This is a genomic window from Pseudalkalibacillus decolorationis (genome assembly GCF_024609785.1).
In the GTDB taxonomy this organism is placed as follows: Bacteria; Bacillota; Bacilli; order Bacillales; family Fictibacillaceae; genus Pseudalkalibacillus; species Pseudalkalibacillus decolorationis.
In genome coordinates, this window is sequence record NZ_JANHJQ010000030.1 from 1 (window position 1) to 53,460 (window position 53,460).

Below are 53,460 nucleotides of genomic sequence, written 5' to 3' on the forward strand. Positions count from 1 at the left end.
TCCGCCAGGAGCATCGCTGGGTAGCTACGTGTGGACGGGATAAGTGCTGAAAGCATCTAAGCATGAAGCCCCCCTCAAGATGAGATTTCCCATCGCGTAAGCGAGTAAGATCCCTCAGAGATGATGAGGTTGATAGGTCTGGTGTGGAAGCGTGGCAACACGTGGAGCTGACAGATACTAATCGATCGAGGACTTAACCATATGTAACATCTTCGATGTTTCAATTCAAGAATGACGTTATCTAGTTTTGAAGGAATGTGGTTTTTTCACAACTTCATATGTCTGGTGACGACGGCGAAGAGGTCACACCCGTTCCCATGCCGAACACGGAAGTTAAGCTCTTCAGCGCCAATGGTAATTGGGGGCTTCCCCCTGTGAGAGTAGGACGTCGCCGGGCCTCAAAGAGGTGAAACGAATAGTAATCGTTTCATCTCTTTTTTATTGCGAAGAAAAGATCCGACTACCTAGCATACGAGGGCTGAGAGGAACGAAGAGGTTCAGGAAACAAAGGAGTAACGCCCGCAGCGTATGATATACGCGAGGACCGGTGCGAGTGCAGATGACGCCGAGAACTGACATTCATCGCAGTCCGAGGCCGAACACGGAAGGTAAGCTCGCGCACCAATGGTACTAAAAAGGAACTTCGACTAGAAACCACCACGTCCTGTGGTGAACATTGAAGCCAGCACATCATGTGCAAGTCCTGTGAGAGTAGGACGTCGCCGGGCATCAAAGAGGTGAAACGAATAGTAATCGTTTCATCTTTTTTTATTGGAAGAAAAAGATCCGGCTACAGTATGAGAGGGCTGTGAGGAACGAAGAGGTCAAGGAAACAAAGGAGCAACGCCCGCAGCGTATGATATACGCGAGGATCGGTGCGAGTGCAGATGACGCTGAGATCTGACTTTCATCGCAGTCCGAAGGCCGAACACGGAAGGTAAGCTCGAGCGCCAATGGTACTAAAAAGGAACTTCGACTAGGAACCACCACGTCCTGTGGTGAACGTCGAAGCCAGCACATCGTGTGCAAGTCCTGTGAGAGTAGGACGTCGCCGGGCCTCAAAGAGGTGAAACGAATAGTAATCGTTTCATCTTTTTTTGTGTAAAAATACACCTTTGGATAATAAACAAGGGTGTTTGGATAACAAACTCCCTATTTCGGATAATAAACAGGGGAAATTGGATAACAAACAGGGGAAATCGGATAACAACATGATCTAATCTCTGTAAATAAGGAAGAAACGAGCTCCACTCGTTTCCACCAAACTCATTGTTAAAGTGAAAAGTATGCGTAGGGAGTTAAAAATGCACAAAAAGGTGAATAATTTACTCCATTGGATCCTATTCGAGCGTTATTCCATCGTAGAATCTGGGACAGGTTCCGTGCTATTTAAAATTTAGGTATGGAAAAATCGAAAATTATGCCGCATAAAGAAAGTTTTATACGTGGAAGCTAGTTCTAGAACAAATTAAGCAAAACCGCCCCCCGAATGTCCAATACCCTAACCTAAATAAGGAAGCTCTGATTTTAAAACATCTATTTTTCTTATCTTTTTTACAATATCGATTTCAACTAGTATTCTCAACTGGATAAGCTGCATGTTTGGGACGAGCCTCCTTGTTGGCCTTCCAGTGACTTTCGTGGCTGCCCAGGGCGCTTGGACTTTTCTTATCAAGAATTTTTTACAAATCCCTATGATAAACAAGTTTTTCTTTTTCATGTTATAGTTGAACAAAACCAGTGGAGGAATGCATAATGAGTTCATTTCGATTCGATTCTAAAGCTATTCATTTCAACAAAAGAATAACATCTGATTCAGTTAGTAAAACACAGCCAATTTATCAAACCTCTGCGTTTAAATTTAAAAACTTAGATGAGTTAGAGGGATACTTTCAAGGTGAAAAGCCTCATATGTATTCCAGGGTCAGTAATCCCAATACCGATGATTTAGGGGCAGGTGTTGCAGAGCTTGAGGGAGCCCCAGCCGGTGTTGCGACTTCCTCAGGGATTTCTGCAATTTTAACGGGGATCTTATCTGTTGCTGAACAAGGCTCCCACATTGTAGCTTGTGACGACCTATACGGCGGCACCTATCAACTTCTGGCAAATGAACTCCCGTCGTTTGGTATTGAGGTAACGTTTGTCTCTTTTAAGGATATAGAGACCGTTGAATCGGCTATAAAACCAAATACCGTTCTATTGTATACAGAATCGATCACCAATCCATTATTACGGATTGAGGATTTGGATCAACTTGTTCATATCGGTAAAAAGCACAGTTTACATACGATGGTTGATAATACGTTTGCGACTCCTTATTTAATTCAGCCTTATTTAAAAGGGGTTTCTTTAGTCGTGCACAGTGCTACCAAATATATTGGCGGTCATTCAGATATTACAGCAGGGGTAGTTGTTGGGGATAAGGTTCTTGTCGAAAGAACGAAGGCAAAGGTAGTCAACTTAGGTAGCAATTTAAGTCCTTTCGAAGCGTGGTTAACTTGCAGAGGATTAAAAACGTTAAGTGTCCGAATGGAACGACATGTTAAAAATTCGGAACTTCTAGCAAAGTTCCTACGTGAAAGCAATGGAATCGAGAAGGTGTATTATCCAAGTGGTGCTTCAGCAAAGGGCAATGGTGCAATTGTTTCCATTTTATTAGATCAAGAGATAGATGCTAACCTTTTTTGTGAGAAATTAGGTTGGATCGGTGTGGTTCCAACCTTGGCAGGAGTAGAAACGACGGTGTCCTATCCACTTGGCACCTCTCACCGTGCATTACCTGCATCTGAACAAGAAAGACTGGGCATTCATAAAAATTTGATTCGAATATCCGTGGGAATAGAAGATTTTGAAGACATAAGAGAAGCGTTTGCGAATGCTTTAAGGTAAAATGTAAAATGAGGGAGAATCAGGTGTGATTTTCCCTCAAAATAAGATTATGAAAGCGATCCAATAAACGGTAAATATGGAATGAAAAATTTCCTAAAATTAATACTTGCATTAAATATTTAGTCGTGATATATTAGTAATTGTCCGATTCAAAAGGACGCGAATCGCATAATACCGTCGCGGGGTGGAGCAGTCTGGTAGCTCGTCGGGCTCATAACCCGAAGGTCATAGGTTCAAATCCTATCCCCGCAACCAATTTAAAACTTACAACGTCGAGTTGACATCTAAGCTAGTTTTAGATCGTAGTACCTTAAGGTGCAACCAATCTAAAATTATCTACGTCGATTTAATCATCAATGCTAATTTTAAATCGTAGTACCCGATAGGGTGCAACCAATTTAAAACTTACAACGTCGAGTTGACATCTAAGTTAGTTTTAGATCGTAGTACCTTAGGTGCAACCAATTTAAAGTTCATTGTACTACATCGAGAATACATCGAAGTCCAATGAACATCAGGAGTTTCAGTTCAACCAAATTTTAAACTTAAAGCCAGTTACATATATAAAGGACCCGTGGTGTAGGGGTTAACATGCCTGCCTGTCACGCAGGAGATCGCCGGTTCAAATCCGGTCGGGTCCGCCATTAACATGAAACAAAGGTTTCGTGTTTTTTTATTGTCTTTTTTTGTACGTAATCAAAAAATAAATTCCGGCCCGGCCCAAACACAGTACATAGTGCTGTGTTTTTTTATTATTTTAAATATTTTTTTTACCTTCAATAACTCATTAAAAAAGTTGATGTAATAATGATGTAAGCGTTTACCAAATTAACTGAAGAATCTAAATTGTTTAAAACTCTTGAAAAAGACTGTTGACCAACTAAAAAAACGGGTGTAACATTGTCCTCAATTAAATTTTCTGACAACTATCTTAAAACGGTCAGTTAAATACTATATGTCATTGTCGACAATTAAAAAAACAATGAAAGGAGCGATCGACATGAGCGAACAATGGATTTACTTAAACGGCCACTATGTAAAGAAAGAAGAAGCGGTCGTATCTGTGTATGATCACGGATTTTTATACGGAGATGGGGTGTTCGAAGGCATTAGAATGTACGATGGTAATGTTTTTCGCCTTAAAGAACATGTTGATCGCTTATATGATTCCGCAAAATCAGTTTTGCTTAACATCCCCCATACCAAAGAGGAAATAACCAATGTTATTGCGGAAACCTTGAGAAGAAATGAATTACGTGACGCATATATCCGCGTAGTCGTATCAAGAGGCGTAGGAAATTTAGGGTTAGATCCATTAACATGCAGGAGCCCTCAAGTCATCGTCATTGCAGAACAGTTAGCTCTATTTCCAAAGAACCTTTACGACACAGGAATTGAAATTGTCACGGTTGCCAGCCGAAGGAACCGGGCGGATGTATTATCTCCAAAAGTAAAATCATTAAATTATTTAAATAATATTCTTGTAAAAATCGAAGCGAATCTCGCTGGAGTCAGCGAAGCCTTAATGCTCAATGATCAAGGATATGTTGCAGAGGGTTCTGCAGATAATATCTTTATCGTCAAAGGAAATGTGATCAAAACACCACCTGGATATGTAGGAGCATTAGAAGGTATTACAAGAAATGCAATCATAGAGATTTCGCAGCAATTAGGATATGAAATGCGTGAAGAGGTATTTACAAGACATGACGTCTATACGGCAGATGAAGTATTCCTTACGGGTACAGCGGCAGAGGTTATTGCGGTTGTTAAAGTAGATGGTAGAGAAATCGGAGAAGGAAAACCTGGGAGCTATACAAATGAGCTCTTAGAAGCATTCAGAAAAACGGTAACGGAAAATGGATATAAAGTTTATCCACACGAAAATGTTCAAGCCGGATAAGAGCAGTTGGAGGAGATACGATGCGTAGTGACATGATTAAGAAAGGCATTGACCGTGCACCCCATAGAAGCTTGCTACGTGCAACGGGAGTCAAAACAAGGGATTTAGAAAAACCACTTATAGGAATTTGTAACTCCTATATCGACATTATACCGGGACATATGCATTTGAAAGCTTATGCGGAAGTCGTGAAAGAAGCAATTCGCGAAGCAGGAGGTATTCCATTCGAATTTAACACAATCGGAGTCGATGATGGAATCGCCATGGGACATATCGGAATGAGGTACTCACTACCGAGTCGAGAGCTCATTGCTGATTCAGCAGAAACCGTTATTAATGCCCACTGGTTTGATGGTGTATTCTATATACCTAACTGTGACAAAATCACTCCTGGAATGCTAATGGCAGCAGCAAGGACGAACGTGCCCGCGGTTTTTGTATCTGGTGGGCCAATGGAAGGTGGTAAGTCCAAAGATGGCAAACCACTATCTCTTGTTTCCGTGTTTGAAGGAGTTGGCGCTCACCAATCCGGAAAAATGTCATCCGAAGAGCTGTTGGATATCGAACAAAATGCATGTCCAACTTGTGGGTCTTGTTCCGGAATGTTCACGGCTAACTCGATGAACTCCCTTATGGAAATGGTCGGGCTAGCATTACCTGGGAATGGTACGATCGTTGCCACTTCAAACGAACGTCACCGACTGATCCAAGAAGCGGCACATCACTTAATAGACATGATCGAGAAAGATATCAAACCAAGAGACATCATTACAAAGGATGCGATTGATGATGCATTCGCACTCGATATGGCAATGGGAGGATCAACAAACACCGTCCTTCATACACTTGCCATCGCTAATGAGGCAGAAATTGATTATGATCTGAACCGAATCAATGAAATCGCGAAAAAGGTCCCATACTTATCAAAAATCAGTCCAGCTTCAGATTACACGATGGATGACGTTCACCAGGCAGGCGGAATAAGTGCCATTATTAAAGAACTCTGTGAAATTGAGGGAGCGGTTCATAGAGATCGTATCACCGTAACGGGAAAATCGATCTATGAAACGGTAAAGCCTTATGACATCAAAAATGATAACGTTATTCGGAGAAAAGAAAATCCATATAGCCCAGTAGGCGGCTTATCCATCTTAAACGGAAATCTTGCCCCTGATGGGGGCGTTATTAAAGTAGGAGCAGTTGATCCATCAATTAAATCCTTTATGGGTAAAGCGGTCATCTTCAATTCTCAAGATGCAGCTCAAAAAGGGATTGATGACGGGACGGTAAAAGAGGGCGATGTGGTAGTCATTCGTTATGAAGGTCCAAAGGGTGGACCAGGGATGCCTGAAATGTTAGCTCCGACAGCGGCGATTGCTGGTCGCGGACTTGATACGAAGGTAGCGCTCATTACAGATGGACGGTTTTCAGGTGCATCACGCGGAATCTCGATCGGTCATATTTCACCAGAAGCTGCTGAGGGTGGACCGATTGCTCTTGTCGAAGAAGGTGATCAAATAATAATTGATCTTGAAAATAGGACGATCAACGTGCTTATTTCTGAAGAAGAACTAACCAATCGGAAGAAAAATTGGGAGCAGCCGGCACCGAAGATTACACGGGGCTACTTAGCTCGATATGCAAAACTTGTAACATCCGCAAGTACGGGTGGAATCATGAAAATTTGATAATACAAAAGCGTCGACGAGGTAAAAGTGATTGGAATTCGTATTTCCAGAGAGCCGGTATTAGCTGTGAGCCGGTAATACGCCAATCACGACATCCCCTCTGAGTATCGTTCTGAACATTCCTAGTAGGAGCGATCGAGTAACTTGTACTCGTTATCAAAATGGGGTCGTTCAAAAAGATTTTGAATGACTCCATAAGGTAGTATCTGTGAAGATGCTACAAACTAAGGTGGTACCATGAAGAGGAAAATAGCCTTTTCATCCTTACGAAGCGAATCAGTGTCGTAGTGGGTGAAAAGGCTTTTTTGTAGGTCACTTTGATGGAAGAAAGTATGGAATTTTGATGCTTAGATGTAATGGTCGCTCCAGCGCCCAGGTACTCGAGGTCGCTTTGGTGCTTCCACTTTTCTTATTTGCATTAAATATTTCTAGGGAGGAGATTGAAATGACAGTTAAAGTAAAGGCAGATCCAGAGTCTAGGCTAAGCGGTTCCGAAACTTTGATTCATGCCTTAAAGCAAGAAAAAGTTGATGTCGTCTTCGGTTATCCAGGAGGAGCGGTATTACCTATCTATGATGCTTTATATCAAAACCCCATCAAGCATGTGCTTGCTAGACATGAACAAGGGGCAATCCACGCTGCTGAAGGATATGCAAGAGTTTCTGGAAAGCCTGGTGTAGTCATAGCGACTTCTGGACCTGGAGCAACAAACCTCATTACCGGAATCACAGATGCAATGATGGATTCGCTTCCCCTCGTTATTTTTACAGGGCAAGTTGCATCGGGGGTCATTGGTACAGATGCTTTTCAAGAGGCTGATGTAATAGGAATTACGATGCCGATTACCAAGCACAACTACCAAGTACGTAAATTGCAAGATCTCCCTAGAATTGTGAAAGAAGCGTTTCATATTGCTACAACTGGTCGACCTGGACCCGTTCTCGTCGACATTCCAAAGGATGTAGCAGCTTCAATAGCTCAGGTTAACTTTAATGACTCTATTCATCTTCCCGGATTTCAGCCAACAACGAATCCAAATGTATTGCAAATAAAAAAGCTGAACGAAGCGATTGAGTCAGCAAAGAAACCGGTTATTTTAGCAGGCGCAGGTGTTTTACACGCGAAAGCATCAGAACAATTGCTTGCAGTTGCGGTTAAGAAAAAGATCCCGGTCGTTCATACACTGCTCGGATTAGGAGGCTTCCCAGCAGATCACCCATTGTTTCTTGGAATGGGGGGCATGCATGGATGCTACGCAGCGAACATGAGTTTATATGAATGTGATTTACTCATTAATGTCGGAGCTCGGTTTGATGATCGACTAACCGGTAATTTAAGTACATTTGCTCCTCATGCAAAAGTAGCTCATATTGACATTGATCCAGCTGAAATTGGAAAAAATGTTAAAACACATATCCCGATTGTAGGAGATGCAAACGAAGCTCTGAACAAACTTTTACAAGAAAAAGGATCCAGCTCGATGTGCGAGGAATGGCTCGATCATATCCAACAATATAAACAAAAATATCCTTATTGGCATAACGAAGTGAAAGAAGTCATTTCCCCTCAAGGACTAATGGAAATGATTCATACGATGACAGAAGGAGATTCCATTATTACGACGGATGTTGGTCAGCATCAAATGTGGGCAGCCCAGTATTACACATTTAAGGAACCTCATAAATGGGTAACATCAGGTGGACTAGGAACAATGGGATTTGGATTCCCAGCTTCAATTGGAGCTCAATTAGCCCGACCAGACAAAAGAGTCATAAGTTTGGTAGGTGATGGCGGGTTCCAGATGACGTCTCAAGAGCTCATTCTTTTAAAAGAACTGAACCTGCCAATCAAGGTGGTTATTGTTAATAATGGTTCACTTGGGATGGTAAGACAATGGCAGGAAACGTTTTATGAAAAACGATACTCCCAATCGATTCTCTCTGTTCAACCTGATTTTGTGAAATTAGCAGAATCATATGGTATCAGGGGATATAAGGTTTCCACATCAGAAGAAGCGAGAACGGTTTTGTCTGACGTACTGCAAGACGATGAACCTGCACTAATTGATTGCCGGGTGTCTCCGACCGAAAATGTATACCCGATGGTTGCACCTGGCACAGGACTCCACGAAATGATCGGGGTGAAACCATGAAAAAGAGAATCGTAACGGCAACAGTGTTTAACCATAGTGGGGTTTTGAATAGGGTGACGGGTCTCTTTACAAAACGTCAATTCAACATTGAAAGTATTACAGTAGGTCACACAGAGACAGAAGGTATATCGAAAATGACATTTGTCGTTTCTGTCGAAGATGATCGTCAAATCGAACAATTGACTAAACAATTAAACAAACAGATTGATGTCCTCAAGGTATCTGATATTACAGATCAGGCGATTGTCGCACGGGAGCTTGCCCTTATCAAGGTACTAAGCAATGGTCAAACCCGAGCTGAAATCAGTGGGATTGTCGAACCTTTCAGGGCAACGATCATCGATGTGTCAAGGGATAGCGTCACCGTTCAAGTAACCGGTGATACCGAAAAAGTCGAAGCGATGATTGATTTATTAAAACCATATGGAATTAAAGAACTTACTCGAACGGGTCTAACGGCCTTTACGAGGGGTTCTCAGAAGTCAGTTACTGATCTTAAGCAATATACGTTATTAAAATAAAAAAAGAAAAGGATGATTGAAAATGGTAAAAGTTTATTATAACGGAGATGTATCAAAGGACGTTTTAAAAGGAAGGAAGGTAGCTGTTGTTGGTTACGGTTCTCAAGGTCATGCACATGCACAAAACCTAAGAGAAAGTGGCTATGACGTTGTTGTAGGATTGCGTAAAGGGAAGTCATGGGAGAAAGCTGAAGAGGATGGTTTTTCTGTAAAATCAGTAAAAGAGGCAAGTGAAGAAGCGGATGTAATCATGGTTTTATTACCTGACGAGCGACAGACTTCTGTTTACAAGAATGAAATTGAACCAGCACTGAAGCCCGGAAAGGCATTAGCATTTGCTCACGGATTTAACGTTCATTTCCATCAAGTTGTCCCTCCCCAAGATGTGGATGTGTTTCTTGTAGCCCCGAAAGGTCCAGGTCATCTTGTTAGGAGAACATTTGAGAACGGTGCTGGAGTGCCTTCGCTTTTCGCAGTCCATCAAGATGTGACAGGAGAGGCGCAAAACCTTGCATTATCTTATGCAAAAGGAATTGGAGCAGGCCGAGCGGGAATTTTAGAAACGACCTTCCAAGAGGAAACGGAAACGGATCTATTCGGAGAACAAGCGGTCCTATGTGGAGGGCTGACATCGCTAGTCAAAGCAGGTTTTGAAACACTGGTAGAAGCTGGTTATCAACCTGAAGTCGCCTATTTTGAGTGTTTACATGAACTGAAACTCATTGTCGATCTCATGTATGAGGATGGCCTTGAAGGAATGAGGTACTCCGTTTCCGACACCGCCCAGTGGGGAGATTTCGTTTCAGGTCCACGTGTTGTGAACGAAGAAACGAAAGCACGAATGAAAGAAGTCTTAGAGGATATCCAATCTGGAAAATTTGCAAAAGGCTGGATTTTAGAAAATCAAGCAAACCGTCCAGAATTCAATGCAACGAATCAACGAGAGAATGGCCATCAAATTGAAGTGGTCGGCCGGAAGTTAAGAGAGATGATGCCGTTTATTAAAAAGGACGAGAAAAAGGAAGTGGTGTTGAGTGCGCAAGATTGATGTCTTTGACACAACCCTTAGAGATGGAGAACAATCTGCCGGTGTGAATTTGAACACGCTAGAAAAAATGGAGGTAGCCAAACAATTAGAACGACTCGGTGTTGATATCATGGAAGCCGGTTTTCCTGCAGCTTCCAAGGGAGATTTACAGGCAGTGAAAAGGATTGCCGAGACCGTCAAAAATTGTTCTGTCACCGGCCTTGCCCGCGCGAATGAAAAGGACATTGATGCTGCGTGGGAGGCATTGAAAGTTGCTAGTGAACCAAGAATTCACGTGTTTCTTGCGACATCACCGATTCATATGACGTATAAATTGAAGATGACAACGGACCAGGTACTAGACACTGCAGTTACTGCGGTACAGTACGCAAAGAAAAAGTTCACTCATGTTCAGTGGTCTGCTGAAGATGCTTGCCGCTCAGATAAAAACTTTTTGGTGAAGATTATTACAGAAGTGATCAACGCAGGAGCGACTGTCATTAATCTTCCCGACACGGTGGGCTACCGAGCTCCAGCGGAATATGGATCCCTTTTTCGATTCATTAAGGAGAACGTTCCTAACATCCATGGTGTGAAACTCTCTGCACATTGTCACAATGATTTAGGGATGGCTACAGCCAATTCATTAGCAGCGATTGAAAATGGTGCTGATCAAATTGAAGGAACCATCAATGCGATTGGCGAGCGTGCTGGAAATACAGGTCTTGAAGAAATCGCAGTTGCCCTTCACATTCGAGAAGACTTTTACCGAGCTACAACAGGATTGAAGCTGGACGAAATTAAACGCACAAGTAATCTTGTTAGTAAGCTTACTGGAATGAACGTGCCGGGAAATAAGGCAGTCGTAGGGGATAATGCTTTCGCTCATGAATCAGGTATCCATCAAGATGGCGTTTTGAAAGAAAAAACAACGTACGAAATTATTACTCCCGAACTCATTGGTGTCAAAACAAACCGTTTAGTTCTTGGAAAACATTCCGGTCGACACGCATTTAGAAATAAAGCAGTGGAATTAGGGTTCGAGTTAACCGATCAAAAACTAAATGAAGCGTTCCAAACCTTTAAGGACCTTGCGGACAAGAAAAAAGAGATGACAGAGGAAGATATTTTCGCGATTCTCACTGATAAGCAAACCGAGGCTAAAGATGTAAAGGCATATGAGTTAAAGAGTTTACAAGTTCAATATGGAATGGATAATATCCCAACCGCAACGATTGCAGTTGTAAAGCCTGACGGGGAATACATTCAGGAAGCGGCGACAGGATCCGGTAGTGTTGAAGCTATTTATAATACCATTGAAAAACTAGTTGAAGACTCTGTCGTGCTCCTAGATTACAAGATTAATTCCGTTGGGGGAGGAAGAGATGCACTAGCGGAAGTTTTCATCCGAGTGAAATACAACGAATTTGAATCGAGTGGAAGAGGAACGGCACAGGATGTACTAGAAGCATCAGCACGAGCTTATTTAAACGCCGTCAATCGTGTACTAGGTACCAAACAAAACCAAAGAAAAGTAGTCCCAATGTAATTACGCATAGATGATCTAGACAATCATGAAATTGGAGGGATAAAGATGAAAAAGAAAGTGGCAGTACTACCTGGAGATGGAATCGGGCAAGAAGTGATGAATGGGGCACTAGATGTCTTAAAAGCCGTCGGAGACCAGTTTGGTCATCAATTTGAAATAGTTCAAGGAGATATCGGTGGTGTTGCCATTGATCTTCATGGAACTCCTCTTCCCAAGGAAACGCTTGAACGTTGTAAAGAAAGTGATGCTGTATTGCTAGGAGCGGTCGGGGGGCCGAAATGGAAGGATGTTCCCGTTCATCTTCGTCCTGAAAAAGGGTTACTAGGAATTCGGAAGGAACTAGGGTTGTTTGCTAACTTACGACCGGTCACAACTTTTAAAAGCTTACTTGATGCGTCTCCTCTTAAACGAAGTGTCATCCAAGGTGTGGATTTTGTCATAGTTAGAGAGCTGACAGGAGGGCTATACTTTGGAAAGCCAAGTGAACGAAGAGGAGTAAATAAAGAAATTGCCGTGGATACCCTCCGATATGAAAGAAGTGAAATTGAAAAAGTCGTTCATAATGCTTTTCAATTAGCTGCAACTCGAAGAAAGAAGCTCACATCTGTTGATAAAGCCAATGTATTAGAATCAAGCAGAATGTGGAGGGAAGTCGTTGATGAGATTTCCGTCAGTTATCCGGATGTAGAAGTTGAGCACTTGTTAGTGGACGTAGCCGCTATGAAAATTGTTTATCAACCGACGCAGTTTGACGTCATTGTAACCGAGAATATGTTCGGAGACATCTTAAGTGATGAAGCCTCTATGCTAACAGGCTCACTTGGAATGCTTCCTTCTGCTAGTTTGCGGGAGGATAGCTTTGGATTATACGAACCAGTTCACGGATCAGCACCTGACATTGCAGGTGAGGACAAAGCAAACCCAATGGCCATGATTTTATCTGTTGCGATGATGCTAAAGCACTCATTTGGTCTAAGAGAAGAAGCGGAAATGGTCGAAATGGCTGTTCAAAAAGTACTTGATGCAGGCTATCGAACGGGAGATCTATGGGAACTTGGAAGCGGAACGGTTGTAGGAACAGATGCCATGACCCAATTGGTTGTCGAGCACATCGAACCTAATCATGCCATGTCATCGATCTTGTCAACATATATGTAATTATCATCTAAAAACTAGGAACTTTTCCAGATCCCCATTATGGAACGATTAATTGGAGGGTGGCCAAAAATAAGTGTCAGCGTAGAGAGCCTGACACTTATTGGTCACCTCTCACAATCAAAGAATAAGGGAGGGAAGAAAACGTGAGGCCAAGAAATATTGTTGAAAAATTGTGGGATGATCATGTTGTTTATCAGGAAAATGGAAAGCCGGATTTGTTATATATAGATCTTCATCTTGTTCATGAAGTCACTTCTCCGCAAGCATTTGAAGGACTTAGATTGAAAAATCGAGTCGTTAGGAAACCCGAGTTGACTTTTGCGACGATGGACCATAATGTCCCCACAGATAACAGGGAAGTCATTGAGGATCAAGTAGCGCAGACACAAATGACGAAGTTGCAGGAAAATTGCACGGAGTTTGGAATTGAGTTGGCGGATATCCATCATCCCGACCAGGGTATCGTCCATGTAATTGGACCGGAACTTGGGCTTACACAGCCTGGAAAAACGATTGTGTGTGGAGATAGTCATACCTCTACTCATGGTGCATTCGGTGCGTTAGCATTCGGGATTGGTACTAGTGAAGTTGAGCATGTCCTAGCTACTCAAACGCTTTGGCAATCAAAACCGAAAACGTTACAAATCGAAGTCGATGGAACACTTGGTTTTGGTGTTACAGCAAAGGATCTTATCCTAGCGATTATTGCCAAGTTTGGGGTTGGGGTAGGTGCAGGTTATGTTATTGAATTTACTGGAGAAGCCATTCGGAAGCTGTCGATGGAAGAGCGCATGACGGTTTGTAATATGTCAATTGAAGCGGGAGCACGAGCTGGAATTATTAGCCCTGATGAAATAACCTTCGACTATTTAAAAGGGAAACGACACGTTCCAGAAGGTGATGATTTTCAGAAGGCTATTACGAAATGGAAACAGCTCACTTCAGATGAAGGAGCAAGCCATGATTTGACACTTAAACTGAGTGGATCTGAAGTAGAACCGCAAGTAACTTGGGGGACGAACCCTTCCATGGGGATAAGTATTAGTCAAGCGGTTCCCGCGCCACATCATTATGATAAAAAGTCAGAACAAGAGGCTGTTCAACGAGCCTTAGATTATATGGGTCTAGAAGAAGGAACGAGAATAGATGAAGTACCGATTGATTATGTATTTATTGGGTCCTGTACAAATTCACGCTTGAGTGACTTAAAAGCAGCTGCTGAGGTAGTGAAAGGAAAGAAAGTTCAGAGTGGTGTTACTGCTCTTGTTGTTCCTGGTTCTCAGTCTGTTAAGATTCAGGCGGAGAAAGAAGGACTACATGAGATTTTCGTAGAAGCGGGGTTTCAGTGGAGAGAATCAGGCTGTAGCATGTGCCTTGCGATGAATAATGATATCGTCCCACCGGGAAAACGTTGTGCCTCTACCTCCAATCGAAACTTTGAAGGCAGACAAGGGAATGGAGCTCGCACTCATTTAGTCAGCCCTGTGATGGCAGCTGCTGCAGCGATTACAGGTAAATTTACAGATGTTCGTAAGTTGATGACCGTATATCAATAAAGGGAGGGAGGAGGAAACATGCCAGGTATTCGTCAATTTAGTGGAAACGTTTTTCCGTTGAATAGAGAAAACGTAGACACTGATCAAATTATTCCTAAACAATTTTTGAAAAAAATCGATCGACAAGGATTCGGGAAATTTCTTTTTTATCATTGGCGATTCAATGATAACGGGATGAAGAATGAGGATTTTCCTTTAAATGATGAAAAGTATCAGGGTGCTTCTATCTTAGTCGGAGGAAATAACTTTGGTTGTGGATCATCTCGGGAACATGCGCCATGGGCGTTGCTCGATTATGGGTTTCAAGTGGTTATTGCTCCTAGCTTCGCAGACATTTTTTATAACAATTGTATGAAGAACGGTATTCTACCGATCAGGTTGAGTCATTCAAGTGTAGAAGTGTTGCTAGAAAATGCAACGAATACAAACTATGAGTTATCTGTAGATTTAGAAGAACAGGTCGTCAGTGATGAGGAAGGATTTCACTCTTCGTTTGAAATTGACCCTTATTGGAAACAGATGTTGATGAATGGATGGGATGAAATTACGATCACCCTTTCTTACGACGACCAGATCAAACAATACGAATTATTACGATAGGAGTGAAGAGCGTTGGGAATTTCTTAAATGGTAACGAAGTTGTGCTAGCGAGGGAAAATTTAATGAACGCCGTTCATCGGACGCCGTTAAAACAATCAACGACAATTAATAAAATGACAGGACAACAGGTGCTTTTGAAAATGGAGAACCTTCAACGAACAGGTTCCTTTAAACTTCGGGGCGCGTTAAATAAAATTTGTTCTTTATCAGAGGAAGAGTCATCCCGAGGGATCGTCTGTGCTTCAGCGGGAAATCATGCTCAGGGAGTTGCGCTAGCAGCATCCAAGCGAGGAATACGGGCAAGAATTTTCATGCCAGAGCGAACGCCTCTAGCTAAAGTGGAAGCGACTCAAACTTATGGGGCTGAAATTACCCTGACAGGAGAATCATATCAAGAAGCTTTCACGGCTGCACAGGAAGATATGCTAGTAACTGGGTCTACATTTGTCCATGCTTTTGATGATGAGAAGGTTATTGCTGGTCAAGGAACGATTGCGCTTGAAATGATGCAACAATGCCAGGATTTAGAGGCAATCGTTGTACCAGTTGGGGGTGGGGGATTAATTTCAGGTATCGCGCTTGCTGTCAAAGCCTTTAATCCCACTATAAAGGTGATCGGCGTGCAAGCGAAGGGTGCCTCCGCTACCTTTAATCTATTCACAGGACAAAATATAGGTGGCTTAAGCCGTATCCACAGCATAGCTGATGGCATTCTTGTGAAAAAGCCTGGGAAGCTTACCTATCCAATTATCGAAAAATGGGTAGATGAAATGGTAACTGTAAATGATGAAGAAATTGCCTTTGCGATCATGTTTATGCTGGAAAGAGAAAAGACGTTGGTAGAAGGTGCAGGAGCTACGGCAATGGCCTCGATCCTTTGCAATAAAATCGGAAAGCGAGAAAAGAAGGTTGGATGTGTCGTCAGCGGAGGTAATGTCGACATCAGCAAACTCCCATTATATAAAGAGTTATCCAAACAAGTTAAATTGATCGATCAATTCGGATGAAAGTGAAAGGGGACTGATAAGAAGCGGTAAACGCTTTTTGTCAGTTCTTTTTTTAGAAGTAAAGGAAGTATAAAATTTTGCGGCGTAGATGTAATGTCTAGCTCCAGCGGCTAGATGCTCGAGGTCGCTTCGATTCTTCCACAAACACAAAAAGCGTGTTATGTTACAGAATCTCCAGCGCTTGCACTAAAGCATAAGTGCAACTAAGGTAATCGCCTAAAAAGCTTGGCGTTTACCAAGTTTTCTTTATCGCACCTGGTCAAGGCGCTTGCTCTTTTCTATGATGCTAGCTTCAGCGCCAAGCCATTTTGTCTTTTTGGGATTTGTAGTGGGCATTTTGATGACGTATTGGACTATTACGAGGAATAAATCGAAGGAACGTCAACTAAACGATGTAAAGCTCATCCGTTGCAACCAATTTGGGGGTGACGGGCAAATAACGTTTGAGTTGAGATGCCTTTTTGGGGGATTAATATGCATTTACCTCCGCCCCAATATTAATTCGGCCACGAAATCCAATATATCGGTCGCGGATTGAATTATATCGACCACGGGATCTAAAATTTCGGTCACGAATGGAAATATATCGACCACGGAATCCGATATATCGACCACACATAGTAAAATGGTCCTAATTTCACTGTGTCCCTTGATGAAAAATTTTAAAAACTCCATTTGATTAGGAACATTTTTCACATTCTTTTTGACATGCGAAATTATGATTTTCAATAAAAATAAGATAAACTATCGTTAGGAGAACATTAGGGGAATTGCACTCAGGAAAGTATTGTATACCCTATGTTTTAGAAGAGGTTGTTGTTTTGAACACGCACTTTAAAAAAGTGTCAAAATTGAAAGGTTATTGAAAGGAGCTTGTCCAGTGAAAGACGAGTTCGATTTTATAGACAGCATTACACCGAATCATAGTTATCAATCGACCCTTATTAAAGGGATTGGAGATGATGCAGCACTCATCCGTCCAGATAAGAGTCAAAATGATATACTATGTGTAGATACGATGGTTGAGTCCATTCATTTTGACCGGAAAACGATGAAGCCCTTTCACATTGGATATAAAGCTCTTGCAGAGAATATTAGTGATATTGCTGCTATGGGTGGGACCCCTATTTTTTATCTAGTCTCAATTGCGATTCCGTCTAATTGGACAGAGGATGAACTTCAGGGGATCTACAAAGGTATGGAAAAACTTGCCCAGAAATATCAAATGGATTTAATCGGTGGGGATACCGTCTCTACAAAAGGTCCTCTTGTGATTTCAGTAACCGTCCATGGTCGTGTTCGTAGTGATCAGCAACTTTTACGGGAAAATGCAGCTCCAGGAGACGTTGTTTTTGTTACAGGTCCATTAGGTTTGTCAGCGGCAGGCTTGCATCTATTATTCGAAAAAGAGCAGCTGGACCCAGAGATCGACAAGTGCCTTCTGAAAGCACATCAGCTTCCGGTACCACAGGTTGAAGCTGGCTTGCTTCTCTCTGAAAGTGGTTTTAAAATTGCCTTAAATGACATTAGTGATGGAATTGCAAGTGAAGCGAACGAGATTGCAGCTGCCAGTAACGTACATATCACTCTTGATTACGCGGAACTTCCTAAGCATCCTAGCTTAGAGCGCTTTTCAGATCAGCAGGTGGAAGAATGGATTCTGTACGGTGGAGAAGACTTTCAACTGGTTGGTACAATTTCAGAGTCTAATTGGTTACCACTGAAAAAAACATTCGATGACCAACAACATGATCTTTACAAGATTGGAACCGTTAAAGCAGGTCAATCAGGAGTGTCCCTCTTAAAAAATGGGGAGTGTCTTTCTTTACATAAAAAAGGGTACAATCATTTTAAGGAGAAATAATCTTTCAATCGGAATTATAACAGGTGGTACAATATGAAACATTATCAGATCTATACTGAAAGTGCCGAGGAGACTGAGCAATTCGCTGCCGAGCTAGCAGAGTTGTTACAGGCAGGAGATGTCATTACGCTTGAAGGAGACCTTGGTGCAGGGAAAACGACATTTACGAAGGGCCTCGCAAAAGGATTACATATAAAACGTGTTGTTAAAAGCCCGACGTTCACAATCATTAAAGAATATAAGGGTCGATTGCCACTCTACCATATGGATGTGTATCGCCTCCAAGAGAGTGGGGAAGACCTTGGCTTTGATGAATATTTTGAGGGTGAAGGTGTAACGGTCGTTGAATGGGCTCATCTTATTAAAGAATTTTTACCATCCAATCGCTTCGAAATTACGATTCGCCGACTTGGTGAGGAAAAACGAGAGATTACACTAGAGCCCAATGGTGAGCGTTGTAAAAAGGTATGTGAGGAGCTTTTCAAATGAAAGCATTAGCCATTGATACGTCAAACCTCGTTATGGGAGTCGCTGTCATTGTCGACGGACGCATCGTAGGAGAGTTGACGACTAATATGAAGAAGAATCACTCAGTTCGTCTAATGCCTGCGATTGAAGAACTTCTGAATGAGGTAGAGGTTGAGGCGAAAGAATTGGATCGTATTATCGTGGCAAGAGGTCCTGGTTCATATACGGGAGTAAGGATTGGTGTAACCATTGCTAAGACACTTGCATGGTCGTTAAAAATCCCGATTACAGGTGTATCGAGTCTTGAAGTGTTAGCACGTAATGGTAAATATTTTGACGGGCTTGTATGTCCTTTATTCGATGCAAGGCGGGGGCAGGTCTTCACTGGTCTTTATGGAAACGTAAGCAACCACTTTCAACTGGTCCAAGAAGAGCGGATTATTTTATTAACAGATTGGTTGACGATGTTACGTGAGGATTCGAAGCGAGTTCTTTTTCTTGGAAACGATTTAGAGATGCATCAAGCAATAATTAAAGAAGGATTAGGAGAACGAGCCGTTTTCGGGCAGGCTGCTGATCACAACCCTAGAGCGTCTGAACTAGCATCACTTGGCCAGGCTCGAGAGGGAGAAGATCCTCATACATTCACACCAAGCTATTTGCGACTTGCAGAAGCAGAAGCGAAGTGGCTCGAGAACCAGAAGAAGTAGGTGCCGAAGATCATGGTAGAGAACATATCCTTCCGGGTGATGACCCTGGAAGATTTGGAAGCTATTTTAAAAATTGAACATTCCTCCTTTCCAAATCCATGGAGTCGGACTGCCTTTTACAATGAAGTCGTGAACAACCACTTTGCCACGTACCTTCTGTTGGAAATTGAGGGAGTTGTTATTGGATATTGCGGAATCTGGGTTATTATTGATGAGGCACACATAACGAACATTGCGATTCTTCCGGAATATCGCGGTAACAATTATGGCGGGGCTTTATTTCGAAAAGCGATAGATGAAGCACGTAGGCTTGGTGCAAAGACAATGACACTAGAAGTCCGGCTCAGCAACCATGTTGCACAAAATCTTTATCGGAAATTCGGATTTGAAAATGGTGGAATTCGGAAAAACTATTATACAGATAACGGAGAAGATGCGTTAGTAATGTGGGTGAATTTATGATGGAATTAACAGATGAATTGATACTTGGAATTGAAACGAGCTGTGATGAAACGGCTGCTGCAATCGTGAAAAATGGAACTGAGCTTATTTCGAATGTCGTCTCATCCCAGATAGAAAGTCATAAGCGGTTTGGGGGAGTTGTTCCTGAAATTGCTTCGAGGCATCATGTTGAACAAATTACGATTGTTATTGAAGAGGCATTACGTCAAGGGAACGTAACGTTTGAGGATCTCTCTGCTATTGCAGTAACAGAAGGACCTGGCCTTGTTGGAGCCTTATTAATTGGGGTGAACGCAGCCAAGGCGCTTGCCCTTGCACATAGTCTCCCTCTAGTAGCTGTACATCATATCGCGGGGCACATTTATGCCAATCGCCTTGAAGAGCCGATGGAGTTTCCGCTTTTGGCATTAGTAGTTTCCGGCGGACATACCGAATTGATTATCATGGAAGAGCACGGATCCTATGAAATTATCGGTGAAACTCGTGATGACGCAGCAGGGGAAGCATACGATAAAGTTGCTCGCACCTTGAACCTGCCTTATCCAGGTGGTCCGCATATTGACAAAATGGCGGGAGAAGGAAAGCCGACGATCAATCTCCCAAGGGCATGGCTAGAGGCAGATTCATATGATTTCAGTTTTAGTGGATTGAAGTCATCTGTAATCAATACGCTTCATAATGCTAAACAACGGGATGAAGCAATTAATCCGAATGATCTTGCGGCAAGCTTTCAGGAAAGTGTGATCGATGTATTAGTTGAGAAAACATCCCGTGCAGCAAAAGCATATGGCGTGAAGCAGGTGGTCGTAGCGGGAGGGGTTGCTGCCAATAAAGGGTTGCGTGAACGACTTCAGGAGAAGTTTGAAGGGTCAGGAATCCCTTTATCAATCCCCCCACTTTGGTTATGCACAGACAATGCGGCTATGATTGCTGCAGCTGGTTCTGTCGAATATCAAAAAGGAAAGCGTGCAACAATGAAGCTGAATGGTAATCCAGGACTCGATTTAGAAGCATATTAATCAAGAAAAGCGCAAGCGCCCTATTCAGGTACGATAAAGAAAACTTGGTAAACGCCTAGCTTTTTAGGCGATTACCTTAGTTGGACTTATGCTTTAGTGCAAGCGCTGGAGATTCTGCAACACAACACGCTTTTTGTGTTTGTGGAAGAAACGAAGCGACCTCGAACACCTGGGAGCTAATGCTAGAGATTACATCAATGCAACAAAATTTCATATTTTCTAACTGTAAAAACTGCCTCAACCTCTTATTAGAAACGGTTGAGGCAGTTTTTTATATCGATTGATTTTGAACAGTCTCAAAATCTGTCTGATAAAGGGATGGACTGGTTGAAGAAAGCTTGTTGTGCTTTTTTGTGGAGCTGGTCTATTTATTTCTTGCTTAAAGTCTTCCAAAACTTAATTCATTGATAAGATTGTAATCGAAAACATAATTAATGGGGAATGTGATTATATGAAAAATAAAAACTTTTTTATATGTTTAACGAGACGGTGAGGCAAGAGAAGTATTGCAAATCTTAAACCTAATGCAATGAAAAAGGAAGCGATAAACGCGATGAAAAGGACCAATGGAGTAAAGCCAGGGGTCGATAATTCTCGGAAAGACAGGTCGGTTTAAATGCCCTTAGGCTTTCGAAGCAGAGGCAAGATCAATTGTTGTGAATAGTTCGAACATATCCACAATTTCACCGGTTAAAACTGAACTTGATGAACGGAAAAAGGAAAATCAATCGTTTTCAACAATGTTGCTGCTATTTTTTGATGAAGAACCTCAGTTTGAAATAAAATTGGCCAAACCCCAGACAGCTCAAGGGTTTTATGGCAAAGAAAAGATCGTCAACAAGTCATACATTACAGTAGATGTTTAGGAAAACAGTAGAATCGTTAGTAAAATTGTAATGTGGAAAAAGGTTATCCACATGTTGTGAACACTGTGGATAATACGAAATAAACATAATGAAATAAACACTTTGTAATGTGGACATTAAATTGTGGATAAGTTCAGGGTATTTTGTGGATAGTGTGGATAGTTGATAGCAAAAACGATGAAATCCCCTTTATTTATGTGTATAACCCTGTGGATTATGTGTATATGTCGAAAATAGTACCAAAATTGAAGAGGGATGACAGTCATAATATGGTCTGTCATTCCCTCTTCGCAAATTGTTAAACCTGTAAACGTTCCCATTCTTTAAATAATGATTCCAGCTTACCTTGCGTGCTTTGTAGTTTTTCGTTGATCTTCTGGGTTTTCTCATAATTCTGAAACACATCTGGGTCTGCAAGGTCTTGTTCGAATAATTCAATTTGTTGTTCGTGCTGCTCAATCTTCACCTCAAGTTCTTCAATGCGTCGGAGCCGTTTTCGTTCGTCTTTTTTCGCTTGTTTATCGACTTGGAACTGCTCTTTCGTATCGCTTATCTTTTCCTCTTGTACCGTATCAGAGCTTTCTTCCCGCTCAAGCCGTTCTAGTTCTGCAGTTTCGGCTTTTTTCTCAAGGAAGTAGTCGTAATCACCCAAGTAGTTTTCAAGGCCCTCAGCAGATAGTTCAACTACCCGCGTTGCGATACGATTAATAAAATATCGGTCGTGTGAAATAAAGAGAATTGTACCAGGGTAATTAATCAAAGCATTTTCCAATACTTCTTTGCTGTCTAGATCCAAATGGTTTGTAGGCTCGTCTAGAATAAGCACATTTGCCTTTTGGAGCATTAGCTTGGCAAGAGCAAGCCGAGCCTTTTGACCACCACTCAATTCATTAACGCCTTTTAAAACGTCATCGCCGCTAAACAGAAAGTTTCCTAGCACGGTTCGAATTTCTTTCTCCGTATGTGTGGGATACTCATCCCATAACTCTTGTAAAACGGTTTTATGACTGTTTAAATTAGCCTGTTCTTGATCGTAGTAGCCGATTTGAACATTGGAACCGAATCGAATCTCACCCGCTAATTTCTTGTCAGGATGAATGATTGTTTTAATAAGTGTAGATTTCCCGATACCATTTGGACCAACTAAGGCAATACTTTCTTCACGTTGGACATGAAGGTTAACCTGCTCAGAAAGCGAGTCCTCATAGCCGATACTAAGGTCATTAAGCTTTAGGACGTCATTACCGGTTTGACGATGAATCATAAACCCGAACTGAGCAGATTTTTCCGCAGAATCCGGTCGGTCGAGAACATTTATTCTCTCGAGCTGGCGTCTTCTACTCTGGGCACGCTTTGTCGTAGATGCACGAGCGATATTGCGCTGGACAAAATCTTGTAATTTGCTAATTTCACTCTGCTGTTTTTCGTATTCCCTAAGGTCCTGTTCATACTGTTCAGCTTTTTGCTCTAAGTAGTCGCTGTAATTCCCTTTGAACTTTTTACTTTTTTGCCTTGATAACTCATAAACTTGATTTGATACCTTGTCCAAAAAGTAGCGGTCATGCGAGACAATCAGTAATGCACCTGGGTATGACTGCAAATATCCTTCCAGCCAGTCTAATGTCTCGATATCTAGATGGTTCGTTGGTTCATCAAGAATAAGAAGGTCTGGACGAGTGAGCAACAGCTTAACGAGTGCAAGTCTTGTTTTCTGACCACCGCTTAACGATGAAATTGGCTTGTTATAATCCACCTCGAAAAATCGGAATCCATGAAGGACGGAGCGGATGTCACTTTCATATTGATAACCGCCGCGCTGCTGGAAGGTTTGCTGAAGCTCGTCGTATTCAGAAAGTACTTTGTCATACACTTCAGGTTGATTAAGGACCGCTTCATCCCCCATCCTTTTTTCCAAGAGTCGAATCTGCTCTTCCATGTTCTGTAGGTGTGTGTACACCTTCAGCATCTCTTCCCAAATTGTGTGATCCGATTCTAACCCAGCGTTTTGGGCTAAGTAGCCGATCTCAATTTCCTTTGGCTTCATAATAGAACCAGAATCATAGGAAATCAGACCGCTAATCATTTTTAATAACGTAGATTTACCAGCACCGTTGCGACCAACTAAGGCAATACGGTCCCGGGATTGTACTTCAAGTTTAATATTCGATAAAATAAGGTCAGCACCAAAATATTTTGTGACCTCTTGGACTTGTAGGACGATCATGTTAATACACCTCACTAATAGTGTAGCGTATGTGCAAAAGTTCAGGCAACTAAACAATTTTCAACGTATTGTTATAAATTTGCATGTTGGATACCTTTCTTTTTTTGTAAAATGGTGTATAGTCTCAGTTAGGAAGGTGATTCTATGGGCGAGTTCACGCATTTTAATGAGCAGGGCAGGGCGAAAATGGTTGATATTTCCGATAAAGAATCTACTGTTCGAAGTGCTCGCGTTCAAAGCCGTGTTGTCGTATCAAAGGAAATCTATGAAGCGATTCAAGGTGGGAACGTCAAAAAAGGGGATGTACTAGCTGTTGCCCAGGTTGCTGGCATTATGGCAGCCAAGAAAACACCTGATCTAGTTCCCATGTGTCACCCATTACCACTTAAAGCGGTGGATATCTCATTTGATTGGAGCATCGGTGATACGTTTGAATTAATCATTGAAGCGCTCGTAAAGACGAAGGGGAATACCGGAGTCGAAATGGAGGCATTGACGGCAGCATCAGCTGTTGCTCTTACCGTTTATGATATGTGTAAAGCAATTGATAAAGGGATGGTCATCGGTCCTACTTATCTGTTAGAAAAACAAGGTGGAAAAAGCGGCGATTACCGCAGAACATAAATAGAAATGAACAGTTCAGTTCAAAAACCACCCCATATTCTACGTAAGGAAAGTATAACTTTTCAACCAGAAGTAAATCGACGTCGTAGAAAAGTTTAAGTCCCTAGTATAAGCGTAACTAAGGCTCAACCTGCGCTAAGGCTTGGCGCTAGCCAAGTTTTCTTTATGAGTAAAGAAAGTATAAAAGTTTGCGGCGTGGATGTAATGTCCAGCTTCAGCGCCCAACCACTTGGATCACTTCAGGCCTCCTGCGGCGGCAACAGCCTCCTCGTCGGTCTTCCAGTGACCTTCGTGGCTAAGCAGGGCGCTTGCGCTTTTCTTAAAAATGCATTGGAGGGATCCTATGAGCGTTGAAGAGCATAAAATTCCGCAAGCTACAGCGAAACGCTTGCCACTATATTATCGGTTTCTAAAAAACCTTTCTGCCTCGGGAAAACAACGAGTCTCCTCTTCAGAATTAAGTGAAGCGGTTAAGGTCGATTCAGCTACGATCCGAAGAGACTTTTCCTATTTTGGAGCATTAGGCAAAAAGGGTTATGGCTATAATGTTAATTACTTACTCACGTTTTTCAGGAAAACACTTGATCAGGATGAGGTTACAAGAGTGATGCTAATTGGTGTCGGCAATCTTGGAACCGCCCTTTTGCATTATAATTTTCTAAAAGGCGATAATACGAGAATTGAAATGGCGTTTGATGTAGATGAGAAAAAGGTAGGTACGGATATTAGCGGGGTGCCGATCCACCATCTCGATAGCTTGAAAAGGGATGCTGCAGAAGACGTATCTGTTGCGATCTTGACTGTTCCCGCTCAAACCGCGCAAACAGTTGCAGATCAGCTGGTAGAAATCGGGATTAAAGGAATACTAAACTTCACACCTGCACGTTTAACAGTACCCGAGCACATTCGAGTCCATCATATTGACCTCGCTGTTGAACTGCAATCACTGATCTATTTTTTGAAACATTATCCGCTTGAATCATAGAAGTACTAAAGTTATCAAAGGAAAAAATATAACTTGAGGAGGTGACCACCTTATGGGATTAGGTCCAGGAAGTATTGTTCTACTTGCGATTGTCGCACTATTAATCTTCGGTCCAAAAAAGCTGCCTGAGCTTGGAAAGGCTGCCGGTAAGACGTTACGCGAGTTCAAAAATGCAACGAGTGGGCTTGTAGATGATGATGGGGACAAGGAAAAAGACAAGAAAAGCAAGAAGACAGACGAGCAATAGTTAGGAAGGTTTTTAGTATGACGGATAAACAGATGTCATTACAATACCATATTGAAGAATTACGAAAGCGAATCTTTGTCGTCATACTAGTATTCTTTGTCGCATTTATTGCTGGCTTTTTTCTGGCTATGCCGTTGATTCAATTTTTGCAGAAAACACCTGAAGCAGCAGGATTAGAATTAAATGTTTTTAACATAACGGATCCGATCAATGTCTTTTTGGACTTTGCGTTTCTGATTGGAATTTTACTGACTTCTCCAGTCGCTTTGTATCAACTTTGGGCATTTGTCAGTCCAGGTTTATTTGAGAAGGAGCGTACAGCAACATTAGCTTATATCCCGATGACGTTTATCTTGTTTGTCGGAGGAATTGCGTTTTCGTACTTCATTGTGTTTCCATTTGTGATTGATTTTATGAACGGACTAGCCGAGATACTTGGGGTGGAAGAGGAATACGGAATAAATGAGTATTTCCATTTCTTATTCCGGCTGACACTACCATTTGGTATATTGTTTCAGTTCCCTGTCGTCGTCATGTTTCTGACAAGACTCGGTATTGTAACGCCAGAATGGCTTGGAAAGATACGTAAATACTCTTATTTCGTGTTACTCGTTATTGCAGGGTTAATAACACCTCCAGAACTGATTTCCCACATGCTTGTGACATTACCATTAATTTTATTGTATGAAATTAGTATATTAATCTCGAGGGTAGCGTACCGGAAATCTCTCAAAGCTGCCAAAGAAGCAGAAGAACGAGGAGAAACCGAAGAATAAAGAAAACTTGGCGCTAGCCAAGTTTTCTTTATTTCTTTTTCATTTTGTTTATTTTTTTGCGAAGTTCGATCATCCGAAAGGCATTAAAGAAGTCATACGCAGCAAGTGCCATATTAATGAGCGGCCAGAACGACCAAATTCCATCTTCCTGTGCGTAATAAATGGCTAAGTAGGTAAAGATGATACCGAGCACAAAATAGGCATAAATCCAAAACGTAGGTGAAATTTTCATAGCTATCCTCCAATAATGAACTGCATGCTTTGTAATTGTTTTTGCAGTTCAGCAATATCATCCCGAAAAATAACCTGCACAAGCATCACGAAAGAGTTAATGGATACATGAGCAATGATCGGAACAATTAACCGCTTTGTTTTTACATATAAAAAGCTAAACGTAAACCCGATCGCAGCATAGACAAGAATATGGGTGAAATCCCTGTGGACAACTGCAAATACGAGGGAACTGATTAATGCTGCAACAACAAAATTCATTCGTTTATAGAGTGTACCAAAGATGACTTTACGAAACACAATTTCTTCAAGGATCGGACCGATTACAGCGACGACCATAATGAGTAATGGGACAGATAATGTTAAATCAACAATCATTTCTGTATTCTCTGAACCAGGTTCCACTCCAAAGAAATTCATTTCTATTGAAGCGGCGATAATTTGCGCAATAAAAACCATTGGTATACCAGCAATTGTCCATCCAATTGTCTGGGCTGTGTTCGCCCGTTCATCCCTAAATGGCGGGTTCCTGAATTCTGGAATCATAATCAATAGAATTATAATAAATCCGATTGAAAAGCTAACCACATTCCAAAGGCCTGGGATTTTATCCATGGGCACTCCAAGTGAGATTAATAATGGACCACCGATTATACCTGAAAGTAACATCACTATATACGTTATTAAAATCCATGCATTTCGTTTATTCAAATTTTTCTCCTCTTTCAACAGAAGATTCGTTGGAAAAACCAACTCAATGCTACATTTTATCATACAATAGTTTGAAATACTTGATTCATGATTTTCGGAAAATATTAAGATATCTACCAAGTAAAAGAAGAATTTTTTCAACAAGGCAATTTTGATGCATAGATGTATTGTTTAGGCTCCAGCCCCCAGGTGTGCAGATCATCGCTTCGATTCTCCCACAAACACAAAAAGCGTGTTATGTTGCAGAATCTCCGCCTTCAATGTTGGATTTAGTCGAAGGAACGTAGTTATGGTCGAACATTGAGGTTTTGTAAATATAGTATAAAAAGTTAAGGTTATCACTTGCAAAACTATAAAAGATTGATTATTATTAAAAATGGAATTAGCACTCACTTTAATCGAGTGCTAATAATAAATAAAAGCAATTATTATCCTTAAGGAGGGTGTTTCACTTGTTAAAGCCGTTAGGTGATCGTATTATCATTGAGCTTGTAGAAGGCGAAGAAAAAACCGCAAGCGGGATTGTACTTCCAGATTCTGCGAAGGAAAAGCCGCAAGAAGGTAAAATTGTTGCAGTCGGTACTGGCCGAGTAACAGACAACGGTGAAAAAATTGCACTCGAGGTCTCAGAAGGTGACACTGTAATCTACTCAAAATACGCTGGCACTGAAGTAAAATATCAAGGTACAGAATACTTAATTTTACGCGAGACTGACGTACTTGCTATTGTCGGTTAATTAACACAGAAATTAGGGATCGACAAAAGTCCCTACATACAAACAAATCAAGGAGGTTCTTTAAAAATGGCAAAAGATATTAAGTTTAGTGAAGACGCACGCCGCTCTATGCTTCGCGGTGTCGATGCACTTGCAAATGCTGTAAAAGTTACCCTTGGACCAAAAGGACGTAATGTTGTACTTGAAAAGAAATTCGGTTCTCCGCTTATCACTAATGACGGTGTAACGATTGCAAAAGAAATCGAGCTGGAAGATGCTTTTGAAAACATGGGTGCAAAGCTTGTAGCTGAAGTTGCTAGCAAAACAAACGACGTAGCTGGAGACGGTACAACTACAGCAACGGTTCTTGCTCAAGCAATGATCCGTGAAGGTCTTAAGAACGTTACTTCTGGTGCAAACCCAATGGTTCTTCGTAAAGGAATTGAAAAAGCAACTGTATCTGCAGTAGAAGAGCTTAAGAGTATTTCTAAGCCAATCGAAGGCCGCGAATCAATCGCGCAGGTCGCTGCAATTTCTTCTAGTGACAATGAAGTTGGACAATTGATCGCGGAAGCAATGGAACGTGTTGGAAACGACGGTGTTATTACGATTGAAGAATCTAAAGGATTCGCTACTGAGCTTGAAGTCGTAGAAGGTATGCAATTCGATCGTGGATATTCTTCACCTTATATGGTAACTGACTCTGACAAAATGGAAGCAGTACTAGAAAACCCATACATTCTTGTTACAGACAAGAAGATCGCAAACATTCAAGAAGTTCTTCCTGTATTGGAGCAAGTTGTTCAACAAGGTAAGCCTATCCTGATCATCGCTGAAGATGTTGAAGGTGAAGCTCTTGCTACATTAGTAGTGAACAAACTTCGTGGAACGTTCAACGCTGTAGCTGTTAAAGCTCCAGGATTCGGTGATCGTCGTAAAGCAATGCTTGAAGACATCTCTACCTTGACTGGTGCAGAAGTAATCACAGAAGATCTTGGATTAGATCTTAAATCTGCAAACATTGGTCAACTTGGTACAGCTTCTAAAGTTGTTGTTACGAAAGAAAACACAACAATCGTTGAAGGTGCTGGCGAGTCTGATAAGATTGCAGCTCGTGTTAACCAAATTCGTGCTCAACTCGAAGAAACAACTTCTGAGTTTGATAAAGAAAAACTACAAGAACGTCTTGCTAAGCTTGCAGGCGGTGTAGCGGTTATTAAAGTCGGTGCTGCTACTGAAACAGAATTGAAGGAACGTAAGCTTCGTATCGAGGATGCATTGAACTCTACTCGTGCAGCAGTAGAAGAAGGAATCGTATCCGGTGGTGGAACAGCGCTTGTAAACGTACTAAAAGCGGTTCAAGCAATCGAAGCTGAAGGTGACGAAGCTACAGGTGTTAACATCGTTCTTCGTGCGCTTGAAGAGCCAATTCGTCAAATCGCTCACAACGCTGGACTTGAAGGTTCTGTTGTCGTTGAACGCTTAAAAGGTGAAGACCTCGGCGTTGGCTTCAATGCTTTAACTGGCGAGTGGGTAAACATGATCGACGCTGGTATCGTTGACCCTACAAAAGTTACTCGTTCTGCACTTCAAAATGCAGCATCCGTATCTGCAATGCTTCTAACTACAGAAGCTGTAGTTGCAGATAAGCCTGAAGAAAATGAAGGCGGCGGCGGAATGCCTGATATGGGCGGAATGGGCGGCATGGGTGGAATGGGCGGCATGATGTAATCTGCTCCCCACCTAGAAAAATAGTAATACTATTTTTCACCCGAAAAGGCTACTTCCTAAGTTTAGGGGGTAGTCTTTTTTGTTGTTATTACATTTGTGTATCGCTTGGCGATATGGCTTGTAATTCATGTCGAAAACCCTCATATTTAATAGAAAGGAGGCACGATATGCGACGCGATATACAACCCAATGAACAAGCATTCACGACTAAGGAAGTTGCTGAAGAACTGGAAATAGCCACCCCTACTGTTCGAAAGTATGGGCAAATCTTAGAGCGGAACGGATATGAATTTTTGAAAGATGGCGATCGGCGTATATTTGTTCAAAGTGATATCGTAGCGCTTATAGCGCTACGCGATACAGACAAGCCCCTTGACGATACAGCTATAGACGCCGTCTATCAACAAAAGGAAAGATTAAAAGTTTCCAATGAAACCGACATAGCGCTACCCGATACATATGAAAATGTACCCCATGACCGTAATCAATTAAAAGAAGCTTTAAAATATGTCGTTCAGGAACTAGCAGTTACCCGTGAAATGAATGTCCAATTGGTAAACGATATGTCACAGCTTAAAACAACGGTTTCAAGACTTCAGCAAGATCACCATACGATAAGTTCCAGTATTGGAAATTCAGCACAAAAAACGAATGTTAAAATTGAAAACTTGACCAAACAACAAAAGGATCAGTACGAAACCTTATTAGAGCAAGAGAAAAAGCATTATGAAAAATTGTTGCAACAAGAAAAGCAAAAAGGCGAACTGTTACAAAAAGAAATAAAAAGTATGAGAGAAGAGCAGGTTAAAGAATGGCGTTCACAAAATGATTTTAATAAACGTTTAGAAGAAGCGATCCAAAAACCAAAAGAAAAACGGGGCGGGCTTTTCTCCTTGTTCCGAAAATAAAGCGATATAGACAAGCGATATACCCTAAAAAATGATGTTTTTTGAAAACAGAGTGCACCCCTAATGAGCTGGTCAGCAAAGGTTTGGTCGGTTCTTTTTTGTGCCGTATCGCCAGGCGATATGAATGAGGATTACATTCACATTTGGATTTCAAGTATGATCAATTAGAATATGGACTGGATGTGTGTCTTGGCCAACAACAGTGTGCTTATATAACCATGCGATACAGAGGATTTACTGGTAATACATGGGCATAAAAACGATAGCGATATGATTCAACTAAGAGGTCCCGATGTTTATATCGCCAGGCGATATGGCGAAATGTGATACAGGTAATACGCAGTATTTTTCAAATTTCAACAATTTCCCGAGAAATATCTACAAATTCTGCGTCTCAATCTTATTCGGATAAAGTGGGGCGCTTTGATATTATGTTGAATGCTTCCGAAAGACATTTAGTTCGTGTATCGCTATAATAAAATCAAATTAAGCCTGGTCCAATAAAAACTTTGGGAGGGTTCTATGTGAAAAATGAAATTCAAGTACATAAAGAACGTTTTATCAATGAGCTTCAGGAGTTTTTGAAAATACCGAGTATCTCTTCGTTATCTGAACATAAAGAGGACGTCCACGCGGGTGCGGAATGGGTAGCCGAATCATTAAGGAAGGTTGGCATGGAAAACGTAGAAATTATCCCGACAGAACGGCATCCGATTGTTTACGGGGACTGGTTACATGCAGAAGGGAAACCGACTGTTCTCATTTATGGACATTATGATGTTCAGCCTGCTGATCCTTTTGAATTATGGGAAACACTACCGTTCGAACCAACGATTCAAGACAATAAGATTTACGCAAGAGGTGCAACCGATGATAAAGGACAATTGTTCATTCATATCAAAGCGTTAGAACTTATAAAGAGTGAAAATGGAACATTACCGGTCAATGTGAAATTCTGTATTGAAGGGGAAGAAGAAATCGCCAGCCCGAACCTTCCGCCATTTATTGAGGAAAATAAGGAGAAGCTGGCAGCAGATGCGGTTGTCATTTCAGATACCTCCTTTATCGAAAAAGGGCAGCCTGCTATTTGTACGTCATTACGAGGCGCGCTTGCGATGGAAGTAAAGGTAAAAACAGCGAATACTGACTTGCATTCCGGCACATACGGTGGCGGAGTGCCTAATGCCGTCCATGTTTTATTGGACGTTCTTTCCTCTTTGCATGATGAAGATGGAAGAGTTGCAGTGGATGGCTTTTATGAAGGGGTACCAGCCGTCACAGACAAACTGAAGCAGGAAATAGCTGAAATTCCTTTTAACGAAGACAAAATGAAGAAAGAGCTTGGCATAACCGCATTATATGGTGAAAAAGGGTATACGTTCAACGAACAGACGGGTATCCGACCAACTCTTGAAATCAATGGTATTGGTGGAGGGTTTGCAGCAGAAGGGTTCAAAACGATTGTTCCTAGTGAGGCGAATGGCAAAATCAGCTGTCGGCTAGTGGGGGACCAGGACCCGAATCACGTGTATCGTCTCATCGAACAACATATCCAATCGATCATGCCAGATTACGCTTCAGTGGATATAAATCAGTTTGTTCAAGCAAAGGCTGTATCTCTCGATTCGCAAAATCCGATGATTCAAGCGGCTGCCAATGCGTACGAAAAAGTATATGGAGTTCGTCCGCTCTTTCCTAAAGAAGGTGGTTCGATTCCGATCGTGGAGGTTTTCGCAAGAGTGCTCGAGTCGCCTGTTGTGTTGATGGGCTTTGGCTTACCTTCAGAAAATCTGCATGCCCCGAATGAACATTTTCATTTGGAGAACTTTGAAAAGGGCATCGAGACCGTTTGTGAATATTTACAATTGTTATCCAACTAAAAAGTATGCCTGCCTTAATTATGCTTTTCAAAAGGCAGGCATACTTCCTTCTATTTAGAGAGCATGCTATCCAAGTACTACTTAATAGCCTCAACGTTTCCAGAGACTTCTTCTTCTAGGATCTCATCTTTTCTCATTTTATCCAACGACTTTTCCAAGATGTCTTGTTCACTAGACTGTGGTATGACGACAACGCCATCCGCATCCCCGAAGAATATCTCCTGGGTTCACTGCGGTACCGCCACAGGAAATCGGAACATTGATTTCTCAAATGATCAAAACTTTATTCAAAGAAGCATCTTTAATCACGCCCAAGAATAGAACAAGAAGTAAAAGAGTAATACATATTTATATGAACTTTTTCGATTTAGGTCTTAACCCAAAATCTATGGGCGACGTAATATAATCATCGACTCGAACCCTTCAATACAAGGAATGAACAAAGGCTTCGGGAAATCTCCGAGACCTTTTTCAATGTTCTACAATCGTGATGTTGTTGACCTCAACCCTAATACCTCAAATTCAACAGCACATCCCTAATTGCCTCGTCTTTCATAATGGTATCTTTATATTTTTGAGTAATTTCGGTTAAGGCAACATCATGATAAAAGAATTCAGTGAAGAACTTTACAAGTGGACGAGACTGAGTACGAATTGCTTGCCATTTTTTTTCTTCTATTCCAGCAAAAAGCATTTCCTGTTCATCCACAATAAGAATGCGACTTCTCTCTAAGTTTGCATGGTGCGAATCTGGTATTAAGGTGGATATGTTAGGAATGATCGTCGAGATTTCTCCGATCACATGAATGTTAACAACAACACCGTTATTATATTTCTCCTCTAGTATAGGAAGGTAAAATCGTAAATCATCAGCCCAACCTGAAATGAAAATGGAGTGATTAGCTTGTTGCAACAAATCTTTAAGTAGTGCCTGGATAGAATGGTCTTCCTTTAACATCCATACACGATCATCTGCAGGTGCTGCTTTAATTTCTGTATTTCTTAATTGTTCGACATTGGTTTCAAAATCAGCTTTTAGTTTGTCGATAGTGGATTCAATGGGAAGAGCGGTGTAAAGTCGCTTTTTTCCAACGGTTGATTCAAGAATCATCCCTTTCTCAGACATACGATGTAGGACTTCGTATACTTTTGAACGGGGAACACCTGACTGCTTAACGATATCAGTCGCATCTAGAGGCTGATCGATTGTAATAAGCGATTGATAGACTTGGCTTTCATACTGTGTGAAACCGAATTGTTGAAGCATGATTTTAGACTCCTTGGCTTAGATAGTAGTAATTCCATAATAGCATACTCACTTGTTTGGATTGTTGCTGATAAAATAATCCTTGTTTTCTCCTTTATATAAAGTTACCATAGTAGTAGTAACTTATACAAAAGGATGTTTTGCTATGGATAAACGTGTATATTTATTAACCATCGTCTCGTTTGTTGTCGGGATGGTTGAGTTGATTATAGGTGGATTATTAGATTTGATTGCTATAGATTTAGGAGTAAGCCTCGGTCAAACTGGGTTTCTTATTACGATATTTTCACTTGTTTTTGCGATTGCAGCCCCAATTTTATTAACGTTAACAGCTGGGGTTGAGAGAAAGCGGTTGACACTGATTGCCTTATTGGTGTTTTGCGTAGGAAACGTGATAGCTATATTTAGTCAGACGTATAGTATGTTATTGATTGCACGTATTATATCAGCCATGAGTGGCTCATTGCTTGTGGTTTTATGTGTGACGATGGCTTCCAATATTGTGGCAGCTAAGTACCGGGCCCGTGCAATTGGTATAGTCTTTATGGGAATCAGTGCCTCTTTAGTACTGGGAATTCCTATTGGGTTAATGTTGGGAAATGCTTTTGGATGGAGATCTCCATTTATCCTTATTACCGTATTAACGATCCTATCTATGGCTGGTGTGCAGTTCTTTATGGGTAGAATTGATCCGAAACCAGCGGTACCGATCGGAGAACAGTTACGTACGTTGAAGAACCGTAAAATATTACTAGCCCAATTGACTTCATTTCTGTTTTTGGCTGGCCACTTAACGTTGTATGGATACTTAACACCATTCTTAAAAAGTGTGTTGGGGATGAATGGAACATGGGTTAGCATTGTCTATTTAATCTTTGGAGTTGCAGCTGTGGTGGGTGGAGGAATTGGAGGTAGCCTCTCTGATCGTTTTGGTACAAAGCCCACGATCATTGCGGTGATTGTCGCCTTTGCCATATCCATCTTTTCAATTCCTTATACAACTTTCGCATTGCCGCTTTTCTTAGTTGTAATGGTTATTTGGAGTATGCTCAGTTGGGCGATTACCCCAGCGATGCAAAGCTATCTTATCGAGTCCTCACCTGAAACTTCAGATATACAACAGAGCCTAAATAATTCGGCACTGCATTTTGGTATTGCCTTCGGATCTATGGTTGGTGGAATTGTCATAGAGCGGACCTCTGTTGAACTAAATCCTACAATCGGTGGTTTATTTATCATTGTAGCATTAATAGCTGCAGTCTTTTCGATGCGCAAGAAAAACAATACAGCACTGGTGTTTTTAGAACAAAAAGGGGTAAAATAGACGGTTTATAACCGGGCCTAATAGCAGAACTAATAAATCATTTAACCTTTCAATGATGTCCCATTGGAAGGTTCTTTTCATTCTTTTGGACGGAGAACGTTCATCCATTAAATCTTGCATTCCCAGATTACAATGAAACCTATCCACTCGGAAATCGTAATTAGTAGAAACAGGAAGGGATGGTGTTCACTTAATGAAAAGTAGTGTGATTGCACTAATTGCGGCAGGTATTCTTCCTTTTTCTGAATTAGAGCCGAACCTTGATTTAATGGAGAGGATTGAAGTGAGTCAAGAGGAGCAAGGTCAAATAATGAAACATAAGGACAGCATTGAGCCAGAGGAATTTAATGACGCATTTTTACGAGGTGACTATGAGACTATTTATCAACAGTTTAGTGATGATTTTCAAGAAAGTGTATCATTTGAAGAGTTTGTACGTTTATCAGAATCGTTCAATGAAGGTGTGGAAGCATATCGCCTGAAATCAGAACTCTCAATTACGAAACATTTAGCCCAATACGTTTGGGTTAATGAAGCTGAAACGAAAGGGATACGAATCGTTTTTGATAAGCATGATACGATTCAGGGCTTAAATGTGACGCCTTTGCCTTCTTATACTGAAACCGACCGTCAATACACAGAAAATGAATATGTCATGCCGATAAAGCAAGAGTGGAATGTGGTTTGGGGCGGTACTAACCACCTTATCAATTACCACTACTTATCACCCGAGCAACGATATGCCTATGATCTGGTCATTAAGAAAAACGGCAGCTCGTATCATGGCAATCCTCTGAAAAATAAACACTATTATGCCTTTGGGCAAGAAGTGGCAGCTCCGGCAAACGGGAAGGTAATAAAGGTGGTCGAGGATGTTGAAGACAATACTCCAGGTGAAATGAATGCCGATCAGCCTCTCGGGAACCATGTCGTGATTGAACATGATGATGGGGAGTACAGCCTTCTTGCTCACTTCAAGCAACATTCGATTTCCGTCGAGCCTGGTGATCAAGTAGAGCAAGGGGATCTTCTTGGTCTTTGTGGAAATTCCGGGAATTCTTCTGAAGCACATATTCATTTTCAAGTAATGGATGGTCCTGACGTTTTTGAAGGACAGTCAATCCGGATTCAATTTAAAACCGGTAAGGAACCTATCCAAGGTGATCGTGTAAACCCGTTTAACTAGAAAATCGAAATAGTTCGAAGGTATAGTTTTTGTCATATTCAGGATATTGAGAGTTTCATTATGATAGAATGATTTTGTTGGAATTATCTGATAAAGGAGGCTATACCTTTGAATTCATTAAACCACCATCAAGTATTGGTCGTTGGGGGTGGGACCGCAGGGATAACCGTAGCGGCACACCTTAGTAAACTAGCAAGCGGAATCGATATAGCAATTGTTGAACCATCCTCCAAGCACTATTACCAGCCTTTATGGACGTTAGTCGGAGGCGGTGTTTTTCAAAGGGAGGAGTCTGAAAAAGAAGAGAAGGACGTCATTCCAGAGCATGTCGAGTGGTATCAGGATGCGGTGAAAACCTTTTACCCAGAACAAAACTATGTATTGACCGAAGACGGGAAAGAAATTCATTACAAGTATTTAGTCGTTGCACCAGGGCTCCAACTGAACTGGAATCAAATCAAAGGGCTGGACACCAACCTTGGAAAATACGGAATTTGCAGCAATTACTCGTATAATCATGTTGAATATTCATGGGAAACGATTTCGAACTTTAAAGAGGGCAATGCGATCTTTACATACCCGAACTCCCCGGTGAAATGCGGCGGGGCTCCTCAAAAAATCATGTATCTTGCAGAAGAGTCGTTCCGTAACAATGGGGTGCGTGATAAGGCGAATGTCACCTTCGTTTCACCGAACGATTCGATTTTCTCCGTCGAAAAGTATGCTCGAACATTAGAAGGTATCATCGAGGAACGGAATATCAATACGATGTTCAATTATGAACTGACGGAAATCATGGCGGATAGAAAACTCGCGGTGTTCATAAATGTCACGACTGATGAATATAAAACGTTGCCATTTGAGCTGCTCCATGTTGTACCTCCAATGAGTGCACCAGACTTTATTAGGGAAAGTCCACTCTCGGATGAAGCAGGCTGGGTTGATGTCGATGCTTATAGTTTGCAGCATAACAAATACCCGAATATTTTCAGTTTGGGTGATGCCTCCAGCCTGCCGACATCTAAGACGGGTGCTGCAATAAGGAAACAGGCTCCTGTAGTCGTTTCGAATCTATACAATCTCATAAAAAAGAGACCGATGCGTCAGAAGTATGATGGATATACCTCATGTCCTCTAGTGACAGGGTATGGGAAACTTGTTCTGGCTGAATTTGTGTATGGGAATAAGCCTAAGGAAACGTTCCCTTTCAATCAGGCGAAGGAAAGAAAAAGCATGTATTGGTTGAAAAAGTACGGGCTGCCTGCGATGTATTGGAACGGGATGCTGAAAGGACGAGCTTAAATCGAGGAGGTTGCAGATGCTATTAAGATCTTTTTACGATGAAAAATTAGCCCAAGCTTCCTATCTAGTTGGGTGCCAGTCGGCAGGGAAAGCGATTGTAATCGATCCTGCCAGAAATATCGAACCCTATTTAAAAATGGCTGAGGAGAACGGATTAGTGATCACAGGAGTAGCTGAAACACATATCCATGCAGATTTTGTATCAGGAGCGCTTGAGATTGCTGCTCGTGCAAATGCAACGGTATATCAGTCTGGATTAGGGGGTGAAGACGGTACGTATTGTTCCTTATCGGGTATCAATCAAGTGTTTTTAAACGATCAAGATAGGATAACAATTGGCAACGTAACACTTGAAGTAATGCATACTCCGGGACATACACCTGAGCATATTTCGTATATTGTGACAGACGGAGCAAAAGCCAATCAGCCGATCGGAATTTTCAGCGGTGATTTCATTTTTGCAGGTGATGTCGGGCGACCCGATCTATTAGAAAAGGCAGTTGGAGTTGCGAATGCATCACAAGAAGGTGCGAGACAGATGTTTCGCTCGGTCCAAAGAATCAAAACTCTCGGTGATTATTTGCAAATCTGGCCCGGACATGGTTCTGGAAGTGCTTGTGGCAAAGCATTGGGCGCCATTCCATCAACAACACTCGGATACGAAAAATCATTCAATCCAGCTTTTTCTTACGATAATGAAGAAGAATTCATTTCCTACTTGCTTGCAGACCAGCCTGAACCCCCGGCCTATTTTTCAATCATGAAGAAGGTGAACGGGGAAGGGGCAGATCTGTTGAGCGATCTAGCACCAAATAAAAAAATGGGAGCCTCAAGAGCCAAAATAAATGAAGTGTTGAATGAGAACGGAATACTTATTGATGTACGTTCAGCAGACCAATTTGCTTCAGGACATATCCCTGGTTCAATCAACATCCCGTATGAAAAATCATTTTTGAATTGGACTGGTTCACTTATTCAGTATGACTGCCCTCTTTATTTGATCGCGGAGGATCATCAGCTAGTAACTCTAGTTCCGGATCTTCATTCGATCGGGTTAGATAAAATCAAAGGGTGGTTTTCAACAAAAGCGGTACAAATTTATGAGGCGGACGGCGGGAGTATCGAAACCTATGAAGAAGCTGCACCTTCCAAATTAATAGAGGATGTAAAGAATCAAAGGGTCACATTGATCGATGTACGGAATCTTGCAGAACGGAAAACAAACCACATTGATTACTCCGTGCACATTGTCCTCGGAGACTTGCCGAAACGGATTGCTGAAATTTCTACCGATAAACCGATCGTTATTCATTGTGCGAGCGGAAAACGGTCGGCGATTGCAACGAGTATTCTGCAAGCGAATGGAATCAAGAACGTTTCGAATCTCCGAGGCGGAATCATCGAATGGGAACTCGGGAATTGCCCTACAGTTATAATGAATTAAGCGAAAGAGATTCATTGATAGATTTAGAGAGTGACTCTGTGAATGTTGAGCCACTCTCTTTTCGTTTTGTAACAATTATAAATGGTAGACGATTCTCTAAATATGGTGTAAGATATAAAACGTAATGATTACGTTTTATGTATAAGGAGGGTATGTACGTGTCTACTTGGAATTTTTCAAAAGTAAAACATTATTTTTTGATTGATCAGTCGCACTTAGTAGATTTGGTGTATACTCATGATTAACGGAAAATTTCATACACAGATTTTGGTGTCTTCATGTATGAAGACTTAAAAGGGAAGTTGGTGAAATTCCAACGCGGTCCCGCCACTGTAATTGGGAGCAAGCTGCTGATTGCCACTGTACGAATGTACGGGAAGGTGCAGCTATGCAATGATCAAGAGCCAGGAGACCTGCCTAATCTGAAAGCACGTATAAACCTACGAGGATAGGCAGTGTATTACGGGATTCGATTGTTTTTTTATTGTAATCGAATAAATCATAATGCATCTTCCATTCTATGTGGGGATGTTTTTTTGTTTTTCAGAAGATGTTCTTCAAGCAGTTCGCACAATCATAAATCAGGGGGATTAAGAAATGAAGAAGCTTTTATCACTCGAATTTTTACTTTTAATAACTATAGGTATCCTATTATCGGCTTGTGGAAGCCAGAACAGTAACAATTCACAAGGGGCAGGCTCTAATGGGGATTCAGTTAAGATCAACAATCTTGAAAAAACTATAACCTTTGACAAGGCACCTGAGCATGCAGTGACGTTGAATCAGCATGCGACCGAAATCATGCTTGCACTCGGTCTAGAAGAATCGATGGTAGGGACGGCCTATCTTGATGATGAAATTTTACCGAAATATAAAGATGCCTACAAAGAAATACCAGTATTATCGGAGACATCACCATCTAAAGAAGTTTTCCTTGCAAGTAACCCTGATTTTGCTTATGGAGGGTTTAGCTCGGCATTCAGCGCAAAGAATATCGGGACGAGAGACCAATTGGCAGAACTCGGAATCAAAACGTACTTACATCAGTCCTCAAATACGAAAGGGGCTGAAATCGAGGATGTTTACGAAGACATCCGAAACATCGGGAAAATATTTCGTGTCGAGGACCGGGCGGATCAACTGATTAAAGAACTGAAAGGTAAAATACAAAAAATAACGAAACAAGCTGGTGATAAGGCGACCGACTTTCCTGTATTTGTTTATGACAGTGGGACCGACAAAGCGTTTACCGTCGGTGATTCTTATTTAGGTCACTTAATAGCAACAGCAGGTGGGAAGAATATCTTTGATGATATCCCAAAAAGCTGGACAGAAGTAAGTTGGGAAGAGGTCGTTTATCGAAAGCCGGAAGTGATTGTCATTGTGGACTATGGAAAGATAAGCGCCGAACAGAAGATTGAAAGTCTGCTGAACAACCCTAAGTTGAAAAATGTCCCTGCCATAAAAGATAAACACTTTGTCGTGTTGCCTTTGTCTGGATCGGTCCCAGGTATACGAGCACCTTTAGCATTGAATACATTAATCGACGGATTTAATCAAGAAGGGAAAACAACATGGGAATAGTCCGCTTAGAGAAGAAAAGAGTACAGCCTATAAACGAGGTGAATGAAGTTGGTCGGGACCATCGATCCCAACTCTTTTTTTGGTTATCGATCAGCTTACCTATCGCTTTCTTCATAACGGTTACAACGGCAGTAATGATCGGAGCGGTTCAGATTAATCCAGTAACGGTTTGGGAAATCACCCTTTCACGAACACCGTTTATAGGGGATTGGATCTCTCAGGATTGGAATACCGTCTATGGCCAGATTATTTGGGGGATCCGCTTACCGAGGGTATTATTGGGAGCGATCGTTGGTGCAGGTCTTGCAATTGTTGGAGTTTCCATTCAAGCGCTTGTAAGGAACTCCTTAGCTGATCCTTTTATTTTAGGTGTATCATCCGGTGCCTCAGTAGGGGCTACCTTAGTCATTTTATTCGGTGCGTTTCAACTATTCGGTCAGTACGCATTATCGGTTACTGCCTTTTTAGGGGCATTGATATCCATGGTGCTCGTATATTTCATTTCCCGAATTAGAAATAAAATCACCACGACCCGCCTTTTATTGGCGGGTGTGGCCGTTTCGATGATGTTAGGGGCCGCTACTAACTATATCGTTATCTCTTCCCCAAATGAAGAAGGAATGAAGGATGCGATGTTTTGGATGATGGGGAGTCTTGCTGGGGCACGTTGGGATCAGCTTATGATTCCTGCAATTGTTGTAGTCACCGGTATGCTTTGCTTATTTATCCAATACCGACCACTTAACATGCTCTTAATGGGTGAAGAAGCGGCGTCGACTCTCGGAGTAAATATTGAGTCTTTCCGGAAATTCTTAATTCTACTGACGGCATTGTTGACAGGAGTTATTGTCGCTGTTAGCGGTGCGATCGGGTTTATCGGGTTAATGATCCCACATATCGTAAGGGTAATGGTCGGTTCTGACCATAGAAGGGTGCTGCCGATCAGTGCTCTATTAGGGGCTATATTTATGATTTGGGCCGATATTGGTGCAAGAGTCCTTGCAGCACCTGAAGAGTTGCCGGTTGGAATTATTACCGCATTGTGTGGAGGGCCATTCTTCATATGGCTTTTACGTAGGGGGTCCTATTCGTTTGGGGGTGAAAGGGATTGAGATTGACAGTTGATCGGCTCTCAACCCAAATAGGTGCACAAAGAATTATTAACGACATTAATATGGAGATTGAACAAGGAGCATTTGTCGGTGTGATCGGACCAAACGGAAGTGGTAAATCAACGATTTTAAAAAATATATACCGCCTTTTGAAACCTGATTCTGGAGTCATTACGATTAATGATGAAGATATTGCAAAAATGTCTTCACGAGAAGTTGCACAAAAGATGGCGGTAGTCAGTCAGGAAACCGCAGTACAATTCGATTTTTCTGTAAAGGAAATTGTGTTCATGGGCCGATCACCGCATAAGGGCTGGCTAGATCCAGATACAGACACCGATAGGAAGATCGTGGACTATGCTTTAAAAAGGGTTGGATTGAATGGGTACTCAAATAAAAGTTTTCTATCGCTTTCAGGCGGTGAAAAACAACGTGTTTTAATCGCTAGGGCAATTGCGCAGCAAGCAAACATCTATATTTTGGATGAGCCTACAAACCATCTCGATATACACCACCAACTGCAAGTGATGGATATAGCTAAGAACCTTGAAATTACCGTTCTGGCTGCACTCCATGATATTAATCTAGCAGCCTATTACTGTGACAAACTATATGTTGTTCAAAATGGTTCGATCGTTGCTTCGGGTATGCCTGAGGAAGTGTTGACGGAATCGTTATTAATGGAGGTTTTCCGAGTACATTCTAATATAGAAATTCACACGGTGACTGGGAAAGTGCATGTTACATTCTTTCCTGAGACCCTTTTAAGAAGGTGAGAGAACGTATTGCCACAGTACATGAGACTGTGGTATTTTATGTTTCCTTCAACCGTAACATGCCTTTTATTTTCCAACTTTCAGGGGTAAACAGGATGGATATATGTTACAATAAGTTTGAAAATTACAAATAAATGAAAAGCGGAAGCATTTTCTTAACGTGTAAAAAAACTTGGCTATATACCAAGCCTAAAATGTAAACGCTTGTGGGGTTGGACATTTTTAAGGGGGATAAAGATAGGATGACTGCTAATAAACTTAGATACGAAAAGTACCATCCACAGCTAGAAAAAATAATAGAGAACGTTGAGAAGGTTATGGTAGGGAAGCGTGAAGCAACTGAGCTTAGTATCATTGCGCTCCTAACGGGGGGACATATTTTACTTGAGGATGTGCCTGGTGTAGGTAAAACGATGATGGTCCGTTCAATTGCTCAATCCATTGGGGCGAAATTCAATCGGATTCAGTTTACTCCAGACCTCTTGCCATCGGATTTAACCGGTGTTTCGATCTATAATCAGAAAGAGTCGGAATTCGAGTTTCGTCCAGGTCCGTTAATGGGCAACATTGTTCTTGCTGATGAAATTAACCGAACATCTCCGAAAACTCAATCTGCCTTACTGGAGGCGATGGAGGAACAAAATATAACGGTTGACGGAATTACGCACCGATTGCCTGATCCTTTTTTCGTAATGGCAACTCAAAACCCGATTGAATATGAAGGAACGTACCCACTGCCAGAAGCGCAGTTAGATCGTTTTCTTTTGAAAATAAATATGGGTTACCCAACGGCAAATGAAGAAATACAGGTTTTGTCTCGTAACGAAAGGCGACATCCAATTCACGAGCTATCGTCTGTCATAGAATTAGACGAGCTATTAGCTGTCCAAGAGCAAGTGAAAGAGGTGTATGTCGAAGAATCGGTAAAATATTATATCCTCGACCTTGTAGGTAGGACTCGAAAGCATAGCGGGATTTATTTAGGAGTAAGTCCTCGTGGATCACTTGCACTAATGAAAACGGCACAAGCATATGCTTTGTTATTGGACAGGGATTTTGTTGTCCCTGATGATATTAAATATTTGGCGCCGTTCGTTCTATGCCACCGTGTAATATTGAAACCGGAGGCACGTTTTGATGGTTACACACCTGAAAAGGTAATTCTAGAGATTTTGGAACGAACAACTGTACCTGTTTTAAGGGAACAGAAAGTATGATCAAACAGTGGATCGCCAAATATCGAACGTATTTTGGGATTGCAGGCATCCTTTTGTTACTAATTAGTTCTTTTTCCTATGCAATGTTTCAAGGGGGCTTTGTGAGTTGGTTTTTGTTTTATTCAATTGTACCTCTGGTTGTTTACACGTTTTTTATCGTTGTGTTTCGTTTAACGACAATTTCAGTAGAGCGTCATATTCAAAAGGATCATTATATTGCTGGTGATACGATGGAAGTAACGGTTTCACTACATAGTAAAATTCCGTTACCCCTCTTGTTTCTCGTCGTTCAAGATGAGCTTCCTAAGACACTAATGAGAAATGCTAAAGGGGATGGGTATTACTATCAATCTCATACAAGAGCGTTACTATTTCCTCTTTTTAAACGGGACATTTCATATAAATATGTCGTGAAACCTGTGCCGAGGGGCGTCTACAAGTTTGAATCCGTTTCATTTGAAACAGGAGATTTGTTCGGATTCGTTTCAAAAAAAGTTAATATTTCGAAGCCGAGAACGATCCAGGTTTTTCCTAAAACACAGATAATTTCTGGCTGGAACGTATTCGAAACACACCCATCCGGAATGAAACGAGCAGGAAAGCAAGCTCAACGGGATTTCACTTCAGCTGTCAGTATCCGAGACTACACTCCCGGCGATAAGCTATCCTGGTTGAATTGGAAAGCCTCGGCAAGGTCGAATAAATTGATCACAAAAGTATTTGAAACCCAACGGAATGATGATTTTGTCGTCTTCCTTGATGGAAGCCACCCGGTTTATCAGAGAGACGGGGAGCACGTGTTTGAACGTGCTGTTTCACTCGCGGCTTCTATTCTAAAACATTCACTGAGTAAAGGAACTTCAATCGAGTTTCATACTGTAGGGAAGGATCATACAGAATTCACATTTCAATCCGGTCAGGACTTTGAAACAAAGGTTATGTACCATTTAGCGCGAATACAACCAGATTCAAAAAACTCTCTTTCAAGCATCTTGAAAAAAGAAGTTCATGAAATGTCCAGAGGGGTTTCGGTATTAATTATTAGTCCCGATTTGTCCGATACGTTTATCCATACAGTAGAGAGGATGGCGGGGAATCAGGTGAAAACGATGTTTTTCTATTTACCGAAGCAACAAGCACTATCCGATGAAGAAAAGCAGGTATTAACACGCTTGCGTCATCGGGAGATCATCGTTTATCCGGTGCTCTACAATGACTTTAATGAAGTTGTAAAGGCGGGTGTCGCCAATGCCTCAGGCTAATGAAGAACAAAGCTTTTCGATGGGGTCTTTTTTACTTTATATGCTTGGTTTCTTGTTGTTTTGGGAATGGCTCCGTCCGCTTTCAACATTCACGGATACGGATTATTTATCAATCTTTGTTTTGTTTTCAGCTTTTCTATTTACATTGTCCTACTTCCAGTTATCATTTTGGATTGCATTTCCGATTAAGCTACTTGCCTTAGCATATGCGATACACTCGATTTATTTTCCTGTCTCCTTTTTTAATATCGAATGGGTTATTTATTTAGTACAAGATATCCAGGCAAGTATTGGTTTTGCACTTGATCGTAATTGGGTAGCGATGTCAGGGTTAAGTCGGACGTTCCTGTTTCTTGTATTACTATGGCTAATCAGTTATTTAATGCATTACTGGCTCATTCAAGCGAGACGAATCTTTTTATTTTTTTTGATCACTGTTTTATATGTGACCGTTGTAGATACATTTACTGCGTATGATGCATCGGCTGCGATTGTAAGAACAGTAATCATTGGGTTTGTATTGCTTGGAATTTTACGATTTATTCGAATCATAGAATCAAAAGGATTTAAAGTATATCGCAGTCAATTTCCACTTATGTGGATCGTGCCGCTTGCTATCCTCATTTCCTTTTCGTCTGTATTAGGTTATTTAGCTCCAAAGGCTGCTCCCCAATGGCCGGATCCAGTTCCATTTATAACAGCAGTAGGTAGTCAAGCTGGGGAAGGTGAGGGATTAGGTGGGGGCAGTGGTGTCCAGAAAATCGGATATGGGACCAATGATAGTAGGCTCGGGGGACCATTCGTATTTGATGAAACGCCTGTATTTATGACTACGGTTGAAGAACTTCACTATTGGAGAGTTGAATCCAAAGAGGTATACACTGGGTTAGGATGGGAGACAACTCCAGCTGATCCTCCAAGCCAGGAGGTTAGCTCAGGGAACGTTACCCTCAATTCACCAAATGCATTGATTTATAATGAAAATGTTCGAACCGAGGAGTTAACCGCAAAGGTAAATGTATTAAAGAAGGACCTATATCCATTTATCATTTACCCGGGTCAGATTCAATCTATTGAAAGTGAAGAAAATCGCACTTTACAATTGAATAAAGTAACAGGCAAACTGATGACCTTTGAGAAAGCAAGTCCATCTGGAATGGAATCCTATTCAGTAAGCTATAAGTATCCGGAGTTTTCCGAAATCATGTTACGTGATAGCGGTCAAAATTACCCTGCCGAGATTACGGAACGCTATTTACAGCTTCCGGAAAACCTACCACCAGAAATTAAAGAACTAACGGAAGAAATTATTGCAGACAAAAAGGACCCTTATGGACAAGCAAAAGCGGTAGAAGAGTATTTTGCTGCCAACGGTTTCGTTTATGACACAAATGAGGTTGCGGTTCCAGCAAAGGGTGAGGATTACGTTGCACAGTTCCTTTTTGATACACAGCAAGGATATTGTGATAACTTCTCAACGTCAATGGCTGTCATGCTCCGTACTGTAGGGATACCAACTCGATGGGTTAAAGGTTTTACAAGGGGAGACTATGTTGAAACACTTGATAGTGGTATTCGTAACTATGAAATTAAGAACTCCAATGCCCATTCTTGGGTTGAAGTATATTTTGAAGGGGTAGGCTGGGTTCCCTTCGAACCGACAAAGGGATTTCGTGAATTACCCAACTTTGTAGATGATTATCAAGAAGATGCAGACCTTGATGTACCACTTGAGAAACAAGAGGAGACACAAACACCTGAAAAGAATCTTGAAGACCAATCAGGTAATTCTAGTTTCAATCTTCCGTTTAGTGTTGATAAGCTTTTAACTTGGTTAAAATGGACTGCTATTTCGCTTGCTGCAATCTTAATAATCGGAGGTTTCATTGCGTTCATTACAAGAAAACAGTGGCTAAATAAGTTTTTCCTATGGCGTTTTCAGAAGCGAAATGAAGATGACCAAATATTTAATGATGCTTATCAACGACTGCTCTGGTTGCTGGAACAATACGGGGTGAAAAAGAGCCCTCATCAAACATTGCGTGAATATGCCATTGAAGTTGATCGGTATTTAGATGCAGGCGATATGAAGCTCCTAACGAGAATGTATGAGCGCTCAAGATATGGAAAAAAACAAACCTCTGTTAATTGGAATGACACGAAACAATTGTGGGAAAATTTAATTAAAAGGATACACGCTTGACCGGAAGATAGCCGCCTGTTAGAATAAATCCATATTTTATACGTTAAGAAAAGAAAGCATAAGATTTTTTGTTGCATAGATGTAATGTCTAGCTCCAGCGCCCAGGTACGCAGATCGTCGCTTCGAATCTTCCACAAACACATAAAGCGTGTTATGTTGCAGAATCTCCAGCGCTTGTCGCACCTGAACAGGGCGCTTCCGCTTTTCTTATACGGAATTCTACTTCCTTCATATATGTCCGGGAATATGGCCTGGATGTCTCTACCAGATCACCGTAAACGATCTGACTATGAAGGCAGGCTCTGTTATGCATTTTTTTAACGGGACCCTGCCTTCGTGCTGGTTCCGTTTTTTTATACGTTAAGAAAGTATAAATACTTTCTATAGTATAAGTGCAACTAAGGCGATCGCCAGCGCTAAGGCTTGGCGCTAGCCAAGTTTTCTTTATATACAAGAACGTGGTTATACTAGGAAAGATCCAATAGAGGGGTGGTTTATTGATGAATACGACTGATGAAATGATACTTGTACTTGACTTTGGTGGTCAATACAATCAATTAATTGCAAGACGAATCCGTGACTTAGGTGTGTACAGTGAGCTTCATTCACACAAAATCACAGTAGAAAAGGTGAAAGAGCTTAATCCAAAAGGGATTATCTTTTCAGGCGGACCAAACAGTGCGTATGCTCCAGATTCTCCGCAATGTGATGAAGCGATTTTTGAACTTGGAATCCCGGTTCTCGGTATTTGTTATGGGATGCAGCTAATGACTCATCATTTTGGTGGTAAGGTTGAAAAGGCGAATCACCGTGAATATGGCAAAGCGATCATTGCTATTCGGAATTCAAACGATTTATACACCGGACTGCCAGAAGAACAATCGGTTTGGATGAGTCACGGTGATCTTGTGATTGCACCACCGGAGGGCTTTCAAACGGATGTAACAAGCCCCTCTTGTCCTGTAGCGGGAATGAGTGATCCATCCCGTAATCTTTATGGTGTACAGTTTCATCCAGAAGTTCGACACAGTGAGCACGGAAATCAGCTCTTAAAGAACTTTGTCATGAATATCTGTCAATGTGAAGCGGTTTGGACAATGGAAAACTTTATTGAAGACGAGATTGACAAGATTCGTAGTACGGTTGGCGACCAAAAGGTGTTATGTGCGTTAAGTGGTGGGGTTGATTCATCAGTCGTTGCTGCCTTGATCCATAAAGCTATTGGTGACCAGTTAGTTTGTATGTTCGTCGATCATGGCTTGCTTCGAAAAGGTGAAGCCGATAGCGTGATGAAGACATTCGCCGATTCTTTTAATATGAATGTTATTAAAATTGAAGCAAAAGATCGCTTCCTCGGTAAGCTGGAGGGTGTAAGCGATCCTGAACAAAAACGGAAGATTATCGGTAACGAGTTCATTTATGTATTTGATGAAGAAGCCGCCAAATTGAAAGGGATTAACTTCCTTGCCCAAGGTACCCTTTATACAGACATTGTTGAAAGTGGAACGGAAACGGCACAGACAATTAAATCCCATCACAATGTGGGCGGACTTCCTGAAGATATGCAGTTTAAGCTCATTGAACCGCTTAACACGTTATTTAAAGATGAGGTTCGAAAAGTTGGTTCCGAGCTTGGACTGCCGGATGAAGTCGTCTGGCGTCAGCCTTTCCCAGGTCCAGGGCTAGGGATTCGAGTGCTTGGAGAGATTACCGATGAAAAGCTGAAGATTGTTCGTGATTCTGATGCGATTTTACGAGAAGAGATTAAGAATGCAGGTCTTGAACGGGAAATCTGGCAATACTTCACCGCTCTACCGAATATGAGAAGTGTCGGGGTGATGGGAGATGCAAGAACGTACGATTACACGGTCGGAATCCGTGCGGTAACGTCCATTGATGGAATGACATCTGATTGGGCTCGTATTCCTTGGGACGTTCTTGAACTGATTTCAACTCGTATCGTTAACGAAGTCGATCATGTCAATCGAATAGTCTACGATGTTACTTCTAAGCCACCTTCAACGATTGAGTGGGAATAGTCGAACAATCACATTATTTACTGATTTGAATGTTCGTGTTTTTCTTGACGGTTATAAGTAAAAAGATTACACTAATAGGAAAATAGATAAGATAAATCCAACGTATAAATTCGGAAATACGGTCCGAAAGTTTCTACCAGGCTGCCTTAAATAGCTTGACTACGAGGGATGATATAAAAGATTAAACAATGCTCTTACAATTGGGTATCGTTTATCCTTTCTATTTTCCTTTGTGGTACTAAGCTTCAGGTGGATAACCTGAAGCTTTTTTTGCTTTCCTTAATTCCGAAATTTGTTCAGTGGAGAGATCTTTTCATAAGGGAGATGAGGTAATGGAACGGTTCTTTGGTTTTAAGGAGCTTGGAACAACATACCGGAAAGAATCTATTGCTGGTTTGACTACGTTCTTATCAATGGCATATATATTATTTGTAAATCCAGCTGTCCTTGGTGATGCTGGTATGGATAAAGGTGCTGTTTTTGTTGCAACCGCATTGTCTGCAGCAATCGGGTGCTTGATTATGGGGCTACTGGCGAATTATCCAATTGCTTTAGCGCCCGGAATGGGACTCAATGCATTCTTTACGTATTCCGTTGTTATGGTAATGGGAATACCTTGGGAGACTGCGCTTTCTGGAGTCCTCGTCTCAGGTCTTGTATTTGTGGCGATTACATTATTGAAGGTTCGTGAAACAATTATTAATGCAATCCCGCAAGAGTTAAAATATGCTGCTGCGAGCGGAATCGGGTTGTTCATTGCTTTTATCGGACTAAAAAATGCAGGTATTGTTCAAAACAATGATGCAACTCTTGTCCAATTGGGTGATTTAACGACAGGATCTACACTCCTCGCGGTTTTCGGGCTGATTATCATTGTTATCTTAATGACGAAGGGTGTTAAGGGTGGTATTTTTTATGGAATGGTGATCACGGCAGTTATTGGGATCATCACACAGGTTATTCCACTTCCATCAGGGATTGTCGGTTCGGTACCAAGCCTTGAACCAACGTTTGGCGAGGCATTTAAGCATCTAGATGAAATCGTTACACTAGATCTAATCATTGTCGTTCTCACCTTTTTATTTGTGGACTTTTTTGATACGGCAGGAACGTTGATGGCAGTCGCTACACAGGCAGGATTAATGAAAGATAATAAGCTTCCTAGAGCAGGTCGCGCACTCCTAGCGGATTCTTCAGCGACAGTAGTGGGAGCGATCTTAGGTACCTCGACAACGACAGCCTATATTGAATCCTCTTCCGGTGTTGCAGCGGGTGGGAGAACTGGATTTACTTCGGTCGTGACCGCAGGATTCTTTTTATTAGCACTCTTCTTTTCGCCATTACTTTCTGTAGTAACGCCAGCAGTGACAGCGCCTGTTCTCATTATCGTTGGAGTTCTAATGGTTTCGGTACTCGGAAAAATCGAATGGAACCGATTTGAGATAGCAGTCCCGGCATTTTTGACGATAGTCACTATGCCTTTAACATATAGTATTGCAACAGGTATTGCTCTAGGATTTATTTTCTATCCAATTACTATGGTTATAAAAGGTCACGGTAAATCCGTCCACCCGATCATGTATGCACTATTCTTTATATTTATTGCCTATTTTGTTTTTCTTTCATAGATGATAGAAACTTCCCCTGGCAGTATTTGCTGCTGGGGGTTTTTAAGTTTGGAGGCATGGTAAATAAATTTTGACAGATTACTTGTTATTTGGTAGTTTTTTCTTGTGCCTAGAAGAATAGTTTTAGTGCGTGTTCAAAAAGGAGGATAAAAAGAGCCGAGAAGTTCGAGGCGCGAAAAGTCTCGAGGACCGGAACGTATGCTATTAATACGTGAGGACCGAAGAGACCGAGCAACGAAGAAATTCGACAGCTATTTTTACCGGACTTTTTGAACAACCTCTTTTAGTATATAAGTGCTGGTACTTCGAGACCTGAGTCAGCTAAGACGATTGTATTCTCTATTATTGGAGGGGATCCGTATAATGCAAACAAAGTTTCAAGCGGCTTTATTGGCGTTATTGTTTCTTTTAACAACTGCTTGTACCTCTGGAAACGCTGACTCTGATAAGGAAAAAGAGGGACCAAAGGATGAACATTCTGTCTTAGCTGATGAACAAAGTCAAGATGAGGATCGTAAGGAAATTGAACTGGAAGACTATGCTGAGGAAGTGGGCGCAACTTTATCATCACCGAAGTATCAATCCTTTAGTGCCAACTCTTCTTTTAAGGTAGAAGGAAAGGTTGAAGAATATCAGGAATTCGCATCAGACTACGTTTGGATTCAAATTCGTAGCGAAGAGGAGGGACTAGGTGGGTCAGATGAGTTTGAGTACTACACTCCATTGAAAGATGGGAAATTCGAACAAGAAGTTCAACTATTTAATGGTAAGGGGAAGTACTCCGTCAATATCAGTTTGCCTAGTGATTCCGATGAAGGATATTTTTACGATTTGGCACAATTTGAAGTCACCAATGTAAACCCGAAAATTAAGCGGGATGTACAAATGAGCCGGTACGGAATCGAAAACGAATTAGAACTTTCCCCATCTATAAAAGGTTACTTTGAAGGTGAGTCGTTTTTTACATTGAATGGTACTGTTAAAGATGCTGGAGCAATAATGGTGAGGCTTGAAAAAGAGAACCAATCGTCGCAAATCATGATTCCGGTTGAAAGCGGTAAGTTTAGCAAAAAGATTCCCCTTTACTATGGAGAAGGGATCCACACCGCAACCATTATGACTCCCGATGCCTCTAGAGATAATTACTACAATGAGGCGGCTAGCATACTAATCGACAACAAATCATCTGAAACCTTTGAACCCATAAAGTATTCCGAGGCATATAAGGAAAGAGGCTACACACTTGAATCACCAATAGCAGGTGGAGAGGAAGCCAAGTTATCCTATCAAATCAAAGGAGAAATTGACCCTGACGCTCCTTTCGCTGAAAGGACGGAAATAGTCCTTGTCGGTATAAAAAAGGGTGATTTAACAGCAACATACAATATACCAGTCGAAAACTATCAGTTTGATGGTGAGTTTTTTCTTCGTTTTGGTCCGGGTGAGTATGAGATTTCTATTTATGCCCCTGACTTCAAAGGGTCTGATGGTAACTTCATGCGCTATAACGGCCTAGCAAATTTTAACCTTTTGAATACAGCGAAAGAGGATAAACGATATTTACTTCCTTCTCAAGGAGTCCAGTCCCAGCATCCTAGAATCCAATCGTTAGCCAAGGAACTTACTACTGGAATAACGGATGAAAAGGAAAAAGCAAAGGCGATTTATGAATATGTTGCAAAAAATGTAACCTATGATGTAGAAAAACTGAACAATGAATCCTTTCGATTTGATGATAGTGCTCTAAAAACACTCAAAAAGAGAACCGGAGTATGCCAGGATTACGCCTATCTCGCAATGGCTTTGCTACGAGCGAATGGAATGGAAGCACGGATGGTTACAGGAAGTGCTGTATTTTCAACTCAACCTCATGCGTGGGTTGAAACAAAGGTGGGCGGAAAATGGCTAACGATGGATCCGACGTGGGGTTCAGGCTATTTACAAGACGGTAAATTTATAAAAGAATTCACGATGAAATACTTTGACCCAGATCCAGTTGAATTTGACAAAACACATAATAAAGAAGAGATCGAGTATTAAGTGATAAAGGTGTAACTGTTGCCATGGATTGTTATGGCTACAGTTCACTCTATTAGAGGAGTGGACCTCTTTGCGATAAAAGAGGCAACTGAACCCGATCTTTCACGTAATTTTCTTACCATGAAACTATTCAACGAAGTCTGTAAACCGCTACAAAACACGGAAAATAAATTCTAAGAGATGTATTGACACCCTGTTTCAGGCATGGTATATTATATTTCGTCGCTGCGAAAAGCACTGACACAAACATGAAAAAAGTTGTTGACAGTTAAGGCTTCAAATGATATTCTATAAAAGTTGCTTTTAACAGACAGCAACAAACAAACTTCGATTAGATGCCTCGCTTTTTGCGGGAGTCAAAATTGATAATAAGCTCTTTGAAAACTGAACAAAAGCCAAGCGTGAAACGGGTTTTAAAAAACCCTGATTAATTTTTTGAAATGAATGAGCAAGTCAAACACTTTATTGGAGAGTTTGATCCTGGCTCAGGACGAACGCTGGCGGCGTGCCTAATACATGCAAGTCGAGCGAACCAACGAGGAGCTTGCTCCTCAGCGGTTAGCGGCGGACGGGTGAGTAACACGTGGGCAACCTGCCTGTAAGA

42 protein-coding genes, 2 tRNA genes, 3 rRNA genes, 3 riboswitches and 1 other annotated feature are annotated in these 53,460 nt (G+C 41.5%); of the genes, 43 read left to right on the forward strand and 4 right to left on the reverse strand.

The features are described 5' to 3' along the window. From NON16_RS20995 to NON16_RS21095, 21 genes are all read left to right on the forward strand, one after another. Positions 1-201: ribosomal RNA gene (locus tag NON16_RS20995) — 23S ribosomal RNA — on the forward strand; the annotation flags it as partial. An 80-nt stretch (positions 202-281) separates the two neighbouring features. Then, positions 282-397, forward strand: a 5S ribosomal RNA gene (rrf, locus tag NON16_RS21000). A gap of 1,358 nt (positions 398-1,755) precedes the next feature. Then, positions 1,756-2,889: a trans-sulfuration enzyme family protein gene (locus NON16_RS21005; protein WP_257351379.1), complete on the forward strand. Its 1,134-nt coding sequence runs from the start codon at positions 1,756-1,758 to the stop codon at positions 2,887-2,889. Between the two features lie 178 nt (positions 2,890-3,067). Continuing rightward, positions 3,068-3,144, forward strand: a tRNA-Met gene (locus NON16_RS21010). Positions 3,145-3,457: 313 nt separating this feature from the next. Continuing rightward, a tRNA-Asp gene (locus NON16_RS21015) sits at positions 3,458-3,533 on the forward strand. Between the two features lie 356 nt (positions 3,534-3,889). Continuing rightward, a complete protein-coding gene (gene ilvE / locus NON16_RS21020) occupies positions 3,890-4,792 on the forward strand; it encodes a branched-chain-amino-acid transaminase (RefSeq protein WP_257351380.1) in 903 nt (300 codons plus the stop codon). Between the two features lie 20 nt (positions 4,793-4,812). Further along, positions 4,813-6,480: a dihydroxy-acid dehydratase gene (gene ilvD / locus NON16_RS21025; RefSeq protein WP_257351381.1), complete on the forward strand. Its 1,668-nt coding sequence runs from the start codon at positions 4,813-4,815 to the stop codon at positions 6,478-6,480. A 4-nt stretch (positions 6,481-6,484) separates the two neighbouring features. After that, positions 6,485-6,749 (forward strand) — a binding site (T-box leader). Positions 6,750-6,925: 176 nt separating this feature from the next. Further along, positions 6,926-8,632: an acetolactate synthase large subunit gene (gene ilvB / locus NON16_RS21030; protein ID WP_257351382.1), complete on the forward strand. Its 1,707-nt coding sequence runs from the start codon at positions 6,926-6,928 to the stop codon at positions 8,630-8,632. Beyond that, positions 8,629-9,153, forward strand: a complete 525-nt coding sequence (gene ilvN / locus NON16_RS21035; protein ID WP_257351383.1) for an acetolactate synthase small subunit — start codon at positions 8,629-8,631, stop codon at positions 9,151-9,153. The genes ilvB and ilvN overlap by 4 nt, the downstream gene beginning before the upstream one ends. A gap of 22 nt (positions 9,154-9,175) precedes the next feature. Beyond that, positions 9,176-10,201 (forward strand): ketol-acid reductoisomerase, encoded by a 1,026-nt coding sequence (gene ilvC / locus NON16_RS21040; protein ID WP_257351384.1) that lies wholly within the window; start codon positions 9,176-9,178, stop codon positions 10,199-10,201. Then, positions 10,188-11,729 (forward strand): 2-isopropylmalate synthase, encoded by a 1,542-nt coding sequence (locus tag NON16_RS21045; protein WP_257351385.1) that lies wholly within the window; start codon positions 10,188-10,190, stop codon positions 11,727-11,729. Before ilvC ends, NON16_RS21045 begins: the two co-directional genes overlap by 14 nt. Positions 11,730-11,774: 45 nt before the next feature. Next, positions 11,775-12,887 carry a 3-isopropylmalate dehydrogenase gene (gene leuB, locus NON16_RS21050; RefSeq protein ID WP_257351386.1) on the forward strand — a complete coding sequence of 371 codons (1,113 nt, stop codon included), beginning with the start codon at positions 11,775-11,777 and terminating at the stop codon, positions 12,885-12,887. Between the two features lie 143 nt (positions 12,888-13,030). Then, positions 13,031-14,443 (forward strand): 3-isopropylmalate dehydratase large subunit, encoded by a 1,413-nt coding sequence (gene leuC, locus NON16_RS21055; RefSeq protein ID WP_257351387.1) that lies wholly within the window; start codon positions 13,031-13,033, stop codon positions 14,441-14,443. A gap of 18 nt (positions 14,444-14,461) precedes the next feature. Further along, positions 14,462-15,043 carry a 3-isopropylmalate dehydratase small subunit gene (leuD, locus tag NON16_RS21060; protein ID WP_257351388.1) on the forward strand — a complete coding sequence of 194 codons (582 nt, stop codon included), beginning with the start codon at positions 14,462-14,464 and terminating at the stop codon, positions 15,041-15,043. Between the two features lie 62 nt (positions 15,044-15,105). Continuing rightward, on the forward strand, positions 15,106-16,050 hold the full coding sequence (gene ilvA / locus NON16_RS21065; protein ID WP_257351389.1) for a threonine ammonia-lyase: 945 nt from the start codon (positions 15,106-15,108) through the stop codon (positions 16,048-16,050). A gap of 880 nt (positions 16,051-16,930) precedes the next feature. Beyond that, on the forward strand, positions 16,931-17,914 hold the full coding sequence (gene thiL / locus NON16_RS21070; protein WP_257351390.1) for a thiamine-phosphate kinase: 984 nt from the start codon (positions 16,931-16,933) through the stop codon (positions 17,912-17,914). A gap of 33 nt (positions 17,915-17,947) precedes the next feature. Beyond that, positions 17,948-18,403, forward strand: a complete 456-nt coding sequence (tsaE, locus tag NON16_RS21075; protein WP_257351391.1) for a tRNA (adenosine(37)-N6)-threonylcarbamoyltransferase complex ATPase subunit type 1 TsaE — start codon at positions 17,948-17,950, stop codon at positions 18,401-18,403. After that, complete coding sequence (gene tsaB / locus NON16_RS21080; protein WP_257351392.1) at positions 18,400-19,092, forward strand: tRNA (adenosine(37)-N6)-threonylcarbamoyltransferase complex dimerization subunit type 1 TsaB; 693 nt, start codon at positions 18,400-18,402, stop codon at positions 19,090-19,092. The genes tsaE and tsaB overlap by 4 nt, the downstream gene beginning before the upstream one ends. Before the next feature lie 12 nt (positions 19,093-19,104). Next, positions 19,105-19,554, forward strand: a complete 450-nt coding sequence (gene rimI, locus NON16_RS21085; protein ID WP_257351393.1) for a ribosomal protein S18-alanine N-acetyltransferase — start codon at positions 19,105-19,107, stop codon at positions 19,552-19,554. Continuing rightward, positions 19,554-20,573, forward strand: a complete 1,020-nt coding sequence (gene tsaD, locus NON16_RS21090; protein WP_257351420.1) for a tRNA (adenosine(37)-N6)-threonylcarbamoyltransferase complex transferase subunit TsaD — start codon at positions 19,554-19,556, stop codon at positions 20,571-20,573. Before rimI ends, tsaD begins: the two co-directional genes overlap by 1 nt. A 656-nt stretch (positions 20,574-21,229) precedes the next feature. Further along, complete coding sequence (locus NON16_RS21095) at positions 21,230-21,439, forward strand: hypothetical protein (RefSeq protein ID WP_257351394.1); 210 nt, start codon at positions 21,230-21,232, stop codon at positions 21,437-21,439. A 298-nt stretch (positions 21,440-21,737) separates the two neighbouring features. Here NON16_RS21095 and NON16_RS21100 read toward each other — a convergent pair whose 3' ends face one another. Then, positions 21,738-23,663, reverse strand: a complete 1,926-nt coding sequence (locus NON16_RS21100) for an ABC-F family ATP-binding cassette domain-containing protein (RefSeq protein WP_257351395.1) — start codon at positions 23,661-23,663, stop codon at positions 21,738-21,740. Between the two features lie 144 nt (positions 23,664-23,807). On the opposite strand from NON16_RS21100, the gene moaC reads away from it, so the two are divergent. The 4 genes from moaC (at position 23,808) to tatC (ending at position 26,295) form a co-directional block, all read left to right on the forward strand. Further along, a complete protein-coding gene (gene moaC / locus NON16_RS21105; protein WP_257351396.1) occupies positions 23,808-24,287 on the forward strand; it encodes a cyclic pyranopterin monophosphate synthase MoaC in 480 nt (159 codons plus the stop codon). A gap of 343 nt (positions 24,288-24,630) precedes the next feature. Beyond that, positions 24,631-25,272 (forward strand): redox-sensing transcriptional repressor Rex, encoded by a 642-nt coding sequence (locus NON16_RS21110; protein ID WP_257351397.1) that lies wholly within the window; start codon positions 24,631-24,633, stop codon positions 25,270-25,272. A 52-nt stretch (positions 25,273-25,324) separates the two neighbouring features. Then, complete coding sequence (locus NON16_RS21115; protein WP_257351398.1) at positions 25,325-25,519, forward strand: twin-arginine translocase TatA/TatE family subunit; 195 nt, start codon at positions 25,325-25,327, stop codon at positions 25,517-25,519. Positions 25,520-25,536: 17 nt separating this feature from the next. After that, entirely contained in the window at positions 25,537-26,295 is a 759-nt protein-coding gene (tatC, locus tag NON16_RS21120) for a twin-arginine translocase subunit TatC (protein WP_257351399.1), read from the forward strand. Positions 26,296-26,323: 28 nt separating this feature from the next. Here tatC and NON16_RS21125 read toward each other — a convergent pair whose 3' ends face one another. Further along, positions 26,324-26,527 (reverse strand): DUF4305 domain-containing protein, encoded by a 204-nt coding sequence (locus NON16_RS21125; RefSeq protein ID WP_257351400.1) that lies wholly within the window; start codon positions 26,525-26,527, stop codon positions 26,324-26,326. 2 nt (positions 26,528-26,529) lie between these two features. After that, the gene (locus tag NON16_RS21130; RefSeq protein WP_257351401.1) at positions 26,530-27,237 is read right to left on the reverse strand and encodes a CPBP family intramembrane glutamic endopeptidase; all 708 of its coding nucleotides are present in this window, start codon (positions 27,235-27,237) and stop codon (positions 26,530-26,532) included. A 452-nt stretch (positions 27,238-27,689) separates the two neighbouring features. Here NON16_RS21130 and groES point away from each other — a divergent pair, with 452 nt between their 5' ends. The 4 genes from groES (at position 27,690) to NON16_RS21150 (ending at position 32,472) form a co-directional block, all read left to right on the forward strand. After that, on the forward strand, positions 27,690-27,974 hold the full coding sequence (groES, locus tag NON16_RS21135; RefSeq protein ID WP_257351402.1) for a co-chaperone GroES: 285 nt from the start codon (positions 27,690-27,692) through the stop codon (positions 27,972-27,974). Positions 27,975-28,040: 66 nt separating this feature from the next. Further along, a complete protein-coding gene (gene groL / locus NON16_RS21140; protein ID WP_257351403.1) occupies positions 28,041-29,684 on the forward strand; it encodes a chaperonin GroEL in 1,644 nt (547 codons plus the stop codon). Between the two features lie 167 nt (positions 29,685-29,851). After that, on the forward strand, positions 29,852-30,592 hold the full coding sequence (locus tag NON16_RS21145) for a hypothetical protein (RefSeq protein ID WP_257351404.1): 741 nt from the start codon (positions 29,852-29,854) through the stop codon (positions 30,590-30,592). 524 nt (positions 30,593-31,116) lie between these two features. Next, entirely contained in the window at positions 31,117-32,472 is a 1,356-nt protein-coding gene (locus NON16_RS21150; RefSeq protein WP_257351405.1) for a dipeptidase, read from the forward strand. Positions 32,473-32,980: 508 nt separating this feature from the next. On the opposite strand, the gene NON16_RS21155 is transcribed toward NON16_RS21150, so the two are convergent. Next, the gene (locus tag NON16_RS21155) at positions 32,981-33,739 is read right to left on the reverse strand and encodes a TrmB family transcriptional regulator (RefSeq protein WP_257351406.1); all 759 of its coding nucleotides are present in this window, start codon (positions 33,737-33,739) and stop codon (positions 32,981-32,983) included. Between the two features lie 145 nt (positions 33,740-33,884). Between NON16_RS21155 and NON16_RS21160 the strand changes: the two genes are divergently transcribed. From NON16_RS21160 to NON16_RS21225, 14 genes are all read left to right on the forward strand, one after another. After that, positions 33,885-35,063, forward strand: a complete 1,179-nt coding sequence (locus NON16_RS21160) for an MFS transporter (RefSeq protein WP_257351407.1) — start codon at positions 33,885-33,887, stop codon at positions 35,061-35,063. A 193-nt stretch (positions 35,064-35,256) separates the two neighbouring features. Further along, on the forward strand, positions 35,257-36,249 hold the full coding sequence (locus tag NON16_RS21165) for a peptidoglycan DD-metalloendopeptidase family protein (protein ID WP_257351408.1): 993 nt from the start codon (positions 35,257-35,259) through the stop codon (positions 36,247-36,249). A gap of 108 nt (positions 36,250-36,357) precedes the next feature. Beyond that, the gene (locus NON16_RS21170) at positions 36,358-37,551 is read left to right on the forward strand and encodes an NAD(P)/FAD-dependent oxidoreductase (protein ID WP_257351409.1); all 1,194 of its coding nucleotides are present in this window, start codon (positions 36,358-36,360) and stop codon (positions 37,549-37,551) included. 16 nt (positions 37,552-37,567) lie between these two features. After that, positions 37,568-38,995 (forward strand): MBL fold metallo-hydrolase, encoded by a 1,428-nt coding sequence (locus NON16_RS21175; RefSeq protein WP_257351410.1) that lies wholly within the window; start codon positions 37,568-37,570, stop codon positions 38,993-38,995. A 251-nt stretch (positions 38,996-39,246) separates the two neighbouring features. Continuing rightward, positions 39,247-39,429: riboswitch (cobalamin riboswitch) on the forward strand. 163 nt (positions 39,430-39,592) lie between these two features. Continuing rightward, complete coding sequence (locus NON16_RS21180) at positions 39,593-40,579, forward strand: ABC transporter substrate-binding protein (protein WP_257351411.1); 987 nt, start codon at positions 39,593-39,595, stop codon at positions 40,577-40,579. Further along, positions 40,570-41,691 carry a FecCD family ABC transporter permease gene (locus NON16_RS21185; protein ID WP_257351412.1) on the forward strand — a complete coding sequence of 374 codons (1,122 nt, stop codon included), beginning with the start codon at positions 40,570-40,572 and terminating at the stop codon, positions 41,689-41,691. The genes NON16_RS21180 and NON16_RS21185 overlap by 10 nt, the downstream gene beginning before the upstream one ends. Next, positions 41,688-42,467: an ABC transporter ATP-binding protein gene (locus NON16_RS21190; protein ID WP_257351413.1), complete on the forward strand. Its 780-nt coding sequence runs from the start codon at positions 41,688-41,690 to the stop codon at positions 42,465-42,467. Before NON16_RS21185 ends, NON16_RS21190 begins: the two co-directional genes overlap by 4 nt. Before the next feature lie 242 nt (positions 42,468-42,709). After that, entirely contained in the window at positions 42,710-43,684 is a 975-nt protein-coding gene (locus NON16_RS21195) for an AAA family ATPase (protein WP_257351414.1), read from the forward strand. Next, positions 43,681-44,946 (forward strand): DUF58 domain-containing protein, encoded by a 1,266-nt coding sequence (locus NON16_RS21200; protein WP_257351415.1) that lies wholly within the window; start codon positions 43,681-43,683, stop codon positions 44,944-44,946. The genes NON16_RS21195 and NON16_RS21200 overlap by 4 nt, the downstream gene beginning before the upstream one ends. Continuing rightward, the gene (locus NON16_RS21205) at positions 44,933-47,149 is read left to right on the forward strand and encodes a DUF4129 domain-containing transglutaminase family protein (protein WP_257351416.1); all 2,217 of its coding nucleotides are present in this window, start codon (positions 44,933-44,935) and stop codon (positions 47,147-47,149) included. Before NON16_RS21200 ends, NON16_RS21205 begins: the two co-directional genes overlap by 14 nt. 208 nt (positions 47,150-47,357) lie before the next feature. Further along, positions 47,358-47,459, forward strand: a riboswitch (purine riboswitch). A 190-nt stretch (positions 47,460-47,649) separates the two neighbouring features. After that, complete coding sequence (gene guaA, locus NON16_RS21210) at positions 47,650-49,188, forward strand: glutamine-hydrolyzing GMP synthase (protein ID WP_257351417.1); 1,539 nt, start codon at positions 47,650-47,652, stop codon at positions 49,186-49,188. 80 nt (positions 49,189-49,268) lie between these two features. After that, positions 49,269-49,370: riboswitch (purine riboswitch) on the forward strand. 150 nt (positions 49,371-49,520) lie between these two features. Next, on the forward strand, positions 49,521-50,816 hold the full coding sequence (locus NON16_RS21215) for an NCS2 family permease (protein WP_257351418.1): 1,296 nt from the start codon (positions 49,521-49,523) through the stop codon (positions 50,814-50,816). A gap of 363 nt (positions 50,817-51,179) precedes the next feature. Continuing rightward, entirely contained in the window at positions 51,180-52,856 is a 1,677-nt protein-coding gene (locus NON16_RS21220; RefSeq protein ID WP_257351419.1) for a transglutaminase domain-containing protein, read from the forward strand. A gap of 462 nt (positions 52,857-53,318) precedes the next feature. Further along, positions 53,319-53,460: ribosomal RNA gene (locus NON16_RS21225) — 16S ribosomal RNA — on the forward strand; the annotation flags it as partial.

Bases quoted from the DNA above. Each gene is read 5' to 3' on its own strand.
- NON16_RS21005 (WP_257351379.1), top strand. From the start codon at position 1,756: ATGAGTTCATTTCGATTCGATTCTAAAGCTATTCATTTCAACAAAAGA.
- ilvE (WP_257351380.1), top strand. From the start codon at position 3,890: ATGAGCGAACAATGGATTTACTTAAACGGCCACTATGTAAAGAAAGAA.
- ilvD (WP_257351381.1), top strand. From the start codon at position 4,813: ATGCGTAGTGACATGATTAAGAAAGGCATTGACCGTGCACCCCATAGA.
- ilvB (WP_257351382.1), top strand. From the start codon at position 6,926: ATGACAGTTAAAGTAAAGGCAGATCCAGAGTCTAGGCTAAGCGGTTCC.
- ilvN (WP_257351383.1), top strand. From the start codon at position 8,629: ATGAAAAAGAGAATCGTAACGGCAACAGTGTTTAACCATAGTGGGGTT.
- ilvC (WP_257351384.1), top strand. From the start codon at position 9,176: ATGGTAAAAGTTTATTATAACGGAGATGTATCAAAGGACGTTTTAAAA.
- leuB (WP_257351386.1), top strand. From the start codon at position 11,775: ATGAAAAAGAAAGTGGCAGTACTACCTGGAGATGGAATCGGGCAAGAA.
- leuD (WP_257351388.1), top strand. From the start codon at position 14,462: ATGCCAGGTATTCGTCAATTTAGTGGAAACGTTTTTCCGTTGAATAGA.
- ilvA (WP_257351389.1), top strand. From the start codon at position 15,106: ATGAACGCCGTTCATCGGACGCCGTTAAAACAATCAACGACAATTAAT.
- tsaE (WP_257351391.1), top strand. From the start codon at position 17,948: ATGAAACATTATCAGATCTATACTGAAAGTGCCGAGGAGACTGAGCAA.
- tsaB (WP_257351392.1), top strand. From the start codon at position 18,400: ATGAAAGCATTAGCCATTGATACGTCAAACCTCGTTATGGGAGTCGCT.
- rimI (WP_257351393.1), top strand. From the start codon at position 19,105: ATGGTAGAGAACATATCCTTCCGGGTGATGACCCTGGAAGATTTGGAA.
- tsaD (WP_257351420.1), top strand. From the start codon at position 19,554: ATGGAATTAACAGATGAATTGATACTTGGAATTGAAACGAGCTGTGAT.
- NON16_RS21100 (WP_257351395.1), bottom strand. From the start codon at position 23,663: ATGATCGTCCTACAAGTCCAAGAGGTCACAAAATATTTTGGTGCTGAC.
- moaC (WP_257351396.1), top strand. From the start codon at position 23,808: ATGGGCGAGTTCACGCATTTTAATGAGCAGGGCAGGGCGAAAATGGTT.
- NON16_RS21110 (WP_257351397.1), top strand. From the start codon at position 24,631: ATGAGCGTTGAAGAGCATAAAATTCCGCAAGCTACAGCGAAACGCTTG.
- NON16_RS21115 (WP_257351398.1), top strand. From the start codon at position 25,325: ATGGGATTAGGTCCAGGAAGTATTGTTCTACTTGCGATTGTCGCACTA.
- tatC (WP_257351399.1), top strand. From the start codon at position 25,537: ATGACGGATAAACAGATGTCATTACAATACCATATTGAAGAATTACGA.
- NON16_RS21125 (WP_257351400.1), bottom strand. From the start codon at position 26,527: ATGAAAATTTCACCTACGTTTTGGATTTATGCCTATTTTGTGCTCGGT.
- groL (WP_257351403.1), top strand. From the start codon at position 28,041: ATGGCAAAAGATATTAAGTTTAGTGAAGACGCACGCCGCTCTATGCTT.
- NON16_RS21145 (WP_257351404.1), top strand. From the start codon at position 29,852: ATGCGACGCGATATACAACCCAATGAACAAGCATTCACGACTAAGGAA.
- NON16_RS21155 (WP_257351406.1), bottom strand. From the start codon at position 33,739: ATGCTTCAACAATTCGGTTTCACACAGTATGAAAGCCAAGTCTATCAA.
- NON16_RS21160 (WP_257351407.1), top strand. From the start codon at position 33,885: ATGGATAAACGTGTATATTTATTAACCATCGTCTCGTTTGTTGTCGGG.
- NON16_RS21165 (WP_257351408.1), top strand. From the start codon at position 35,257: ATGAAAAGTAGTGTGATTGCACTAATTGCGGCAGGTATTCTTCCTTTT.
- NON16_RS21175 (WP_257351410.1), top strand. From the start codon at position 37,568: ATGCTATTAAGATCTTTTTACGATGAAAAATTAGCCCAAGCTTCCTAT.
- NON16_RS21180 (WP_257351411.1), top strand. From the start codon at position 39,593: ATGAAGAAGCTTTTATCACTCGAATTTTTACTTTTAATAACTATAGGT.
- NON16_RS21185 (WP_257351412.1), top strand. From the start codon at position 40,570: ATGGGAATAGTCCGCTTAGAGAAGAAAAGAGTACAGCCTATAAACGAG.
- NON16_RS21195 (WP_257351414.1), top strand. From the start codon at position 42,710: ATGACTGCTAATAAACTTAGATACGAAAAGTACCATCCACAGCTAGAA.
- NON16_RS21200 (WP_257351415.1), top strand. From the start codon at position 43,681: ATGATCAAACAGTGGATCGCCAAATATCGAACGTATTTTGGGATTGCA.
- NON16_RS21205 (WP_257351416.1), top strand. From the start codon at position 44,933: ATGCCTCAGGCTAATGAAGAACAAAGCTTTTCGATGGGGTCTTTTTTA.
- guaA (WP_257351417.1), top strand. From the start codon at position 47,650: ATGAATACGACTGATGAAATGATACTTGTACTTGACTTTGGTGGTCAA.
- NON16_RS21215 (WP_257351418.1), top strand. From the start codon at position 49,521: ATGGAACGGTTCTTTGGTTTTAAGGAGCTTGGAACAACATACCGGAAA.
- NON16_RS21220 (WP_257351419.1), top strand. From the start codon at position 51,180: ATGCAAACAAAGTTTCAAGCGGCTTTATTGGCGTTATTGTTTCTTTTA.